The organism is Serratia proteamaculans (genome assembly GCF_946227095.1).
Taxonomy (GTDB): Bacteria; Pseudomonadota; Gammaproteobacteria; order Enterobacterales; family Enterobacteriaceae; genus Serratia; species Serratia proteamaculans_E.
The window spans coordinates 1-46,305 of record NZ_CAMISV010000021.1 but is presented as its reverse complement, the minus strand read 5'-3'; the positions used below and the strand labels follow the sequence as shown (position 1 = coordinate 46,305).

The window sequence follows — 46,305 nt, the reverse complement described above, 5'->3', positions numbered from 1 at the left end:
AGACCTCATCAATATAATGGTGGTTTGACGCCGAATGAATCAGAACGATTGTTCTGGAAAAACTCTAAAGCCGTGGCCAGTTTTGCTTGACCACTACAAACCAGCTTTGTCTGGGACGATGGGGATATGTCGGCTATCCGCTGGTTCACACCTCATCGCGAGGTCGATCTGTGTGGTCATGGCACGCTGGCGGCGGCGCACGTGATGTTCAGTGTGGTGAATCCGGCGCTGCAGGATATCCGCCTCCGTTCGGCGAGCGGTGATTTGTACGTTAAACGCGACGCTGAAGATGGCGAACGGTTGATCCTGGATTTCCCTTCCCGACCACCGCAGAAGGTTGCGGAACCTGCTGGGCTGGCGGCGTTGCTGGGAGCTGAGCCACAGGAAGTGTGGCAGGCCAATGCGCTGTTAGTGGTGCTGGAAAGCGAAGCGCAGGTGCGGGCGTTACAGCCGGATATCCCGGCACTGATTGCCCTGGTCGGGCGTGCGGTGATCGTTAGTGCTCCGGGTGAAAAGGTCGATTTTGTCTCGCGCTATTTCACTCTCGACGGCGGCGAAGACCCGGTAACCGGCTCGGCACACTGCACGCTGATGCCTTACTGGACCGCACGTCTCGGCCGCCATCAGCTGCACGCGTGGCAAATTTCGGCACGCGGCGGTGAGTTGTTCTGTGAGCTGAAGGGCGATCGCACCTTGATTGGTGGTTATGCGAGTACGTTTTTGCGTGGGGAAATAAATCTCTGAGGGTCCGCAGCATCGACGATGCTGCGGAGGCGCGATTACTTGAAGCCGTCGGTTTTCAGCAGGCTATTAAGCAGGCTTAAATCCGTGCTAAACGCCAGCGTATCGTTTTCCAACAGTTGGGCGTGTTTTTGTCGGAAGGCCGAGTGCAGGGCATGCAACATATCGATGCTTTGTTGGTCAATAGCCTCAGCATTGCCGTGCATTTCCAACTGGCCGGAAAGCTTGTTACTTTTCTCTAATAGTGCTGTGATGGCTGGCAAATAGCGCTCCAGAAACTCGGAGCCTGGTTTGACATCATTAGGATCATCCATCATGCATTGCTGAATCAGACGGGCATATTTAATGATGCCGTCCAGTTCCGATTGAAAGATCTGCGGGAGCCGTTGATCCGATTCCAATTGGCTTATTGCTTGTTCGTATGGAAGTGTATCCCCATTTTGCCAGTTTGTTATTGGCGCTGCCTGATCGTCAGGAAGCGGGGTGCTGATGAGTTGTATATCCAGATACAGTTCCTTGAGCGTCTTTAGCGTATTAGCGAACATATCCTCGATAGTGCTCATAATCTCGTAAGACGGATCGTCTTGTTCCGGGTTTGGTTCCAGGTAATAGATTTCGTTGAACGTTTTTATGTGTACATAAAAAGTGGGTAAGGTCTTACGATAAAAGGTGCGAAGTGCAGACACATATTCGGCGGAGTTCAGCGGAGTTTCAAGGAGTCGCTCAGCATAGTAAATCAGTCCATATAATGAAGCTTGCAGTTCCGCTTTGCCACCTTCGCTTTTTTTCAATAATTCCAGAGTCTGACGATAAAGTTTTTTTTCAATCGATGAAAATTCAGTAACGTTTTCCCGGCTATACAGTGCGTAACGGGCATATAGTGCACCAACGGCTACAATCGCAAAAACGGCCAGATAATCACCGTGGTAAACCGACTGATAAACGCTGTTGTAACAAATAGTCGCCACTCCCCATAATGCCACATACCAGAAGTACGAAAACTTCAGCGATCTTCGGTGCGTTACCACGTGCAGCAGGGTGTACAGGGAGGCGCTCCAGTAGATGAATGCAATACTGTCGCCGAAAGATAACCACAACAGACCAGCCAGCAATCCCCAGGCTAAATTGACCTGATCGTAAAGCAAACCCCGAAAAAGAATAGCTAAGCTGAGCCAAGAGAACCATAGGAGGGAACCCTTGTCTTCAGCACCTTCAGGCAAGTTGGCAAGCACGGCTTGCATTTCCGGTGAGCTGTTTCCGTTCAGCATGAAGGTGATATAGATGGCACTGACAATACAAAGGCTGAATTGGCTCAAAAATATCAGCCAGTTGCGCTCTTCATACTTGGCTCTGAAGCCTGATACATCAACAAAATGATACATAATTCACGATCGTCCTGGGAGCAATGATTAACGAAGAACGGCGTTAATAGAATGATTTTAAAAGCGTTAACTCGCGGAGGCTTGTCGTTGACCTGCCGCAATGGATGCCAGGCGATTGCGTAGCTCCTGCTCCATAGTTCCCAGCTCTTTCTCAACTTCGGCTCGGCGGCTGCGGGCATCGCTGGCGATGGTCACGGTATCTTCGATTGTGCTCAGCAGGCGGGCCTGTACATCGCGCAAGGTTTCGATATCTACGATGGAGCGTTCGACCTGGCGTGCGGTTTCCAGCGTGCCGGTCTGCAACAGTTCGGCATTGCGGCGCAGCATGTCATTGGTGGTGTCCGCCACGTCTTTTTGCAGTTTGGCAGCCTGACGTTGGGAGTTAAGTGACAACGCCAGCACGATCTGGCTTTTCCAGATCGGTATGGTGGTGAGAATGCTGCTCTGGATTTTTTCTGCCAGCGACTGGCTGTTGCTTTGCATCAGGCGAATTTGCGGCGCAGTCTGAACGGCAATGGTGCGTGACATCATCAAGTCGTGCAGACGGCGTTCAAAACGTTGGATACCTTCCAGCAGATCGCGCACGCTTTGGGCATCCATGGCGTCGCTGGATTGGCTTGCTTTCTGCTGTGCCTGTGCCAGCTCTTCGGTTTGCACCAAGGCCAGCTTCTGTTTACCCGCAATGACATGCAGGTTGATCTGCTGGAAGAAATCACGGTTGCGAATGAACAGTTGTTCCAGGGCGGCGATATTGCGCAGCAGGTCAACCATGGTTTGCTCGAGTTTTTTACCGATGTTATCTACCTGTTGTGCCAGCGTCTGGTATTCCATCATGGTGCGTTCGACTTTGTTGAACAGACTTCCCAGCAGAGGGATTGAGGCCAGCAAACTTTTCTTCTCGCCGAAGGCGCTGAGATCGACCGCTTTAACCTTACCCAACAGATCGGTGAGTTGATCGCCAATCATGCCGGCGTCTTTGGCACGCACTTCTTGCATTAACGATTCAGAAAAGCGCGAAATGCTGTTCATGGTTTTGGCGCCGTAGGCGATCGACAAGACGGGATCGGTGATATCGATTTGGCTGACCAGTCGGGAGACCTCTTCCTGATCTTGCTGACTGAGTCGTTCATCGGCAACCTGTGCCAGCGCTTGATTCAACGGCGAAGTGAAACTGCTGTCAGCCTGTTGGGGCAGCAATGAAGAAGAGGTATTTTCCGTCACTCGGGACATCCTTTTGCGAAATGGCGTTATGCGGCACTGTTGCGGAGTGTTTTCGCCGCTGCATTATTAGAGGTTATTTCAGATAATGTTACCTTGTGCTTTCTCCTTAAGCCAGATAGATGCACGTGTTTCCCCTGTGCATTGGCTGAACGGAGCGGCCTGCGTGAGTGTCTGGTATGTCCTGTCCGGAAAAGGTTGAACTAATTCATATTCCCATAAGTAATAACGCGGTTTTTTTTATTCTTTTATAGCTCGTCACCGCTCAGATAAAACTGTCAGCAACTGAACAGACTTTTATCAACGGAGCGGATCATGGCGAGCAAACTGTTTTCATTACGCGGCGCGGCACTGCTGGTGTTATCACTTAGCGCGGCTAATGCCTATGCGGTAGACGTGACCGTGGCCTACCAGACGTCGGCGGAGCCCGCCAAGGTGGCGCAGGCGGAAAACAGCTTCGCCAAACAATCCGGTGCCACCGTTGACTGGCGTAAATTCGACAGCGGATCCAGCGTGCTACGCGCGTTGGCTTCCGGTGACGTGCAGATCGGTAATATCGGCTCCAGCCCACTGGCGGTGGCGGCCAGCCAAAAACTCCCTATCGAAGTCTTCCTGATCGCCTCACAACTCGGCAGTTCCGAAGCCCTGGTGGTGAAAAAAGAGATCAAAAGCCCGCAGGATTTGATCGGCAAGCGTATCGCCGTGCCCTTTATCTCAACCACTCACTACAGCCTGCTTGCCTCGCTGAAGCATTGGGGCATCAAGCCTGAGCAGGTCAAAATTCTTAATCTGCAACCGCCGGCCATTGCCGCTGCCTGGCAGCGTGGTGATATCGACGGGGCCTACGTCTGGGCACCGGTAGTTAATGAATTAGCCAAGCAGGGCAAGGTACTGACCGATTCCGCCCAGGTTGGGCAATGGGGCGCGCCGACGCTCGACGTTTGGGTGGTGCGCAAGGACTTTGCCGACAAACATCCTGAAGTGGTGACCGCCTTTGCTGCCAGCGCGCTGAACGCGCAAAAAGCCTATCTGGCGCAACCGGAACAATGGCTGAAGGACAAGGGCAATCTCAGCACGCTGTCCCGTCTGAGCGGCGTGCCGGAAGAACAGATACCGGTGCTGGTGAAAGGCAATACCTACTTGCCGGTGGCGGAGCAAATCACCCAGTTGGGGCAGCCGGTGGACAAGGCGATCCGTGATACTGCCGAGTTCCTGAAACAGCAGGGCAAAATTCCACAGGTCGACAGCGACTACAGTGCCTACGTCACCGATCGTTTTGTGAAACAGGTGCAGGCTGCGCCGCAGTCGTAGGGGAGCCGTATGTTAAATGTTAACCACCTTTCAGCAGAGTATCAGGGGCGCCCCGCGCTGCGGGACGTCTCGTTCCAGATTGCCGCCGGGCAACTGGTGGTGGTGCTCGGGCCTTCGGGCTGCGGCAAGACCACGCTGCTGAATTTGATCGCCGGGTTTATTGAGCCTTCAGCTGGCAGCATCACGTTGGATGGAAAGACCGTTAGCGGCCCCGGAGCCGAGCGGGGCGTGGTGTTCCAGCATGAAGGTTTACTGCCGTGGCGTAATGTGGTGGATAACGTCGAGTTTGGCCTGCAACTGGCCGGTATCGGCAAGCCGCAACGTCGCCAGGTGGCAGAGCAGATGCTGCAGCGCGTCGGGTTGGCTGGTTATGAACGGCACTTTATCTGGCAGCTTTCCGGCGGCATGCGTCAACGGGTGGGCATTGCCCGCGCACTGGCCGCCGATCCGCGCCTGTTGTTGCTGGATGAGCCGTTCGGTGCGCTGGACGCCTTTACCCGAGAGCAAATGCAGGAACTGCTGCTGACCATTTGGCGTGATACCGGCAAGCAGGTGTTGCTGATCACCCACGATATTGAAGAGGCGGTGTTCCTGGCCAGTGAACTGTTGCTGCTGTCGCCGGGGCCGGGGCAAGTGGTTGAACGTCTGACGCTTAATTTTGGCCAACGCTATGCCGATGGCGAAGCCTGCCGCTCGATTAAGTCCGATCCCGAATTTATCGCGCAGCGCGAATACGTGCTGGGCAAAGTCTTTCAACAGCGCGAGGCCTTGCTATGAGTCTGCATTCTGCCCTCAAAGAGGGGGCTCAGCCACAGGCTGCAGCAGCGTCCCGTCGTTTTAGCGTGCCGCGTAACGTCTGGCTGAGCAGTGCCACCCTGCTGGTGGTATTGGCCATCTGGTGGAGTGTGACCGAGCTGAACCTGATCAGCCCGTTATTCTTACCGGCCCCGCAGCAGGTGTTGCATCAGCTGATTACCATCGCCAGTCCGCAAGGCTTTATGGATGCCACGCTATGGCAGCATCTGGTCGCCAGCCTGGGGCGCATCCTGGTGGCGCTGTTGGCCGCGGTGATTATTGGTGTGCCGGTGGGCATTGCCATGGGGTTAAACGACACGGTGCGAGGCATTCTTGATCCGTTGATTGAGATTTACCGTCCAGTGCCGCCGCTGGCCTATTTACCGTTGATGGTGATTTGGTTCGGCATCGGCGAAACCTCCAAAATACTGCTGATTTATCTGGCGATTTTCGCCCCGGTGACGCTGTCTGCCGTGGCCGGTGTGCGCAGTGTGGCGCAGGTCCGGGTACGGGCTGCTCGTACACTGGGCGCCAATCGCTGGCAGGTGCTGCGCTTTGTTGTACTGCCGAGCGCCTTGCCGGAGATTTTAACCGGCATCCGTATTGGGCTGGGGGTCGGCTGGTCGACGCTGGTGGCCGCAGAACTGATTGCCGCCACCCGCGGCCTGGGATTTATGGTGCAATCCGCCGGTGAGTTTCTGGCGACCGATGTGGTGCTGGCCGGTATCGGCGTGATTGCGATTATTGCATTTGGGCTGGAGCTGGGGTTACGTGCCTTGCAGCGCCGATTGACCCCGTGGCATGGAGTACAGCAATGAACGAACGTTTAAGTATCACCCCGCTGGGGCCTTATATCGGTGCACTGGTGGCAAACGTTGAGCTGGCGCGCCCGTTGGGCGATGGCCAGTTCGAGCAGCTTTACCATGCGCTGCTGAAGCACCAGGTGCTGTTCTTGCGCAATCAGCCGATCACGCCGCTGCAACAGCGTAATTTGGCCGGTCGCTTCGGTGACCTGCATATCCATCCGGTCTATCCGCAAGCCGCCGACGTGAAAGAGATTATCGTGCTGGATACCCATGACAATAATCCGCCGGACAACGATAACTGGCACACCGACGTGACCTTTATCGAAAACCCGCCTTTGGGGGCGATTCTGGCGGCGAAAACCCTGCCCTCCACCGGTGGCGATACGCTGTGGGCCAGTGGCATTGCGGCCTATGAAGCCTTGTCCGGGCCGTTCAGACAATTGCTGGCCGGGCTGAAGGCGGAGCATGACTTCACCAAGTCCTTCCCGGAGCACAAGCATCGTGGCAGTGAAGAAGAACGTCAGCGCTGGCAGGTAGCGGTACAGAAAAACCCGCCGTTGTTGCATCCGGTGGTGCGCACGCATCCGGTCAGCGGCCGGCAGGCTCTGTTCGTCAATGAAGGTTTCACTACGCGGATTGTTGATTTGGCACCGCAGGAGAGCGACGCGCTGCTGATCTTCCTGTTCGCCCACATTACCAAGCCGGAGTTCCAGGTGCGCTGGCGCTGGCAGGAAAATGACATCGCCATCTGGGATAACCGCGTGACGCAGCATTACGCCAACGCGGATTATCTGCCGCAGCGGCGCATTATGCACCGCGCGACCATTCTGGGGGATAAGCCTTTTTACAAGGCCTAAAAGGCGGGGCCTGACTTACAGATCAAACTCGTTGGTGAACTGTTCCAACTGCTCTTGCGCATCCAGCCAGGTCATTTCCGTTTCTTCTAGCGCGGACTTGGCCTGGCTTTGTTGTTGCAGGCAGAGGGTCAGATCGGCCTTGCGGCTGATGTCATACAGCGAAGAGTCCGCCAGCTTCTCTTCCACCGCCGCCAGTTCGGCACTCAGCTTTTCCATCTGCTGTTCCAGTTTGGCAATCTGCTTGCGTAGCGGCTGAGTCTGGCTGCGGAACTCGGCTTCCCGACGTTTCTGATCCTTGCGCGCCTGGGCGCTGTTACCGTTGTTTTCCTTGTCCGGCGCGTCCTGCTGGTTTTCCTGGCGTTGCAGGTCGATCAGCCATTGCTGATAGTCGTCCAAATCGCCATCGAACACTTCCACCTGGCCATCGTGCACCAGATAGAGATCGTCGGTAGTGGATCGCAACAGGTGACGGTCGTGCGAAACCACCACTAACGCGCCTTCGAAGTCGATCAGCGCTTCGGTCAGCGCCTGACGCATGTCCAGATCCAGGTGGTTGGTCGGTTCATCGAGCAGCAGCAGGTTAGGGCGTTGCCAGACGATCAGTGCCAGTACCAGCCGGGCTTTTTCGCCGCCGGAGAAACGTTCGGTGGCCTCGGTGACCTTATCGCCCTGGAAGCCAAAGCCGCCCAGGTAGTCGCGCAACTGCTGTTCCAGCACCCGGGGAGCGATGCGGCTCAAATGCTGCAGCGGGGATTCGTCGGCGCGCAAGAACTCCAGCTGATGCTGGGCGAAGTAACCCAGCTTGATGCCTTTTGCCAGACCAATCTCACCGCTCAGCGGTTCCAGTGAGCCGGCCAGCATTTTGATCAGGGTAGATTTACCGGCGCCATTACGGCCCAGCAAACCGATGCGCGAGCCGGGCACCAGGTTCAGTTTGATCGAGTTCAGGATCACCTTGTCGCCATAACCGGCGCTGACCTTTTCCATGCGCAGCAGCGGGTTCGGAAGGCTTTCCGGTTGGCGGAAGCTGAAGCTGAACGGGTTATCGACGTGGGCCGGTGCGATCAACTCCATGCGTTCAAGCATTTTGATGCGGCTTTGCGCCTGCTTGGCCTTGGTGGCCTGCGCGCGGAAGCGGTCAATGTAGCTTTGCAGGTGCGCCACTTTCTCTTGTTGGTTCTGGTACAACGCCTGTTGCTGCGCCAGTTTGGTCGAACGCTGACGTTCGAACGAAGAGTAGTTACCGGTATATTCGTTAATGGTTTCTTGTTCGATATGCAGAATTTTATCGACGATCGGATCGAGGAAGTCGCGGTCATGCGAAATCAGCACCAGCGTGCCCGGGTAGCTCTTCAACCAACGTTCCAGCCAGATCACCGCATCCAGGTCCAGGTGGTTGGTGGGTTCGTCGAGCAGCAGCAGGTCTGAGCGACAGACCAGCGCTTGTGCCAGGTTCAGACGCATGCGCCAGCCGCCTGAGAAGGCGCGTACCGGATTGAGCAACTGTTCGTTGGAAAAGCCCAGACCGTGCAACAGGCTGGCGGCGCGTGAACGGATGGTCCAGGCATCGAGCGCGTCCAGTTTACCGTGCAGCGTGGCGATGGCGTGGCCGTCGTTTTTATCGTTTGCCACCTGCAATTCGGCTTCAAGCTGGCGGAATTCGCGGTCGCCGTCGATCACATACTCAAGTGCCGGTATGTCCAGCGCCGGCGTTTCCTGGTTGACCCAGGCCAGGGCCCAGTTGCTTGGGAAGGTGTAGCTGCCGCCGTCCGCGGCCATTTCGCCCTTCAGCAATGACAGCAGCGTGGATTTACCGCAGCCGTTTTTACCCACCAGGCCGACCTTCTGACCTGGATTAACCGTCGCAGTGGCGTTGTCCAACAGGACGCGGGTGCCGCGTCGGATTTGTAGCGAGGAAAATACAATCATAAAGTGCCGTATGTTCAGAGTATGTTAAATTGAGTGAGTTCTAAGTTAACAGGACGCAGACTGTCCTATTATTAGTCTTTGCGGAGCATGGTAACGGAAAACCGATACCCTGACGACGCTTTGGAGGGGAATGATGTCACAGCCGCCGAAGGTCTTGCTGCTGTATGCCCATCCGGAATCCCAGGACTCGGTGGCGAATCGGGTTTTGCTTCGACCGGCACAGCAGTTGGACCATGTCACCGTGCACGATTTATACGCGCACTATCCTGATTTTTTTATTGATATTCACCACGAACAACAACTGCTGCGTGAACATCAGGTCATTGTTTTTCAACATCCTCTCTATACCTACAGTTGCCCGGCCCTGTTGAAAGAATGGCTGGATCGCGTGCTGTCGCGCGGTTTTGCCAGCGGCATGGGTGGCAATGCGCTGGCGGGAAAGTACTGGCGTTCGGTGATCACCACCGGTGAACCTGAAGGGGCCTATCGCACCGGCGGTTATAACCGCTATCCGATGGAAGATATTTTGCGTCCGTTCGAACTGACCGCCGCCATGTGCCATATGCACTGGCTGACGCCGATGTTGGTGTATTGGGCGCGCAGGCAGAAGCCGGAGGTGCTGGAAAGCCATGCCACCGCGTATGGCGACTGGCTGCGTAATCCGCTACCACACGGAGGGAGGTAACATGGAAAGTTCAGCCTTATTGACCGCAATTTTACTGTTCCTGTTCGCCGCGGTGGTCACGGTGCCGATCGCTCGTCGCCTGGGCATTGGCGCAGTGTTGGGCTATCTGATCGCCGGTATCGCCATCGGCCCCTGGGGGCTGGGCTTTATCCGTGATGTTGACGAGATCCTGCACTTTTCCGAACTGGGCGTGGTGTTCCTGATGTTTATCATCGGACTGGAACTGAACCCGAGCAAACTGTGGGAGTTGCGGCGCTCCATCTTTGGCGTCGGTGCCGGGCAGGTGCTGATTACCGCCACGGTGCTGGGGGCGCTGCTTTATCTGACTCATTTCGCCTGGCAGGCCGCCGTAATCGGGGGCATTGGGCTGGCGATGTCGTCAACCGCCATGGCGCTGCAGCTAATGCGCGAGAAGGGCATGAACCGCAATGAGGGCGGCCAACTGGGGTTCTCGGTGTTGCTGTTCCAGGATATGGCGGTGATCCCGGCGCTGGCGCTGATCCCGATCCTGGCCGGAGCCGGGGGCAGCAGTGACGACTGGGCACAAATTGCACTCAAGGTGGCGGCGTTCGGCGGCATGCTGATCGGCGGCCGTTTCCTGTTGCGACCGCTGTTCCGCTATATCGCCTCTTCCGGGGTACGCGAAATTTTCACCGCTGCCGCTCTGCTGGTGGTACTGGGGGCGGCGCTGTTTATGGATGCGCTTGGCCTGTCGATGGCACTTGGGACCTTTATCGCCGGCGTGTTGCTGGCGGAGAGTGAATATCGCCATGAGCTGGAGATTTCAATCGAGCCATTCAAGGGGCTGCTGCTGGGGTTGTTCTTTATCTCGGTGGGCATGGCGCTGAATATCGGCGTACTCTATACCCATCTGGTCGAGGTGTTGCTCGGCGTGGTGCTGCTGGTGGCGATCAAGGCCGGGGTGCTGTATTCCCTTTCGCGTATTTTCGGCCTGCGCAGTTCGGTACGTTTGCAGTTTGCCGGCGTGCTTAGTCAGGGCGGAGAGTTCGCCTTTGTGCTGTTCTCGGCAGCGGGCACGCAGAAGGTGTTGCAGCCCGATCAACTCGCGCTGCTGTTGGTGGTGGTCACTCTGTCGATGATGACCACGCCGCTGCTGATGCAAATTATTGATCGCATCCTGGCGCGCCGTTACAACGCCCGCGATGAAGACGAAGAGACGCCGTATGTGGAGGACGATGACCCGCAGGTGATCATCGTCGGTTTCGGGCGTTTTGGTCAGGTGATCGGCCGGTTGCTGATGGCCAACAAGATGCGCATCACCGTGTTGGAGCGTGATGTCAGCGCCGTTGGTGTGCTGCGCCGCTACGGTTACAAGGTGTATTACGGCGATGCCACCGAACTGGAGTTGCTGCGTGCGGCCGGTGCGGCGAAGGCCAAGTCGATTGTGATCACCTGTAATGAACCTGAAGACACCATGGAAATTGTACGTCTGTGCCAGCAGCATTTTCCCGATCTGAGCATTCTGGCGCGGGCGCGCGGTCGTGTGGAGGCGCACGAATTGCTGCAGGCCGGGGTCAGGCAGTTCAGTCGTGAAACTTTTTCCAGCGCGCTGGAACTGGGGCGCAAGGCGTTAACGGAGCTGGGCATGCATCCGCATCAGGCCTACCGGGCGCAGCAGCACTTCCGCCGACTGGATATGCGTATGCTGCGTGAGCTGATGCCACCGCATCACGGCGATGTGGCGCAGATTTCCCGCGTGAAAGAAGCGCGGCGCGAGTTGGAAGAACTTTTCCATCGAGAAATGCAAAAAGAGAGTCGCCAGTTCGACGGCTGGGATGAATACGAATAATTTGGAGCACTGAGATGTCTGCAACACGTAAAAGATTTATCGCCGGGGCGGTCTGCCCGAGCTGTAAGGCTATGGATACGCTGGCAGTTTGGCGTGAAGACCAGGTCGAAGTGGTGGAGTGCGTTAAGTGCGGCCATCATCAGCGGCAGACCGAAGAGCAGGTAGAAAAGCACGTCCGGCCGCAGGAGCAGGTGATCGGGATTTTCCATCCGGAGTAGCGTTATCGAGCGCGATTTTTTATGCTGGAGGGTACAGCGGGAAAGATTTCCGATACAATCTGTCCGGTTAAGGCGCAGCCCCCATGACGGTTGCGTCCAAGTATCCAACGGTAGGAGATATCATGAAAGTAGCAAAAGACTTGGTGGTCAGCCTGGCTTATCAAGTACGTACAGAAGACGGTGTTTTGGTTGATGAGTCTCCGGTGAGTGCGCCGCTGGACTATCTGCACGGGCATGGCTCTCTGATTGCAGGTCTGGAAAAAGCTCTCGAAGGCCACGAAGCGGGCGATCGTTTTGACGTGAATGTTGGCGCTAACGATGCGTACGGCAACTACGACGAAAACCTGGTGCAGCGCGTGCCGAAAGACGTCTTTATGGGCGTTGACGAGTTGGAAGTGGGTATGCGCTTCCTGGCTGATACCGATCAGGGCCCAGTGCCGGTCGAAATCACCGAAGTGGACGGCGATCACGTAGTGGTTGACGGTAACCACATGCTGGCGGGTCAGAACCTGAACTTCAACGTGGAAGTTGTCGCTATCCGCGAAGCTACCGCTGAAGAACTGGCTCACGGCCACGTACACGGCGAGCACGATCATCACCACGACCATGAACACGGTGAAGGCTGCTGCGGCGGTCATGGCCACGATCACGATCATGACCATGCGCATGACCAGGATCAAGCCAAGAAAGGCGGTTGTGGTAACGGCGGTTGCGGCTGCCACTAATCGCAGCGCAGCAACAGCAAAAAAAGGGCGGCCCTGGGGCTGCCCTTTTTTATTGTTTATCAATAATGTGGCGGCGGTGTTTCTTCCGACTGCGAAGCGATCATCGACGTTTGGCTAGAGCGCAGTTTATCGGTCAGCACGCGCAGGTGCTCTTGTAATTTCAGCATTTCAAACTGGTGCTGCACCACGATCTGATTAAGCTCTTCAATGGTGACTTCCTGGAAGGCCTGACGGCTCTCCAATTCTTCAAGCCGCAGTAACAGGCTTTGGTTATCGGCGTTGTGCATGGTGCTACCTCTGACGCGGTTTAATCCTGAATCTGACGCTATGTTAACAGCTGCCGCCGGCTTTGCGCTGCGCTATTTCACCCCGTTGCGTGGGGGCGATAACCGAACGCGTTAGTGCACTGTGTAAAGTGCTGAAAAATAGAGCGCTTACCTTGGGCGGATTTGTTACCGTTGCACGTCGGATGATGGAAAAATCTGATTTATCATATGGGTAGCACATTAAACGAAACTTCTGTTTAAAGCGGGAGTCACACTTTGACTCGATTGGTTACCTGTGTGACTGTTTTGTTTTGTTTCGGACAGCTATAGTAGCCCGGTTATCTTACTTAATGATTGTTTGGGGCACCGCTTCAGACACTGGAGAAATGGATGAAATCTTTGTTTAAAGTCACGCTTCTGGCAACCACCATGGCTTTTGCTTTGAATGCGACCCAGGTCATGGCTGCCGATGCAGCTAAACCAGCAGAAGCGGCTAAAGCTGCCGACGCGGCACCAAGCACTGGCAAGTTCAAGAGCGACGACGAGCAAGCGGCTTACGCACTGGGTGCATCCCTGGGCCGTTACATGGACAACTCGCTGAAAGAGCAAGAAAAACTGGGTATTAAACTGGACAAGGACCAGTTGATCTCAGGCGTTCAGGACGCTTTCGCCAACAAGAGCAAGCTGAACGACGCAGATATCGAAAAAACCCTGCAGAGCTTTGAAGCACGCGTGAAGGCTTCTGCTCAGGCGAAGATGGAGCAGGACGCGAAAGATAACGAAGCGAAAGGCACCAAGTACCGTGACACCTTCGCTAAAGAAAAAGGCGTGAAGAAAACCGAATCTGGCCTGCTGTATCAGGTAGAGAAGCCAGGTACCGGTGCTGCGCCTAAAGACAGCGATACCGTGGTGGTGAACTACAAGGGCACCCTGACCGACGGTACCGAGTTTGATAACTCGTACACCCGTGGCGAGCCACTGTCATTCCGTCTGGACGGTGTGATCCCAGGCTGGACTGAAGGCCTGAAACACATCAAGAAAGGCGGCAAAATCAAGCTGGTTATCCCACCGGCGCTGGCCTACGGTAAAACTGGCGTCCCGGGCATTCCGGCTAACTCCACTCTGGTGTTCGACGTTGAGCTGCTGGATGTGAAAGCCGCGCCGAAAGCAGATGCCAAGGCTGAGAAACCGGCTGACGCAGCGGCTGATGCCAAAGCACAGTAAGTTTGTCTGAGTCCCCACACCGCCGCGAACATTCTTCGCGGCGGTGTTCATTTCAGCCTGCCAAATCAGGCGTAACTTTTACTTCCTCCCCACTGATTGCTTGACGCCTGCCGGGCATCGGGCTTAACGTCAATACCACGCGCAAACGCAAGGACTTTACTCTGGCTGTTTTGCTAGACTAATTATCCGGACTTATAAGTCATGCGCCTGCCCCTTAGGGCGTGTACCTAAAACTGTTCCTGGCCGTCAAGGCCGGCGGACGCACATCGTGCTGTTTCAGACTGATATCAGCCAGCTTGCACACCCTGAGCAATCCCAGGGGGTGAAGAAGCCTGCACGAGCAGTTTTAGCTGCGCCCCCTGGCACAGGCGATCTTTGAGGGTGGTATTTTCGATGTCTAATTCGCTTTTATCCAGCGAAGCCAGCGAACTTGATTTGCTGAACGAACGTCCGTTTACCCAAACGGATCATGAGATTCTGAAGTCTTACGAAGCGGTAGTTGATGGCCTGGCGATGTTGATCGGCGGGCACTGTGAGATTGTGCTGCACGCACTGGAAGATTTGAAATGCTCGGCGGTACGTATTGCCAACGGTGAGCATACTGGGCGGCAAATCGGTTCGCCGATCACCGATCTGGCGCTACGCATGTTGCATGATATGGCTGACAATGACAGTAGCGTATCGCAAGCCTATTTCACCCGCGCCAAGAGCGGTGTGCTGATGAAGTCGGTGACTATCGCCATTCGCAACCACGACCAGCGGGTGATCGGACTGCTGTGTATTAACATGAACCTCGACGTGCCTTTCTCCCAGGTGATGCAGACCTTTATGCCGCCGGAAACCCAGGAAGTAGCCCCTTCGGTCAACTTTGCGTCCTCCGTTGACGACTTGGTGGCTCAAACGCTGGAGTTCACCATTGAGGAAGTGAATGCCGATCGTAACGTTTCCAACAATGCCAAAAATCGGCAGGTGGTGCTGAACCTCTACGAGAAAGGCATTTTTGACATCAAGGATGCGATTAACCAGGTGGCGGATCGTCTGAATATCTCCAAGCACACCGTGTATCTGTACATCCGCCAGTTCAAAAGCGGCGATTTGGTGGGAACTGAGCGCTGATGCTGAATTACTGCCTTTTGGTCACCGGCCCGGCATATGGCACTCAGCAGGCCAGCAGCGCCTACCAGTTTGCTCAGGCTTTGCTGGTGAAAGGGCATCGCCTCTCCAGCGTGTTTTTTTACCGTGAAGGGGTGTTGAACGCCAACCAGCTGACGGCACCCGCCGGTGATGAGTTCGATTTGGTCCGCGGATGGGCACAGTTGGCACAGCAGCACGGCGTTGAGCTCAATGTCTGCGTGGCGGCTGCGTTGCGACGTGGGGTGACCGATGAACAGGAGGCTGCTCAGCAGGGGCTGGCCGCGGCAAATCTGCAGCCGGGTTTTATCCTCAGCGGGTTAGGTTCACTGGCAGAGGCTGCGCTGAGCAGTGACCGCCTGGTGCAGTTTTAAGAGAATTTATGAAACGAGTCGCTTTTGTTTTTACCCAGGGTCCGCACGGCAGTAGCGGCGGCAGGGAAGGGCTGGATGCGTTGCTGGCCACTTCGGCGCTGAGCGAAGATCTGGGCGTGTTTTTTATCGGTGATGGCGTGTTGCAGCTATTGCCGGGGCAGCAACCGGAAAAAATTCTGGCTCGCAATTATATTGCCACCTTTGGCGTACTGCCGTTGTATGACGTTGAGCAGTGTTATCTGTGCCAGGCATCCTTGCAGGAGCGAGGTCTGAGTCAGGTGACTGACTGGGTGATGGACGCCGAGGTATTGGCACCGGATGTACTGCGCCAACAGTTGGCCGGCTATGATGCGGTGATGACTTTTTAGGAAATCCTGATGCTGTATACCCTTAGCCGTTCCCCCTCTCAGTGCGATTTACCTGCGTTGCTGCGCCTGGCGGCAGCGGGCGATGACCTGCTGCTGTTACAGGATGGCGTGCTGGCTGGCTTGGCCGGTAGTGCGCATCTTGAATTGCTGCTCAATGCCCCCATATACCTTTATGCACTGCAAGATGACCTGGAAGCCAGAGGCCTGACTGGTCATTTTTCGCACGAGATCACTGTCATCGGCTATAATCACTTCGTTGAATTAACCGAAAAACACCGCAGCCAAATGTCTTGGTGATGAGAGTAATGTTGTATATTTCTTGACACATCTACTACTCAGCCCTAAAATTCTGCGTCCCGTACTTTGCCAGTAGTGCATACGGGGGGATTTATCACATGTTTACGAAGCAACAAGCGAAGCAAAAACCAGGAGCTTTTTAATGGCAACAATTAATCAGCTGGTACGCAAACCACGCTCTGTGAAGGCTGCTAAAAGCAACGTTCCAGCGCTGGAAGCCTGCCCGCAGAAACGTGGCGTATGTACTCGCGTATATACCACCACTCCTAAGAAACCAAACTCCGCACTGCGTAAAGTATGCCGTGTGCGTTTGACTAACGGTTTTGAAGTTACCTCCTACATCGGCGGTGAAGGTCATAACCTGCAGGAACACTCCGTGATCCTGATCCGTGGCGGTCGTGTAAAAGACTTGCCAGGTGTGTGTTACCACACCGTCCGTGGTGCACTTGACTGCTCCGGTGTTAAAGACCGTAAGCAATCTCGTTCCAAGTACGGCGTGAAGAAGCCAAAGGCTTAATGGTTCTCCGTTAAGTAAGGCCAAACATTTTCACTTTAATGTCAAAATAAACTCGTAGAGTTTTGGACAATCCTGAATTAACAACGGAGTATTTCCATGCCACGTCGTCGCGTGATCGGCCAACGTAAAATCCTTCCAGATCCTAAGTTCGGATCCGAACTGTTGGCCAAATTTGTAAACATCCTGATGGTAGACGGTAAAAAATCTACTGCAGAAGCAATCGTCTATACCGCGCTGGAGACCCTGGCTCAGCGTTCTGGTAAAGATCACCTGGAAGCTTTCGAAGTCGCTCTCGACAACGTTCGCCCGACTGTAGAAGTTAAGTCGCGCCGCGTTGGTGGTTCTACTTATCAGGTACCAGTTGAAGTCCGCCCGGTCCGTCGTAATGCTCTGGCAATGCGTTGGATCGTTGATGCTGCTCGTAAACGCGGTGATAAATCCATGGCTCTGCGCTTGGCGAACGAACTTTCTGATGCAGTTGAGAACAAAGGTTCTGCTGTTAAGAAACGTGAAGACGTTCACCGTATGGCAGAAGCCAACAAGGCGTTCGCCCACTACCGCTGGTAATTGCCACGCAGTAGTTATGCTAACCAAGCGGGCGCTTCAAGAAGCCAACCCGCTTGGGTTAACCGAACTTGAACGCCTAAGGCAATAGAGGAATCAAATGGCTCGTAAAACACCCATTGAGCGCTATCGTAACATCGGTATCAGCGCTCACATCGACGCCGGTAAAACGACCACTACCGAACGTGTTTTGTTCTACACCGGTGTAAACCACAAAATCGGTGAAGTGCACGACGGCGCAGCTACCATGGACTGGATGGAGCAGGAGCAGGAACGTGGTATTACCATCACGTCCGCTGCGACTACCTGTTTCTGGTCTGGTATGGCTAAGCAGTTCGAACCACACCACATTAACATCATCGACACCCCAGGACACGTTGACTTCACCATCGAAGTAGAACGTTCCATGCGTGTTCTTGATGGCGCGGTAATGGTTTACTGTGCTGTTGGTGGCGTTCAGCCACAGTCTGAAACCGTATGGCGTCAGGCTAACAAATACAAAGTTCCACGCATCGCGTTCGTTAACAAAATGGACCGCATGGGTGCTAACTTCCTGAAAGTTGTTGGTCAGATTGAACAACGTCTGGGCGCAACTCCGGTTCCTCTGCAGCTGGCTATTGGCGCGGAAGAGAAATTCACCGGTGTTGTTGACCTGGTGAAAATGAAAGCCATCAACTGGAACGAAGCCGATCAGGGCGTGACCTTCGAATACGAAGAGATCCCGGCTGATATGCAAGAACTGGCTGAAGAATGGCATCAGAAACTGGTTGAGGCCGCTGCTGAAGGCTCTGATGAGCTGATGGAGAAATTCTTTGGTGGCGAAGAGCTGACCGAAGAAGAAATCAAAACTTCTCTGCGTAAGCGCGTTCTGAACAATGAAATTATCCTGGTTACCTGTGGCTCTGCGTTTAAAAACAAAGGCGTACAGGCAATGCTGGATGCTGTTGTTGAGTATCTGCCAGCACCAACCGACGTTGAAGCTATCAACGGTATGTTGGATGACGGTAAAGACACTCCAGCAGTTCGTCATTCTTCTGACACCGAGCCGTTCTCTGCTCTGGCGTTCAAAATCGCTACTGACCCATTCGTGGGTAACCTGACGTTCTTCCGTGTTTACTCCGGTCTCGTCAACTCAGGTGACACTGTATTTAACCCAGTGAAATCTCAGCGTGAACGTCTGGGCCGTATCGTTCAGATGCATGCTAACAAGCGTGAAGAGATCAAAGAAGTTCGCGCAGGCGACATCGCTGCTGCTATCGGTCTGAAAGACGTGACTACCGGTGACACTCTGTGTGATCCGAACAACGTGATCATTCTGGAGCGCATGGAGTTCCCTGAGCCGGTAATCTCCGTAGCCGTTGAACCAAAAACCAAAGCTGACCAGGAAAAAATGGGTCTGGCTCTGGGCCGTCTGGCGAAGGAAGATCCATCATTCCGCGTATGGACTGACGAAGAATCAGGTCAGACTATCATCGCAGGTATGGGTGAACTTCACCTGGACATCCTGGTTGACCGTATGCGTCGTGAATTCAACGTTGAAGCTAACGTGGGCAAACCTCAGGTTGCTTACCGTGAAGCGATTCGTTCGAAAGTTACCGATATCGAAGGTAAACACGCCAAGCAGTCTGGTGGTCGTGGTCAGTATGGTCACGTTGTGATCGACATGTACCCACTGGAGCCGGGCGTTAATCCGAAAGGCTACGAGTTCGTCAATGACATTAAAGGTGGTGTGATCCCAACGGAATACATCTCTGCCATTGATAAAGGCCTCCAGGAGCAGCTGAAGTCTGGTCCGTTGGCGGGTTACCCGGTTGTTGATCTCGGTGTGCGTCTGCATTTCGGTTCTTACCATGATGTTGACTCCTCCGAATTGGCGTTTAAACTGGCCGCTTCTATCGCCTTTAAAGATGGCTTTAAGAAAGCGAAACCTGTTTTGCTTGAGCCAATCATGAAGGTTGAAGTTGAAACGCCGGAAGAGAACACTGGTGACGTCATCGGTGACCTTAGCCGTCGTCGTGGTCAACTGAAAGGTCAGGAATCCAACGCTACTGGCGTTCAGATTCACGCTGAAGTTCCGTTGTCCGAGATGTTCGGTTACGCAACTCAACTGCGTTCTCTGACCAAAGGCCGTGCTTCTTACTCCATGGAGTTCCTGAAGTACGATGATGCGCCGAACAACGTCGCTCAGGCCGTTATTGAAGCCCGTGGTAAATAAGCTTTCGGGTTTAACACATTGATCAGTGCTCTCTCCATGAGGGGAGAGCATAAGAGTAAGGAATATAGCCGTGTCTAAAGAAAAATTTGAACGTTCCAAACCGCACGTTAACGTTGGTACTATCGGCCACGTTGACCACGGTAAAACTACCCTGACTGCAGCAATCACCACCGTTCTGGCTAAAACCTACGGCGGTTCTGCACGTGCTTTCGACCAGATCGATAACGCGCCAGAAGAAAAAGCTCGTGGTATCACCATCAACACTTCTCACGTTGAATATGACACCCCAGCTCGTCACTACGCGCACGTTGACTGCCCAGGGCACGCCGACTACGTTAAAAACATGATCACCGGTGCTGCTCAGATGGACGGCGCTATCCTGGTTGTTGCTGCGACTGATGGCCCTATGCCACAGACCCGTGAGCACATCCTGCTGGGTCGCCAGGTTGGCGTTCCTTTCATCATCGTATTCATGAACAAATGTGACATGGTTGATGATGAAGAGCTGCTGGAACTGGTAGAAATGGAAGTTCGTGAACTTCTGTCTGCTTACGACTTCCCTGGTGATGACCTGCCGGTTGTTCGTGGTTCAGCGCTGAAAGCACTGGAAGGCGAAGCTGAGTGGGAAGCTAAAATCATCGAACTGGCTGGCTACCTGGATTCTTACATCCCAGAACCAGAACGTGCTATCGACAAGCCGTTCCTGCTGCCAATCGAAGACGTATTCTCCATCTCCGGTCGTGGTACCGTTGTTACCGGTCGTGTTGAGCGCGGTATCGTTAAAGTTGGCGAAGAAGTTGAAATCGTTGGTATCAAAGACACTGTTAAGTCTACTTGTACTGGCGTTGAAATGTTCCGCAAACTGCTGGACGAAGGCCGTGCTGGTGAGAACGTTGGTGTTCTGCTGCGTGGCGTTAAGCGTGAAGACATCGAACGTGGTCAGGTACTGGCTAAACCAGGTTCTATCAAGCCACACACCAAGTTCGATTCAGAAGTGTACATCCTGAGCAAAGAAGAAGGTGGTCGTCATACTCCATTCTTCAAAGGCTACCGTCCACAGTTCTACTTCCGTACAACTGACGTGACCGGTACCATCGAACTGCCAGAAGGCGTTGAGATGGTAATGCCAGGTGACAACGTGAACATGGTTGTTACCCTGATCCACCCAATCGCGATGGATGACGGCCTGCGTTTCGCAATCCGTGAAGGCGGCCGTACTGTTGGCGCTGGTGTTGTTGCTAAAGTTATCGCTTAATCGCGAATAATTTTTCGACACAAAAAGAGGGCACTTCGGTGCCCTTTTTTTATGCAATTCGCTCAAATCTTAATTGAAATAAAAAGCATTCCTATTTAGACTTACAGCATTGGTTAAGAAGTGAGTCTCTCTATGTATGTATGTCTGTGTAATGCCGTGACTGATAAAGCGATCCGTAAGGCCGTGCGTCAGCACAATCCGCATACCATGAAACAACTGCGTGAACTTGTGCCTATTGGTACCGATTGTGGAAAGTGCATTCGTCAGGCCAGACAGATTATGGTGGAGGAAAGCGGAACCATTATTCATATGCACGAAGTTGCCTAACTAAAGGTAAGGTTATTTTTTGACTCTTGGCTTACAGCTTCTACACTTTTAGAACTGGCCAGGAGGAGTTACCTATGAAAGGCGATAAAAAGATCATTGCTCACCTAAACAAACTGCTCGGTAACGAGCTGGTTGCCATCAATCAATATTTCCTGCACGCCCGAATGTTCAAAAACTGGGGTTTAACTCGCCTCAATGATAAGGAATACCACGAGTCGATCGACGAAATGAAACATGCCGATCGTTACATTGAGCGTATTCTGTTTTTGGAAGGTATCCCGAATTTGCAAGACCTCGGCAAGTTGAATATTGGCGAGGATATTGAAGAAATGCTGCGTTCCGATCTGGCCCTGGAGTTGGATGGTGCCAAAAGTCTTCGTGAAGGTATCGCTTACGCCGATTCCATCCATGATTATGTCAGCCGTGATTTGATGATAGAGATCCTGGCTGATGAAGAAGAGCATATCGACTGGTTGGAAACCGAACTGGATTTGATAGATCGCCTGGGAATTCAGAACTACGCGCAAGCCCAGCTCTAGCAATGTAAACACACCAGTTCCCCACTTAATAACGACGCTCCCCGGCCGGCAGGTTTTTCTCCGGTAGGGCGGGGGAGCTGGCCCAACGCGGTATCGAATTTCCTCGCACACTACAGCCCCTTGTTTACTGATCCGTGGCCTAAGGCATAAATCTGCAAAAAATGTCGATATCCTGCGCATATTCCCATCTGTGCCTTGCTTATCGTTCTGTTTTGCGTATAATGCGCGGGCTTACCTAATCTTGGTAAGCCTGATTTTAGCGAATCAGTCGATTGGCAAGTTTGTTTTGCCTTTCGAACAATACTCCCGATATGGGGGTTATATGTTGACGATTACACTCCCCCATCAATCGAAATGGGTGTGAGGAGTAATTATTTACGTTTATAAATAATTGGAGCTCTGGTCTCATGCAGAACCAAAGAATCCGTATCCGCCTGAAAGCGTTTGATCATCGTCTTATCGATCAATCAACCGCGGAAATCGTCGAGACTGCTAAGCGCACTGGTGCGCAAGTCCGTGGTCCGATCCCGCTGCCAACTCGCAAAGAGCGCTTTACCGTTCTGATCTCTCCGCACGTCAACAAAGACGCGCGTGATCAGTACGAGATTCGCACTCACAAGCGTCTGGTTGACATCGTTGAGCCAACCGAGAAAACCGTTGATGCTCTGATGCGTCTGGATCTGGCTGCTGGTGTAGACGTGCAGATCAGCCTGGGTTAATCAGGTCATTGAGCGATTGAGAGGTTGAAACAATGATTGGTTTAGTCGGTAAGAAATTGGGCATGACTCGTATCTTCACTGAAGATGGCGTTTCTATCCCAGTAACCGTGATTGAAATTGAAGCGAACCGCGTGACTCAGGTTAAAGACCTGGCTAACGACGGGTACCGTGCCGTTCAGGTTACTACCGGTAGCAAAAAAGCTAACCGCGTGACCAAACCGGAAGCGGGCCATTTCGCTAAAGCTGGCGTTGAAGCTGGCCGTGGTCTGTGGGAATTCCGCCTTGCAGAAGGTGAAGAGTTTGCTGCAGGTCAAAACATCAGCGTAGAAATCTTCGCTGAAGTTAAAAAAGTCGATGTTACTGGTACTTCTAAAGGTAAAGGTTTTGCTGGCACTGTAAAGCGCTGGAACTTCCGTACCCAAGACGCTACCCACGGTAACTCCTTGTCTCACCGCGTTCCGGGTTCTATCGGTCAGAACCAGACTCCGGGCAAAGTGTTCAAAGGCAAGAAAATGGCTGGCCACCTGGGTGACGAGCGTGTAACCGTTCAAAGCCTGGACGTAGTACGTGTTGACGCTGAGCGCAACCTGCTGCTGGTTAAGGGTGCTGTACCGGGCGCAACCGGTGGCAACCTGATCGTTAAACCAGCTGTGAAGGCGTAAGGGGATAGCAATGGAATTAGTATTGAAAGACGCGCAAAGCGCGCTGACTGTTTCCGAAACTACCTTCGGTCGTGACTTCAACGAAGCGCTGGTACACCAGGTTGTTGTTGCTTATGCAGCAGGTGCCCGTCAAGGTACTCGTGCTCAGAAGACCCGTGCTGAAGTGACTGGTTCCGGTAAAAAACCGTGGCGCCAGAAAGGTACCGGCCGTGCGCGAGCAGGTTCTGTAAAGAGCCCGATCTGGCGTTCAGGTGGTGTAACCTTCGCTGCGAAGCCACAGGACCACAGTCAGAAAGTAAACAAAAAGATGTACCGCGGCGCGCTGAAAAGCATTCTGTCCGAACTGGTACGTCAAGATCGTCTGATCATTGTCGAGAAGTTCTCTGTAGAAGCGCCTAAAACTAAGCTGCTGGCACAGAAACTGAAAGATATGGCTCTGGAAGATGTGCTGATCGTGACCGGTGAACTGGATGAGAATCTGTTCCTGGCTGCTCGCAACCTGTACAAGGTTGACGTGCGCGATGTAGCAGGTATCGACCCGGTTAGCCTGATCGCCTTCGACAAAGTGGTTATGACTGCTGATGCTGTGAAGCAAGTTGAGGAGATGCTGGCATGATCCGTGAAGAACGTCTGCTGAAAGTGCTGCGTGCACCGCACGTATCTGAAAAAGCATCCGCTGCGATGGAAAAAACTAACACCATCGTACTCAAAGTTGCCAAAGACGCGACCAAAGCAGAAATTAAAGCTGCAGTGCAGAAACTGTTTGAAGTCGAAGTCGAAGACGTTAACACCCTGGTAGTTAAAGGGAAAGTGAAGCGTCACGGTCAGCGTGTTGGTCGTCGTAGCGACTGGAAAAAAGCTTACGTCACCCTGAAAGAAGGCCAGAACCTGGACTTCATCGGCGGCGCAGAGTAAGTCGGAGGAGTAAGAACAATGGCAATTGTTAAATGTAAACCTACATCTCCGGGTCGTCGCCACGTTGTTAAAGTGGTTAACCCTGAGCTGCACAAGGGTAAACCTCATGCCCCGCTGCTTGAGAAACTGAGCAAAAGCGGTGGCCGTAACAACAATGGCCGTATCACCACCCGTCATATCGGTGGTGGCCACAAGCAACATTATCGTCTGGTTGACTTCAAACGCAACAAAGACGGTGTGGCTGCAGTGGTTGAGCGTCTGGAGTACGATCCGAACCGTTCCGCGAACATCGCGCTGGTTCTGTACAAAGACGGCGAACGCCGTTATATCCTGGCGCCGAAAGGTCTGAAAGCTGGTGACCAGATCCAATCTGGCGTTGATGCTGCAATCAAGGTAGGTAACACCCTGCCAATGCGCAACATCCCAGTGGGTTCAACGGTTCATAACGTAGAAATGAAACCAGGTAAAGGCGGTCAAATCGCTCGCTCTGCTGGTGCCTACGTTCAGATCGTTGCACGTGATGGTTCCTACGTAACTCTGCGTCTGCGCTCAGGCGAAATGCGTAAAGTTCCAGTTGATTGCCGCGCCACCTTAGGTGAAGTCGGTAACGCTGAACATATGCTTCGCGTTCTGGGTAAAGCAGGTGCTGCACGTTGGCGTGGTGTTCGTCCTACCGTTCGCGGTACGGCGATGAACCCGGTCGATCACCCGCACGGTGGTGGTGAGGGTAAAAACTTTGGTAAACACCCAGTAACACCATGGGGCGTTCAGACCAAAGGTAAGAAAACCCGTAGCAACAAGCGTACTGATAAGTTCATCGTACGTCGCCGTAGCAAAAAATAATTAGAGGATAAGCCATGCCACGTTCTCTCAAGAAAGGTCCTTTTATTGACCTGCACTTGCTGAAGAAGGTAGAGAAAGCGGTGGAAAGCGGTGACAAGAAGCCTTTGCGCACTTGGTCCCGTCGTTCAACGATCTTTCCTAACATGATCGGTTTGACCATCGCTGTCCATAATGGTCGTCAGCACGTACCAGTGTTCGTTTCCGATGAAATGGTCGGTCACAAACTGGGTGAATTCGCGCCGACTCGCACTTATCGCGGCCATGCGGCTGATAAAAAAGCTAAAAAGCGCTAAGGTAGGAGGAAGAGATGGAAACTATCGCTAAACATCGCCACGCTCGTTCTTCTGCACAGAAGGTCCGCCTTGTTGCAGACCTGATCCGCGGTAAGAAAGTGTCGCAAGCTCTGGAAACTCTGGCCTACACCAACAAGAAAGCTGCTGGTCTGGTTAAGAAAGTGCTGGAGTCTGCCATTGCTAACGCAGAACACAACGATGGCGCTGACATCGATGATCTGAAAGTCACGAAAATCTTCGTAGACGAAGGCCCAAGCATGAAGCGCATTATGCCGCGTGCAAAAGGTCGTGCAGATCGCATCCTGAAGCGCACCAGCCACATTACTGTGGTTGTGTCCGATCGCTGAGACTCTGGAGACTAGCAATGGGTCAGAAAGTACATCCTAATGGTATTCGCCTGGGTATTGTCAAACCTTGGAACTCTACTTGGTATGCGAATACCAAAGAATTCGCTGACAACCTGGACAGCGACTTTAAAGTTCGTCAATTCCTGATTAAAGAACTGGCGAAAGCTTCCGTTTCTCGCATCGTTATCGAGCGTCCTGCGAAGAGCATCCGTGTGACTATTCACACTGCTCGTCCAGGCATCGTTATCGGCAAGAAAGGTGAAGATGTCGAAAAACTGCGTAAGGTCGTAGCGAACATCGCTGGCGTTCCTGCGCAAATTAATATCGCCGAAGTCCGTAAACCGGAACTTGACGCTAAATTGGTTGCTGACAGCATCACTTCACAGCTGGAACGTCGCGTTATGTTCCGTCGTGCTATGAAGCGTGCTGTACAGAACGCAATGCGTCTTGGCGCTAAAGGTATCAAAGTTGAAGTAAGCGGCCGCCTTGGCGGTGCTGAAATCGCGCGTACCGAATGGTACCGTGAAGGTCGTGTTCCGTTGCATACACTGCGTGCGGATATCGATTACAACACATCTGAAGCGCACACCACTTATGGTGTAATCGGCGTTAAGGTATGGATCTTCAAAGGTGAGATCCTGGGTGGTATGGCTGCAGTTGAACAACCGGAACCGGCTGCTCAACCTAAAAAGCAGCAGCGTAAAGGCCGCAAGTAAGGAGAGTCGCTGATGTTACAACCAAAGCGTACAAAATTCCGTAAGATGCACAAAGGCCGCAACCGTGGTCTGGCGCAGGGTACGGATGTTAGCTTCGGCACTTTCGGTCTGAAAGCTGTTGGCCGTGGCCGTCTGACTGCTCGTCAAATCGAAGCAGCTCGTCGTGCAATGACTCGTGCAGTTAAGCGTCAAGGTAAAATTTGGATCCGTGTATTCCCGGACAAACCAATTACCGAGAAGCCGCTCGAAGTGCGTATGGGTAAAGGTAAGGGTAACGTGGAGTATTGGGTTGCCCTGATCCAACCTGGGAAAGTCCTGTACGAAATGGACGGTGTACCAGAAGAGGTCGCCCGTGAGGCATTCAAGCTGGCTGCAGCTAAATTGCCGATCAAAACCACCTTTGTAACTAAGACGGTGATGTAATGAAAGCACAAGAGCTGCGTGAAAAAAGCGTTGAAGAGCTGAACACTGAGCTGCTCAACCTGCTGCGTGAGCAATTTAACTTGCGCATGCAGGCGGCAAGTGGCCAGCTGCAACAAACTCACCTGTTGAAACAAGTGCGTCGTAATGTCGCACGCGTTAAGACTTTACTGACTGAAAAGGCGGGTGTGTAAATGACTGATATTAACCGTACTCTGCAGGGTCGTGTTATTAGTGACAAAATGGAGAAATCCATGGTTGTTGCTATCGAGCGCACGGTGAAGCACCCGATCTACGGGAAATTCATCAAGCGTACGACCAAGCTGCACGTACATGACGAGAACAACGAATGTGGTATCGGTGACGTGGTAGAAATCCGCGAATGCCGTCCACTGTCTAAGACTAAGTCTTGGACGTTGGTTCGCGTTGTAGAGAAAGCGATTCTGTAATAGAGTAGCTGACTCTAACTTATAAACGGCTCAGAAAATGAGCCGTTTATTTTTTCTACCCATACTCTGGAAGCGGTGTTATAATGCTGCGCCCTCGGTTATGGGGCTTTTCAACGATCTAGTAATAGGTCCTAAAGTTGTAGTTGACATTAGCGGAGCACTAACATGATCCAAGAACAGACTATGCTGACCGTGGCCGACAACTCCGGTGCACGTCGCGTAATGTGTATCAAGGTTCTAGGTGGCTCGCACCGTCGCTACGCAGGCATTGGCGATGTCATCAAAATTACCATCAAGGAAGCAATTCCTCGCGGTAAGGTGAAGAAAGGCGATGTGCTGAAGGCGGTAGTGGTGCGCACCAAGAAGGGTGTACGTCGCCCGGACGGTTCTGTCATTCGCTTCGATGGTAATGCATGCGTTATTTTAAACAATAACAGCGAGCAACCTATCGGTACGCGTATTTTTGGGCCGGTAACTCGTGAACTGCGTAATGAGAAGTTCATGAAAATTATCTCTCTGGCACCAGAAGTACTCTAAGGAGCGAAACATGGCAGCGAAAATCCGTCGTGATGACGAAATTATCGTGCTTACCGGGAAAGACAAAGGTAAACGCGGTAAAGTAAAAAATGTCCTGTCTGCTGGTAAGGTCATTGTTGAAGGTATCAACCTGGTTAAGAAACATCAGAAGCCGGTCCCGGCCCTGAACCAACCAGGTGGCATTGTTGAAAAAGAAGCTGCAATTCAGGTTTCTAACATTGCTCTCTTCAACGCGGCTACCGGTAAGGCTGACCGTGTAGGCTTTAGATTCGAAGACGGGAAAAAAGTCCGTTTCTTCAAATCTAACAGCGAAACTATCAAGTAATTTGGAGTAATACGATGGCGAAACTGCATGATTACTACAAAGACGAGGTAGTCAAACAACTGATGTCTCAGTTTGATTACAACTCTGTCATGCAAGTCCCTCGGGTCGAGAAGATCACCCTGAATATGGGTGTTGGTGAAGCGATCGCTGACAAGAAACTGCTGGATAATGCAGCAGCGGATCTGGCAGCAATCTCCGGTCAAAAGCCGTTCATCACCAAAGCACGCAAATCTGTTGCAGGCTTCAAAATCCGCCAGGGCTATCCGATCGGCTGTAAAGTAACTCTGCGTGGCGAACGCATGTGGGAGTTCTTTGAGCGACTGATTTCCATTGCTGTTCCACGTATTCGTGACTTCCGTGGCTTGTCCGCTAAGTCATTCGATGGCCGTGGTAACTACAGCATGGGTGTGCGTGAGCAAATCATCTTCCCAGAAATCGACTATGACAAAGTCGATCGCGTTCGTGGTTTGGATATTACCATTACCACTACTGCGAAATCTGATGATGAAGGCCGCGCGCTGTTGGCTGCTTTTAACTTCCCGTTCCGTAAGTAAGGCAGGGTTACTGATGGCTAAGCAATCAATGAAAGCACGCGAAGTCGTTCGCGTGAAACTGGCTGAAAAGTACCGCGCTAAACGCGAGGAACTGAAAGCTATCATTTCTGGTGTGAACTCTTCCGACGAAGATCGTTGGGATGCTGTTCTCAAGCTGCAAACTCTGCCGCGTGATTCCAGCCCGTCTCGTCAGCGTAAACGCTGCCGCCAAACTGGCCGTCCACATGGTTATGTGGGCAAATTCGGGTTGAGCCGTATCAAGTTACGTGAAGCCGCTATGCGCGGTGAAGTACCAGGCTTGAAAAAGGCTAGCTGGTAATTACCAATTGAATCACGGGAGTAAAGACAGATGAGCATGCAAGATCCGATCGCGGATATGCTGACCCGTATCCGTAACGGTCAAGCCGCGAACAAAGTTGCGGTCACCATGCCTTCCTCCAAGCTGAAAGTGGCAATTGCCAACCTGCTGAAGGAAGAAGGTTTTATTGAAGATTTCAAAATCGAAGGCGACACCAAGCCTGTTCTGGAACTGGTACTGAAGTACTTCCAGGGCAAGGCAGTGGTAGAAAGCATTCAGCGAATCAGCCGTCCAGGTCTGCGTATCTACAAGAAAAAAGATGCGCTGCCAAAAGTTATGGCTGGTTTGGGTATTGCTGTTATTTCTACCTCTAAAGGTGTTATGACCGATCGTGCAGCTCGCCAAGCAGGTCTTGGTGGCGAGATTATCTGCTACGTAGCTTAATTCGGGAGGAAAGAATGTCTCGTGTTGCAAAAGCACCCGTCGTCATTCCTGCCGGCGTAGAGGTAAAACTCAACGGTCAGGTTATTTCGATAAAGGGTAAGAACGGCGAGCTGACTCGTACTGTCCACAACGCCGTTGAAGTGAAGCAAGAAGCTAACGCACTGACTTTCGCCCCGCGCGAAGGTTTTGCAAACGCATGGGCCCAAGCGGGTACCACGCGCGCTCTGCTGAACGCAATGGTAGTTGGTGTTACCGAAGGCTTCACCAAGAAGCTTCAACTGGTAGGTGTTGGTTATCGTGCTGCTGTTAAAGGCAACGTGGTGAATTTAGCCTTAGGCTTCTCTCACCCGGTCGATCACCAGCTGCCAGCAGGTATTACTGCTGAATGCCCAAGCCAAACTGAAATCGTGCTGAAAGGCGCTGATAAACAAGTTATTGGCCAGGTTGCTGCAGATCTGCGTGCCTACCGCCGTCCTGAGCCTTACAAAGGCAAGGGTGTCCGTTACGCCGACGAAGTCGTGCGTACCAAAGAGGCTAAGAAGAAGTAAGGTAACACTATGGATAAGAAATCTGCTCGTATCCGTCGTGCGACCCGCGCACGCCGTAAGATCAAAGAACTGGGTGCAACCCGCCTGGTGGTACATCGTACCCCGCGTCACATTTACGCACAGGTAATTGCTCCAAATGGTTCTGAAGTACTGGTAGCCGCTTCTACTGTAGAAAAAGCTATCACAGAGCAATTGAAGTATTCCGGTAACAAAGACGCAGCAGCAGCCGTAGGTAAAGCTCTGGCTGAGCGCGCGTTGGAAAAAGGGATCTCTAAAGTCTCCTTTGACCGTTCCGGTTTCCAATATCATGGTCGAGTCCAGGCACTGGCAGATGCTGCCCGTGAAGCTGGCCTTCAGTTCTAAGGAAGAGGTTTAAGATGGCTCACATCGAAAAACAAGCTGGCGAACTGCAGGAAAAGCTGATCGCGGTAAACCGCGTATCTAAAACCGTAAAAGGTGGCCGTATTTTCAGCTTTACCGCACTGACAGTAGTTGGTGATGGTAACGGTCGCGTTGGTTTTGGCTACGGCAAAGCACGCGAAGTTCCGGCAGCGATCCAGAAAGCGATGGAAAAAGCCCGTCGCGCTATGATTAATGTTGCTTTGAATAGCGGTACTCTGCAGCACCCTGTTAAAGGTGCTCATACGGGTTCTCGTGTGTTCATGCAACCAGCTTCCGAAGGTACCGGTATCATCGCCGGTGGTGCAATGCGCGCCGTTCTGGAAGTTGCAGGGGTTCATAACGTATTAGCTAAAGCATATGGTTCTACTAACCCGATCAACGTGGTTCGTGCAACTATTGCTGCTTTGGAAGATATGAAATCCCCAGAAATGGTCGCTGCTAAGCGTGGTAAGTCCGTCGAAGAAATTCTAGGGAAATAACCATGGCAAAGACTATTAAAGTAACTCAAACAAAAAGCAGCATCGGCCGTTTGCCAAAGCACAAGGCAACCCTGATCGGTTTAGGTCTGCGTCGTATTGGTCATACTGTAGAGCGTGAGGATACTCCTGCTGTACGTGGTATGGTCAACTTGGTTTCCTACATGGTTAAGGTTGAGGAGTAACAGATGCGTTTAAATACTCTGTCTCCGGCTGAAGGTGCCAAGCATGCGCCTAAGCGTGTAGGTCGTGGTATTGGTTCTGGCCTGGGTAAAACTGCTGGTCGTGGTCACAAAGGTCAGAACTCACGTTCTGGCGGTGGCGTACGTCGTGGTTTTGAAGGTGGTCAGATGCCTTTATATCGTCGTTTGCCGAAATTCGGCTTCACCTCTCGCAAAGCTATGATCACGGCAGAAGTTCGTCTGTCTGAACTGGCTCTTGTTGAAGGCGACGTAATCGACCTGAACACGCTGAAAGCCGCTAACGTTGTTGGTGTCCAGATCGAATTCGCGAAAGTTATGCTTTCTGGCGAAATCGCTCGTCCGGTTACCCTGCGTGGTCTGCGTGTCACCAAAGGCGCTCGTGCTGCTATCGAAGCTGCTGGCGGTAAAATTGAGGAATAAGTAGCAGATGGCTAAGCAACCAGGATTAGATTTTCAAAGTGCTAAAGGCGGACTCGGCGAGCTGAAGCGCAGACTTTTGTTTGTAATCGGCGCGCTGATTGTCTTCCGTATCGGCTCTTTTATTCCGATTCCTGGTATCGATGCCACTGTGCTTGCCAAATTGCTCGAGCAGCAGAGAGGCACTATCATTGAAATGTTTAACATGTTCTCTGGTGGTGCCCTCAGCCGTGCTTCTATCTTTGCTCTGGGGATCATGCCGTATATTTCGGCGTCGATCATTATCCAGCTGTTAACGGTGGTTCATCCAGCGTTAGCAGAAATTAAGAAAGAAGGGGAGGCTGGCCGTCGCAAGATTAGCCAGTACACCCGTTACGGTACGCTGGTGTTGGCCATATTCCAGTCGATCGGTATTGCTACCGGTCTGCCGAATATGCCTGGTATGCAGGGTCTGGTGTTAAACCCAGGCTTTGCGTTCTACTTTACTGCAGTAGTGAGCTTGGTTACCGGGACAATGTTCCTGATGTGGCTGGGTGAACAGATTACTGAACGTGGTATCGGTAACGGTATCTCGATCATTATCTTCGCAGGTATTGTAGCGGGACTCCCGCCGGCTGTGGCCCATACTATCGAACAAGCCCGGCAAGGCGACCTGCACTTCCTCCTGTTGCTGTTGGTTGCAGTATTGGTGTTTGCAGTAACCTTCTTCGTTGTTTTCATTGAACGTGGTCAACGTCGTATCGTCGTTAACTATGCGAAACGTCAACAAGGTCGTCGTGTTTATGCAGCACAGAGCACACACTTACCGTTGAAAGTGAACATGGCAGGGGTTATCCCGGCAATCTTCGCTTCCAGCATTATTCTGTTCCCGGCCACGATTGCATCATGGTTTGGGGGCGGTACCGGTTGGAACTGGCTGACAACGATTTCGCTGTATTTGCAGCCAGGGCAACCGCTTTATGTGTTACTCTATGCGTCTGCAATCATCTTCTTCTGTTTCTTTTACACGGCGTTGGTTTTCAACCCGCGTGAGACAGCAGATAACCTGAAGAAGTCCGGTGCCTTCGTACCAGGAATTCGTCCGGGAGAGCAAACGGCGAAGTACATCGATAAAGTAATGACGCGTTTAACCCTGGTGGGCGCGATGTACATTACTTTCATCTGCCTGATCCCGGAGTTCATGCGTGATGCAATGAAAGTACCATTCTACTTTGGTGGTACCTCGCTACTGATCGTGGTTGTCGTCATCATGGACTTTATGGCTCAAGTGCAAACTCTGATGATGTCAAGTCAGTACGAGTCTGCATTGAAGAAAGCAAACCTGAAAGGCTATAACCGCTAACAGGTTCGTTTGAGAAGTTACGGAGAGTAAAAATGAAAGTTCGTGCTTCCGTCAAGAAATTATGTCGTAACTGCAAAATCGTTAAGCGTAACGGTGTCGTTCGTGTGATTTGCAGCGCCGAGCCGAAGCATAAACAGCGTCAAGGCTGATTATCTCGCATATTTTTCTTGCAAAGTTGGGTTGAGCTGGCTAGATTAGCCAGCCAATCTTTTGTATGTAGCTGCAACATTATTTGAGTATCCTGAAAACGGGCTTTTCAGAATGGTGTTGCCGTATAAAATAGTAGGAGTGCATAGTGGCCCGTATAGCAGGCATTAACATTCCTGATCATAAACATACCGTAATCGCCTTAACGTCGATCTTCGGAATCGGTAAAACCCGCTCACAGTCTATCTGTGCGTCTACGGGTATTGCCGAAAGTGTTAAGATCAGTGAGCTGTCTGAAGAGCAAATCGAACAGCTGCGTGAAGCAGTCGCCAAATTCACCGTAGAAGGTGATTTGCGTCGTGAAGTTACCCTGAGCATCAAGCGTCTGATGGATCTTGGTACATACCGTGGTTTGCGTCATCGTCGTGGTCTGCCAGTTCGCGGTCAGCGTACTAAGACCAACGCACGTACCCGTAAGGGTCCGCGTAAACCGATCAAGAAATAATCAGGGTGATTGAATAATGGCAAAGGCACCTGTTCGTACACGTAAGCGTGTAAGAAAGCAAGTCTCTGACGGCGTGGCTCATGTCCATGCTTCTTTCAACAACACCATTGTAACTATTACCGATCGTCAGGGTAATGCATTGGGTTGGGCAACTGCCGGTGGTTCTGGTTTCCGTGGTTCTCGTAAGTCAACTCCGTTTGCAGCTCAGGTTGCAGCAGAACGTTGTGCTGACGCAGTAAAAGAATACGGTATCAAGAATCTGGAAGTTATGGTTAAGGGACCGGGTCCAGGCCGCGAATCAACTATTCGTGCTCTGAACGCCGCTGGTTTCCGCATCACTAATATTACTGATGTGACTCCTATCCCTCACAACGGTTGTCGTCCGCCGAAAAAGCGCCGCGTATAACGCTGCTTTTAGGTTTGTTGGAGAAAGAAAATGGCAAGATATTTGGGTCCTAAGCTCAAGCTTAGCCGCCGTGAGGGCACAGACTTGTTCCTGAAGTCTGGCGTTCGCGCGATCGATACCAAGTGTAAAATTGAGCAACCGCCTGGTCAACACGGTGCGCGTAAACCGCGTCTGTCTGACTACGGTGTACAGTTACGTGAAAAGCAAAAAGTTCGCCGTATGTACGGTGTTCTGGAGCGTCAATTCCGTAACTATTACAAAGAAGCAGCACGCCTGAAGGGCAACACCGGTGCAAACCTGTTGCAACTGCTGGAAGGTCGTTTGGACAACGTTGTTTACCGTATGGGCTTCGGCGCTACTCGTTCAGAGTCACGTCAGTTGGTTAGCCACAAAGCAGTTATGGTAAATGGTCGCGTTGTTAACATCGCTTCTTATCAGGTATCTCCGAATGACGTAGTCAGCATCCGCGAGAAGGCTAAAAAGCAATCTCGTGTTAAAGCTTCTCTGGAGCTGGCTGAGCAGCGTGAAAAGCCGACCTGGCTTGAAGTTGATGCTGCTAAGATGGAAGGCGTGTTCAAGCGTATGCCTGAACGTACCGATCTGTCTGCGGACATTAACGAACACCTGATCGTCGAGCTTTACTCCAAGTAAGGCTTAGTACCAAAGAGAGGACACAATGCAGGGTTCTGTGACAGAGTTTCTAAAACCGCGCCTGGTAGATATCGAGCAAGTCAGTTCGACGCACGCCAAGGTGACCCTTGAGCCGTTAGAGCGTGGCTTTGGCCATACTCTCGGCAATGCACTGCGCCGTATTCTGCTTTCGTCTATGCCGGGTTGCGCGGTGACCGAGGTTGAGATTGATGGTGTACTGCATGAGTACAGCACCAAAGAAGGCGTACAGGAAGATATCCTGGAGATCCTGCTCAACCTGAAAGGGCTGGCGGTGAGAGTTCAAGGGAAAGATGAAGTTATCCTTACCCTGAATAAATCTGGCATTGGCCCTGTGACCGCTGCCGACATTACCCATGATGGTGATGTCGAAATCGTCAAGCCTCAGCACGTGATCTGCCACCTGACCGATGAAAACGCTGCTATCAGCATGCGTATCAAAGTTCAACGTGGTCGTGGTTATGTGCCGGCTTCTGCCCGAATTCATTCGGAAGAAGATGAGCGCCCGATCGGTCGTCTGTTGGTTGACGCCTGCTATAGCCCTGTAGAGCGTATTGCCTACAATGTTGAAGCAGCGCGTGTAGAACAGCGTACTGACCTGGACAAGCTGGTCATCGAAATGGAAACCAATGGCACGATCGATCCTGAAGAGGCGATCCGCCGTGCGGCAACCATCCTGGCTGAACAACTTGAAGCTTTTGTTGACTTACGTGATGTTCGTCAACCAGAAGTTAAAGAAGAGAAACCAGAATTCGATCCGATTCTGCTGCGCCCTGTTGACGATCTGGAATTGACTGTCCGCTCTGCTAACTGCCTTAAGGCAGAAGCTATCCACTACATCGGTGATCTGGTACAGCGTACCGAGGTTGAGTTGCTGAAAACGCCGAACCTGGGTAAAAAATCTCTTACTGAGATTAAAGACGTGCTGGCCTCCCGTGGTCTATCTCTGGGCATGCGCCTGGAAAATTGGCCACCGGCAAGCATTGCTGACGAGTAACCGGATCACAGGTTAAGGTTTTACTGAGAAGGATAAGGTCATGCGCCATCGTAAGAGTGGTCGTCAACTGAACCGTAACAGCAGCCACCGCCAGGCTATGTTCCGTAACATGGCCGGCTCTTTGGTTCGTCATGAGATCATCAAGACGACCTTGCCAAAAGCAAAAGAGCTGCGTCGCGTTGTTGAGCCGCTGATTACTCTTGCCAAGACCGACAGCGTAGCTAATCGTCGTCTGGCATTCGCCCGTACTCGTGATAACGAGATCGTGGCAAAACTGTTTAACGAGCTAGGCCCGCGTTTCGCGAGCCGTGCCGGTGGTTACACTCGCATTCTGAAGTGTGGCTTCCGCGCAGGCGACAACGCGCCGATGGCATACATCGAGCTGGTTGATCGTGCTGAGTCTCAAGCAGAAGTAGCAACTGCAGAGTAATCTGTAGACGCGTGGAAAAACCGGGCTTGCCCGGTTTTTTTACGTCCAAAATCAGCCAAACGTGCGTTCTTTCCCTTCCTGACTTAAGATCCCCGCCCCTATCCGCTATGCTAACGCTATTAGTCAGCTCTACTGAGAGATCATGTTATGTGGTTACTCGATCAATGGGCGGAGCGTCATATCCTGGATGCACAGGCCAAAGGCGAATTAGACAATTTACCGGGCCAGGGCCAGCCGCTCGAATTGGATGATGACAGTGCGGTACCTGCAGAATTGCGTACCGGCTTCCGCTTGCTTAAAAACGCCGGCTATTTACCCGCAGAGTTAGAAGATCGCAAAGAGGCTTTGAATATAGCTCGTTTGCTGCAAGGGATTGATAGTAGGCATCTGGATTATGTCGAACTTGGCAAACGGATGGCGTTACTGGAACACCGTTTACGCCAGGCAGGGATGAGTACTGATTTTTTGCACGGTGAATATCAACGTGCACTGAGTGGCAAATTTTCACCGGAGGATGAGTGATGCTTAAGATTGGCCAACTGGCAAAGCTTGCTGACGTGACGCCGGATACCGTGCGTTATTACGAGAAGCAGGGAATGATGGATCATAACATCCGTACCGAGGGCGGTTATCGGTTGTACAGCGATCAAGACCTGCAGCGGCTGCGTTTTATCCGTTATGCCAAGCAGCTCGGTTTCACGTTGGAAACTATCGCCGAACTGTTGTCGATCCGTGTTGATCCCGAGCACCATACCTGTCGGGAATCGAAGTCGATTGTCGATGCGCGGCTCAGTGATGTTGAAAATAAGCTTAAAGAGTTAACGCGGATGCGTGAATCGCTAAAGCGTCTCAGCGATGCCTGTTGCGGTAGCGCGCATACCAGCAATTATTGCTCCATCTTGGAGGCGCTTGAACAAGGTGCTAGTGATGATAAAGCTAAAAAAGGCCTCTGAATGGGCTATCAACACTTTAATTTTTATACGGCCGGCAGTATTATCGCCACGATTTATATCCATACATAAACAAGGAGCATTACCATGACTAAATACCGTCATACCAAAGGCCAGATACAGGACAATGCGATTGAGGCACTGTTGCACGATCCGTTATTCCGCCAAAGGGTAGAGAAAAATACCAAAGGCAAGGGCAGCTACCGGCGTAAAGACAAACATGCAAAAGGCGGAAACTGGGAGGCCAGTGGCAAACTATCAAGCGATAATTTACCACTGGCCTTCTGGTTTTAAGGCATTAAAAAAGCCATCTTAATAAGATGGCTTTTTAGTTGTGCAGGATAAACTGTTTTACAGTTTAGGTTGTTGCTGTTGACTCAGTAAATCACGAATTTCAGTCAGCAGTTTTTCTTCTGCGGTCGGTACCGGAGGCGCTGCTGGCTCTTCTTCCTGTTTACGACGCACTTTATTCATTAATTTAATTGCCAGGAAAATAGCGAAGGCAACAATCACAAAATCGAAAATGGTCTGAATGAATGAACCGTAGTTCATCACTACCGCAGGAATCGCGCCCTGAGCTTCGCGTAATACCAGGTGGAACTGCTTGAAGTCAACGCCGCCAATCAGTAAGCCCAGTGGTGGCATAATGATATCTGCAACGAAAGACGATACGATCTTACCGAATGCCGCACCAATAATCACACCTACTGCCAAGTCGACCACGTTGCCACGCATGGCAAACTCGCGGAACTCTTTCATCATACTCATAGAACGCACCCCTTGCAGAATTTAATAACTCAAGTTTAACAAAGCAATTTCCCTTTGCCACAAAAGGAGCGAAAAGTTTTATCTCTTTCCATGGCGGAGAACAACTTAGCAATTATAGACCATCTATTACTACATTTGTTCTACAAGAAGAATGGACTTGGTTGGAACAGGCGTTCAACGTCAGGAACGAACTTTTTGTCGGTTATAAACATAATGACATGATCGCCTTGTTCAATTTTGCTGCTACCGTTGGCAATAATAACATCATCACCACGCACTATGGCGCCAATGGTCGTACCCGGAGGCAATTTAATATTTTCAACGGTGCGGCCGACCACTTTCGAGGTGCTCTCATCACCGTGCGCAATGGCTTCGATGGCTTCCGCGACACCGCGCCGCAATGAGGAAACGCTGACGATATCTGCTTTTCGGACATGGCCCAACAGTGCTGAGATGGTTGCCTGCTGTGGGGAAATGGCGATGTCGATGACGCTGCCCTGTACCAGGTCAACATAGGCACGACGCTGAATCAGCACCATGACCTTTTTGGCGCCCATGCGTTTGGCTAGCATGGCCGACATAATGTTTGCTTCGTCGTCATTGGTGATAGCGATAAAGACATCGACCTGATCAACATGTTCTTCCGCCAGCAGTTCCTGGTCCGAGGCATCGCCATAAAATACGATGGTGTCATGCAGTTGCTCTGCCAGTTCTGTGGCACGTTGCTGATTACGTTCAATCAGCTTCACGTTGTAGGATTTCTCTAACCGTTGCGCCAGGCCAGCACCGACGTTGCCGCCACCGACAATCATGATGCGCTTATAGGGTTTTTCTAATCGTTGCAGCTCACTCATTACCGCACGGATGTGCTGCGAGGCGGCAACAAAGAACACTTCATCACCGGCTTCGATAATAGTGGAACCCTGCGGGCGAATCGGTCGATCCTGGCGGAAGATGGCAGCGACGCGAGTATCAATATGCGGCATATGTTCACGCATTGAAGACAGGGCATTACCCACCAACGGGCCACCGTAGTAGGCTTTTACCGCGGCGATGCTGACCTTGCCTTCTGCAAAGTTGACCACTTGCAGTGCGCCCGGGTATTCAATCAATTTATAGATGTAATCGATAACCAGCTGTTCCGGTGAGATCAGGTGGTCAATGGGCACCGCTTCCGGGTTAAAAAGCTTCTCTGACTCGCGGATATATTCTGGCGCACGGATGCGGGCGATTCGGTTAGGGGTATTAAACAGCGAATAGGCAATCTGACAGGCGATCATGTTGGTTTCGTCTGAGTTCGTGACGGCAACCAGCATATCGGCATCTTCAGCCCCTGCTTCTCGCAGGACGCGTGGATGGGAGCCATAGCCCTGGACAACTCGCAGGTCGAACTTATCCTGTAACTGACGCAGGCGGCCGGAATCGGTATCCACGACGGTAATATCGTTATTTTCGCCCACCAGGTTTTCCGCCAGTGTCCCGCCAACCTGACCCGCGCCAAGAATAATTATTTTCATTCGCTTCTCTGCTTCACACTGAAACCGCTGAAGATTATCTGAAAGGGCGCAACAGCCGCGCCCAGAGTACTGAACAGCTACATTTTAATCAGCTTAGCGTAAAAGAAGCCATCCCCATCCTCTGGATGCGGAAGATTCTGTCGGCCAGGCTGTTGCTCGTTGCCGGTTTCAACCAGACGGGCCTCGGGATGACGCTGAAGGAAGGCGCTAATCTGCTCTGCGTTTTCTGCCGGCAAAATGGAGCAGGTGGCATACACCATCACGCCACCGCTTTTGAGATGTGGCCAAATGGCCTCAATAATCTCGGCCTGCAGCGCGGCCAGTTCCGCGATGTCACGGTCGCGACGCAACCATTTGATATCTGGGTGACGGCGGATCACACCGGTGGCAGAGCAAGGGGCATCCAACAAAATGCGATCGAACTGCTTGTCGCCGCACCATTGTTGCGGAGTACGGCCATCGCCTTGCTTCACTTCGGCGTGCAAGCGCAGGCGCTGCAGGTTTTCTTTGACCCGGCTCAGGCGTTGTTCATCGATATCGACGGCCATCACATGGGCTTTGGGAGCCGCTTCTAAAATATGGGTGGTTTTACCGCCGGGAGCTGCGCACAAATCGAGGATCTGTTCTCCGTCTTGCGGATCCAGCAGATCGACACAACCCTGAGCGGAGGCATCCTGCACGGTGACCCAGCCGTCGGCAAAGCCTGGGAGGTCGGTAACGGGGCATGGCGCCAGCAAACGCACGGCATCGCGATATTCGGCATGCGGTTCGGCGGCGATACCAGCCTGTTCCATCAACTGTAAATAGCTTTCACGGGTGTGATGCAAGCGGTTGACGCGTAGCCACATTGGCGGCTTCTGATTATTGGCATCAATAATCTGTTCCCACTGTGCGGGATAGGCCTGCTGGATACGCTTCAGCAGCCAGCTTGGGTGCAGATAGTGGCTGTCATTATTGGCGGCACGTTGCAGTAATTCTTCCTGCTGACGTTGGAACTGGCGCAGTACGCCGTTGATCAGGCCTTTAAGCTGTGGGCGCTTTAGCGCTACTGCGCCTTCCACGGTTTCCGCCAGTACCGCGTGTGCAGGGATGCGGGTATACAGCAGTTGGTATAAGCCGACCATCAGCAAATAGTGCAGCGTGCGCTGCTTACCGGTCATTGGCTTGGCCATTAATTGTTGAATGCACCATTCCAGTTGCGGCAACACGCGCAGCGTGCCGAAGCACAGTTCCTGCAGCAGAGCGCGGTCCTTGTCAGAAATGGTCTTTTGCAGTGACGGCAGGACAGTACTGAGCGACTGGCCCTGATCCAGCACCTGGCCGATGGCTTTGGCAGCGATGCTGCGGAGATTGTAATTGTTTTTCATAGGCTAAAGCTGATAACGATCGGCATTAAGAAAGAAACAGCCCGGCGATTCTCGGCCGGGCAGTGGGGGCGGTTTATAACCGGTTGCCCGGTGTAAACCATTCACGACGTGAGTTCAGCAGATCCTGCGCTGACATGGGTTTTTTGCCTGCCGGCTGCAGTTGAGTCAGGTTAAGAATACCCTCAGCGGTCGCCACCTGAATGCCGTGTTTATCGGCATGGATGATGGTGCCAGGTTCTGCGTCCGTGCTCTGTGCCAGCACCGTTGCCTGCCACACCTTCACCGGTTGATCGTCAATGGTGAAGTAACTGACCGGCCACGGGTTAAAGGCACGGATGCAGCGTTCAAGTTGCGTGGCGGACAGGCTCCAGTCCAGGCGAGCTTCTTCTTTGCTCAGCTTTTCGGCGTAGGTAACCAGCGATTCATCCTGCACTTCACGTTTCGCCGTGCCCTCAGCCATCTGCTGCAGCGTGGTCAACAGACCCTGTGGGCCTAGTTGAGCCAGCTTGTCATACAGACTGGCGCTGGTGTCAGCGGCTTCGATCGGGCAGGCGATCTTGTGCATCATATCGCCGGTGTCCAAACCCACGTCCATCTGCATGATGGTCACGCCGGTTTCGTTATCGCCGGCCCAGAGTGAACGTTGGATCGGGGCGGCACCACGCCAGCGCGGCAGCAGTGAGCCGTGGACGTTAATGCAACCGAGCCGTGGCATATCCAGCACCGCTTTGGGCAGGATCAGACCATAAGCCACCACCACCATGACATCGGCGTTGAGATCGGCAACCAGGTGCTGGTTCTCTTCCGGACGCAGTGATTTGGGCTGAAACACCGGTAAATGGTGCTGCTCGGCCAGAACCTTGACCGGGCTGGGTGTTAGCTTGTTACCGCGACCCGCAGGGCGATCGGGTTGGGTGAAAACCCCGACAATCTGGTGCCCAGATGACAACAGCGCGTCAAGATGACGCGCTGCGAAGTCTGGAGTTCCGGCGAAAATAATCCGTAAAGAGTCAGACACGTTGATTTCCTGATCGGTTAGGCGCGGGCGTTAAGCTTGGCCATTTTTTCCAGTTTCTGACGGATACGCTGGCGCTTAAGTGGCGACAGGTAATCGACGAACAGCTTGCCGACCAGGTGATCCATTTCGTGCTGGATACAGATGGCCAACAGGTCATCGGCTTCCAGTTCAAAAGGCTTGCCGTCGCGGTCCAGCGCTCTGATTTTCACCGTAGCGGCACGCGGGACTAAAGCACGCTGTTCGGGAATGGAAAGGCAACCTTCCTCGATCCCGGTTTCACCGCCTTTTTCCAGCAGTTCCGGGTTGATCAGCACCAAGCGCTGATCGCGGTTCTCAGAAACGTCAATGACGATAATGCGCTGATGGATATCCACCTGTGTCGCAGCCAGGCCAATGCCTTCCTCTGCGTACATGGTTTCAAACATATCATCCACGATGCGCTGGATATTCGCATTGACTTCTTTAACCGGGGCCGCGACTTTGCGCAGCCGGTCGTCTGGGTAATGTAATACCTGCAATACTGACATATATCTTGAGATCTGTATCCGAGTGATAAACGAGGTTTAGCTTCTATTCTAGACATTTCCCAGCCTGATTGACAGCATTGCGCACCAATTGCTCGAATTGGTAATACCACCATTTTCTGCGAGGGAACAGGCGATGCAGGCACGGGAAATCGGCTTACGGATGCACGGGGTCACCGGGCTGGGCGCGGCACAAGCCAGCCAGATAATACGACAAATGGTGACGGCCAGTGGGCCGCCGTATTCTTTGCTGCGGGAATTGGGGTTGAATGACCGGCAGCAGGCCCAGTTTCGCCAGGTGGATCCACGCTACCTGGCCGCTACGCTTACCTGGCTGGAGCAGCCTGAAAACTTGTTATGGATCTACGGTGAGGCTGACTACCCGGAGCGATTGCTCCCTATCGATGATGCACCTTTGCTGCTGTTGGTAAAGGGTAACCCGCAAGCCGTACAGCAGCCGCAAATCGCCATGGTCGGCAGTCGGCAGTTCAGCCATTACGGTGAACACTGGGCCAGTTACTTTGCCACCGGATTGGTGCACTGTGGGTTTACCATTACCAGCGGGCTGGCCATTGGCATCGACAGTATTTGCCACCGTGCAGCGTTGGCTGCTGAAGGGGCCACCGTCGCCGTTCTGGGCAGCGGCCTGGCCAACATCTATCCGCGCCGGCATCAACGCCTGGCCGAACAGATCGTTGAAAGCGGCGGAGCGCTGGTTTCTGAGTATCTGGCCACCGATCTGCCAATGCCCGATCACTTTCCACGTCGTAATCGCATCATCAGCGGATTAAGCCTGGGTGTGGTGGTCATCGAAGCCTCCCTGCGCAGCGGAACGCTGATTACTGCCCGTTACGCTTTAGAGCAGGGGCGTGAGGTTTTTGCTTTACCCGGGGCGCTGGGTAACCCAATGAGTGAAGGTACGCATTGGCTGATCCAACAGGGGGCCTATCTGGTTACCGGGCCGAAAGAGATCGCTGAGCAACTGGGAAGCGGGCTGCATTGGCTGTCACTGGACGAAAATACAACTATTTGTGCGTCAGAAGCCGAAGTTGAATTGCCATTTGCCGATGTGTTGGCTAACGTAGGAGATGAGGTGACACCTGTTGACGTCGTCGCTGAACGTGCCGGCCAACCTGTGCCAGAGGTGGTAATTAAGTTACTCGATCTGGAGTTAGCAGGGTGGATCGCAGCTGTACCCGGCGGCTATGTCCGAATAAGGAGGGCAGGCCATGTTCGACGTACTGATGTACTTGTTTGAAACTTATATCCACAATGAACCAGAGATGCGCGTCGATCAGGATCAACTGACCGATGATCTCGCTCAGGCGGGGTTTCATCGGGATGATATCTACAACGCGTTGAATTGGCTTGAAAAACTCGCTGACCTGCAGGAAGGCGAAAATGCGCCGTATTTTATGGATGCCGATCCGCTGGCAATGCGGATTTACACCGAAGAAGAAGGCGTGCGTTTGGATGCCAGTTGCCGTGGTTTCCTCCTGTTCCTGGAGCAGATTCAGGTATTGAACCTCGAAACCCGTGAAATGGTTATCGATCGTGTTATGGCTTTGGATAATACGGAATTCGATCTCGAAGATCTGAAATGGGTGGTGTTGATGGTGCTGTTTAATATCCCCGGATATGAAAGTGCCTATCAGCAAATGGAAGAACTGTTGTTTGAAGTAAACGAAGGTTATCTGCACTGAGCCGATAACATGAATAGAAGAAGTTATGACAAAAGCAGCGATTTTTGCCGCCAGGAAAAATGAACCCTGTCCGGAATGCGGGGCCGAGCTGGTGATCCGCAGTGGTCGCCACGGCCCCTTCCTCGGCTGTTCCCGTTATCCTGAATGCCAACATATCCGGCCGTTGAAAGCGCAGGCCGATGGCCATATCGTCAAGATGCTGGATGGGCAGGAATGCCCGAAATGCCAGGCGACGCTGGCCTTGCGTCAGGGCCGTTACGGTATGTTTATCGCTTGCAGCAACTATCCGGAGTGCGATCACACCGAGGTCATCGATAAACCGGACGAAACCAGTATTAGCTGTCCGCAGTGCGAGCAGGGCAAACTGCTGCAGCGCAAATCGCGCTATGGCAAGGTGTTCCACTCCTGCGATCGCTACCCTGAATGCCAGTTTGTTCTCAATTTTAAACCCGTTGCCGGTGAGTGTGAGTACTGCCACTATCCGTTGCTGATGGAAAAGCGCACGGCGAAAGGCCCAACCCTTTGCTGCGCCAGTAAACTTTGCGGGAAACCCGTAGTCACTACAGAATAATGACATCATGAGCTCAGAATCCACTGCCATCTTCATACCAATTATTGACGCGCTGCATAATCACCAGGTCATTGCCTACCCGACCGAGGCGGTGTTTGGTCTGGGTTGCGATCCCGATAGCGAGCAGGCGGTTAATGCCTTATTGGCACTGAAACAGCGCCCCTGGGAAAAGGGACTGATCCTGATTGCGGCCGATTATGCGCAGCTAACACCTTATATAGATGACACCGTGCTGAGTGAGCAGCAGCGTGCCACGATGTTTGCCAGTTGGCCGGGACCGGTGACCTGGGTAATTCCTGCCAGGTCGGAAACGCCACGCTTGCTAACCGGCCGTTTCAACTCGTTGGCGGTACGTGTTAGCGACCACCCATTGGTGCAGCAACTTTGCCGGCAGTTTGGCAAACCGTTGGTGTCGACCAGCGCCAATCTCAGCGGGCAAGAGCCTTGCCGCAGCGCCGATGAAGTGCAGCAACAGTTTGGTGCCGCTTTCCCGGTGCTGACCGGCAGCGTCGGTGGCCGTCTTAACCCTTCCGAAATCAGAGATGTCCTGACCGGTAAGCAAATCCGTCAAGGCTAGAGGTCATGTGCATGGAGAAGTTTGCGGTATTCGGTAACCCTATCGGCCATAGCAAATCACCGCGTATTCATGCGCTATTTGCCGCCCAAACAGGTATAGAACACCCTTATGGTACGGTGCTGGCACCGCTGCACGGTTTCGAAACCACTCTGCAGGCATTTATTCAGGCGGGTGGTCAGGGAGCGAACGTCACGGTTCCTTTTAAAGAGAAGGCTTACGAGGCGGCGACTGAACTGAGTCAACGGGCCTCGCTGGCCGGTGCGGTAAATACCTTGAAAATACTGCCAGACGGCGGACTTCTGGGTGACAACACCGATGGGATCGGCCTGCTGACCGATCTTGAACGTCAGGGGTTGATCCAACCCAAGGATCGTATCTTGTTGGTGGGGGCGGGCGGTGCGGCGCGCGGTGTGATCTTGCCGCTACTGTCTTTTGGCTGTGAAGTGGTGATCACCAACCGTACTTTTAGCCGCGCGCAGACACTGGCGCAGGTATTCCAGCACTTGGGTGAAATATCCGCGTTGCCTCTGGATCAACTCGATCAACAACAGTTTGATTTAGTGATTAACGCAACGGCATCCGGTATCAGTGGTGACATCCCGGCGTTACCGGTTGGTACGGTCAATGGCCATACCCGTTGTTATGACATGTTTTATCAGCAGGGGTTAACACCTTTCCTGGCCTGGGCGCAGCAACAGGGTGCCACAGAATATGCCGACGGTTTAGGGATGCTGGTGGGGCAGGCCGCGCATGCGTTCCTGTTGTGGCATGGTGTAATGCCGGAGATCGAACCGGTATTGCGTCAGCTGCGTCACGAACTGGCCGCGTAAATTCCGGCCCGTTCTCCGGTGAGGGAACGGGCGCTTGTCAGATATCTTCTGACAAGTATTCGTCTTTCCAGCGTACATAGTTAGTAGAAGAGTAAAGCAACCCCTCTCGCTCGGCGGCGGTCAGTGGACGAACCTGGCGTGCTGGGCTACCCATATAAAGATAACCGCTCGCCAGTCGTTTACCCGGCGCGACCAAGCTGCCGGCGCCAATCATCACATCATCTTCTATTACTGCACCATCCAGCAGGATCGATCCCATTCCTATCAATACCCGATTGCCAATGGCGCAGCCGTGCAACATGGCTTTGTGCCCAACGGTAACGTCTTCACCGATCAGCAACGGATAACCTTCAGGGTTATGCTCAGACTTATGGGTCACGTGCAACACGCTGCCATCCTGAATATTGCTGCGAGCACCAATTTTTACCGCGTTCACGTCGCCGCGGATGGCAACTAACGGCCAGATACTGACGTCATCGGCCAGCTCAACGTTACCGATCACCACGCTGGAAGGGTCGATCATGACGCGCTGACCCAGTTTAGGAGAGTAATGAAGATAAGAACGTACTGCATCGGACATGGTAATAGCCTCACGTCGGGATCATATTAACGGCAATACTAGACGTTGGCGGTGGAATTACAACCAACCGAAGTGACGGATCCTGCGGAAAACGGCCCTGATCGCGCAAGATCCACTCGAAGGGGCTGAAAAGTGTGCAAACAGTAAGAAAAGATCAAGAAAGGGGTTGTGCAAAAAATTCGGATCCCTATAATGCGCCTCCATCGACACGGAACATGTGAACAACTTCACAGAGTCTCCGGGGTTCGAAGAGAAAAAATCCTGAAATTTAGGGGTTGACTC

The 46,305-nt window shown here is 52.6% G+C and carries 65 protein-coding genes and 1 pseudogene; 56 read left to right on the top strand and 10 right to left on the bottom strand.

Features of this window, described 5'->3' with window-relative positions:
• Positions 1-96: 96 nt before the first annotated feature.
• Positions 97-744: pseudogene (locus tag OC597_RS25825) on the top strand (PhzF family protein); the annotation flags it as partial.
• A 35-nt stretch (positions 745-779) separates the two neighbouring features.
• On the opposite strand, the gene OC597_RS25820 reads toward OC597_RS25825, so the two are convergent.
• Together OC597_RS25820 and OC597_RS25815 are read right to left on the bottom strand one after the other, a co-directional pair.
• Positions 780-2,123, bottom strand: a complete 1,344-nt coding sequence (locus tag OC597_RS25820) for a hypothetical protein (protein WP_262211088.1) — start codon at positions 2,121-2,123, stop codon at positions 780-782.
• Positions 2,124-2,189: 66 nt separating this feature from the next.
• Entirely contained in the window at positions 2,190-3,344 is a 1,155-nt protein-coding gene (locus OC597_RS25815) for a toxic anion resistance protein (RefSeq protein WP_261260131.1), read from the bottom strand.
• A gap of 312 nt (positions 3,345-3,656) precedes the next feature.
• Here OC597_RS25815 and tauA point away from each other — a divergent pair, with 312 nt between their 5' ends.
• Genes tauA through tauD form a run of 4 tightly spaced genes read left to right on the top strand, consistent with a single transcriptional unit; the run spans position 3,657 to position 7,110 of the window.
• On the top strand, positions 3,657-4,652 hold the full coding sequence (gene tauA, locus OC597_RS25810) for a taurine ABC transporter substrate-binding protein (protein WP_112349091.1): 996 nt from the start codon (positions 3,657-3,659) through the stop codon (positions 4,650-4,652).
• 9 nt (positions 4,653-4,661) lie between these two features.
• On the top strand, positions 4,662-5,429 hold the full coding sequence (gene tauB / locus OC597_RS25805) for a taurine ABC transporter ATP-binding subunit (protein WP_262211087.1): 768 nt from the start codon (positions 4,662-4,664) through the stop codon (positions 5,427-5,429).
• Positions 5,426-6,265 (top strand): taurine ABC transporter permease TauC, encoded by an 840-nt coding sequence (gene tauC / locus OC597_RS25800; RefSeq protein WP_262211086.1) that lies wholly within the window; start codon positions 5,426-5,428, stop codon positions 6,263-6,265. Before tauB ends, tauC begins: the two co-directional genes overlap by 4 nt.
• Positions 6,262-7,110 carry a taurine dioxygenase gene (gene tauD, locus OC597_RS25795; RefSeq protein ID WP_262211085.1) on the top strand — a complete coding sequence of 283 codons (849 nt, stop codon included), beginning with the start codon at positions 6,262-6,264 and terminating at the stop codon, positions 7,108-7,110. The genes tauC and tauD overlap by 4 nt, the downstream gene beginning before the upstream one ends.
• A gap of 15 nt (positions 7,111-7,125) precedes the next feature.
• On the opposite strand, the gene OC597_RS25790 is transcribed toward tauD, so the two are convergent.
• The gene (locus OC597_RS25790) at positions 7,126-9,039 is read right to left on the bottom strand and encodes an ABC transporter ATP-binding protein (RefSeq protein WP_099063550.1); all 1,914 of its coding nucleotides are present in this window, start codon (positions 9,037-9,039) and stop codon (positions 7,126-7,128) included.
• A gap of 133 nt (positions 9,040-9,172) precedes the next feature.
• Here OC597_RS25790 and kefG point away from each other — a divergent pair, with 133 nt between their 5' ends.
• The 4 genes from kefG to slyD all read left to right on the top strand — a co-directional run bounded on the left by kefG (position 9,173) and on the right by slyD (position 12,477).
• Positions 9,173-9,724 (top strand): glutathione-regulated potassium-efflux system ancillary protein KefG, encoded by a 552-nt coding sequence (kefG, locus tag OC597_RS25785; protein ID WP_085119779.1) that lies wholly within the window; start codon positions 9,173-9,175, stop codon positions 9,722-9,724.
• A gap of 1 nt (position 9,725) precedes the next feature.
• The gene (gene kefB / locus OC597_RS25780; RefSeq protein WP_261260126.1) at positions 9,726-11,534 is read left to right on the top strand and encodes a glutathione-regulated potassium-efflux system protein KefB; all 1,809 of its coding nucleotides are present in this window, start codon (positions 9,726-9,728) and stop codon (positions 11,532-11,534) included.
• Positions 11,535-11,548: 14 nt separating this feature from the next.
• Entirely contained in the window at positions 11,549-11,752 is a 204-nt protein-coding gene (locus tag OC597_RS25775) for a YheV family putative zinc ribbon protein (RefSeq protein WP_012147237.1), read from the top strand.
• 122 nt (positions 11,753-11,874) lie between these two features.
• Positions 11,875-12,477 (top strand): peptidylprolyl isomerase, encoded by a 603-nt coding sequence (gene slyD / locus OC597_RS25770; RefSeq protein ID WP_085119777.1) that lies wholly within the window; start codon positions 11,875-11,877, stop codon positions 12,475-12,477.
• Between the two features lie 59 nt (positions 12,478-12,536).
• Here slyD and OC597_RS25765 read toward each other — a convergent pair whose 3' ends face one another.
• Complete coding sequence (locus OC597_RS25765; RefSeq protein WP_261260125.1) at positions 12,537-12,764, bottom strand: SlyX family protein; 228 nt, start codon at positions 12,762-12,764, stop codon at positions 12,537-12,539.
• Positions 12,765-13,133: 369 nt separating this feature from the next.
• Here OC597_RS25765 and fkpA point away from each other — a divergent pair, with 369 nt between their 5' ends.
• The 42 genes from fkpA (at position 13,134) to OC597_RS25555 (ending at position 36,862) form a co-directional block, all read left to right on the top strand.
• Positions 13,134-13,967 carry an FKBP-type peptidyl-prolyl cis-trans isomerase gene (gene fkpA / locus OC597_RS25760; RefSeq protein WP_099063554.1) on the top strand — a complete coding sequence of 278 codons (834 nt, stop codon included), beginning with the start codon at positions 13,134-13,136 and terminating at the stop codon, positions 13,965-13,967.
• Positions 13,968-14,360: 393 nt separating this feature from the next.
• On the top strand, positions 14,361-15,083 hold the full coding sequence (locus tag OC597_RS25755) for a helix-turn-helix transcriptional regulator (protein WP_261260123.1): 723 nt from the start codon (positions 14,361-14,363) through the stop codon (positions 15,081-15,083).
• Positions 15,083-15,472, top strand: a complete 390-nt coding sequence (tusD, locus tag OC597_RS25750; protein WP_261260122.1) for a sulfurtransferase complex subunit TusD — start codon at positions 15,083-15,085, stop codon at positions 15,470-15,472. Before OC597_RS25755 ends, tusD begins: the two co-directional genes overlap by 1 nt.
• A gap of 8 nt (positions 15,473-15,480) precedes the next feature.
• Positions 15,481-15,840: a sulfurtransferase complex subunit TusC gene (tusC, locus tag OC597_RS25745; RefSeq protein ID WP_262211084.1), complete on the top strand. Its 360-nt coding sequence runs from the start codon at positions 15,481-15,483 to the stop codon at positions 15,838-15,840.
• A gap of 9 nt (positions 15,841-15,849) precedes the next feature.
• Complete coding sequence (tusB, locus tag OC597_RS25740) at positions 15,850-16,137, top strand: sulfurtransferase complex subunit TusB (protein WP_262211083.1); 288 nt, start codon at positions 15,850-15,852, stop codon at positions 16,135-16,137.
• Positions 16,138-16,279: 142 nt separating this feature from the next.
• Positions 16,280-16,654 (top strand): 30S ribosomal protein S12, encoded by a 375-nt coding sequence (gene rpsL, locus OC597_RS25735; protein ID WP_262211082.1) that lies wholly within the window; start codon positions 16,280-16,282, stop codon positions 16,652-16,654.
• A gap of 96 nt (positions 16,655-16,750) precedes the next feature.
• The gene (rpsG, locus tag OC597_RS25730) at positions 16,751-17,221 is read left to right on the top strand and encodes a 30S ribosomal protein S7 (RefSeq protein WP_012147229.1); all 471 of its coding nucleotides are present in this window, start codon (positions 16,751-16,753) and stop codon (positions 17,219-17,221) included.
• A 97-nt stretch (positions 17,222-17,318) separates the two neighbouring features.
• Complete coding sequence (gene fusA / locus OC597_RS25725) at positions 17,319-19,433, top strand: elongation factor G (protein ID WP_085119770.1); 2,115 nt, start codon at positions 17,319-17,321, stop codon at positions 19,431-19,433.
• Positions 19,434-19,503: 70 nt separating this feature from the next.
• Entirely contained in the window at positions 19,504-20,688 is a 1,185-nt protein-coding gene (gene tuf, locus OC597_RS25720; protein ID WP_261260119.1) for an elongation factor Tu, read from the top strand.
• Between the two features lie 132 nt (positions 20,689-20,820).
• Complete coding sequence (gene bfd / locus OC597_RS25715) at positions 20,821-21,015, top strand: bacterioferritin-associated ferredoxin (protein ID WP_017894251.1); 195 nt, start codon at positions 20,821-20,823, stop codon at positions 21,013-21,015.
• 74 nt (positions 21,016-21,089) lie between these two features.
• The gene (bfr, locus tag OC597_RS25710; RefSeq protein ID WP_099065725.1) at positions 21,090-21,554 is read left to right on the top strand and encodes a bacterioferritin; all 465 of its coding nucleotides are present in this window, start codon (positions 21,090-21,092) and stop codon (positions 21,552-21,554) included.
• A gap of 407 nt (positions 21,555-21,961) precedes the next feature.
• Positions 21,962-22,273 (top strand): 30S ribosomal protein S10, encoded by a 312-nt coding sequence (gene rpsJ / locus OC597_RS25705; RefSeq protein WP_001181005.1) that lies wholly within the window; start codon positions 21,962-21,964, stop codon positions 22,271-22,273.
• Between the two features lie 32 nt (positions 22,274-22,305).
• Positions 22,306-22,935: a 50S ribosomal protein L3 gene (gene rplC, locus OC597_RS25700; RefSeq protein ID WP_085119646.1), complete on the top strand. Its 630-nt coding sequence runs from the start codon at positions 22,306-22,308 to the stop codon at positions 22,933-22,935.
• 10 nt (positions 22,936-22,945) lie between these two features.
• Positions 22,946-23,551, top strand: coding sequence for a 50S ribosomal protein L4 (gene rplD, locus OC597_RS25695; RefSeq protein WP_085119645.1), 606 nt, complete (start codon positions 22,946-22,948; stop codon positions 23,549-23,551).
• Complete coding sequence (rplW, locus tag OC597_RS25690) at positions 23,548-23,850, top strand: 50S ribosomal protein L23 (protein WP_012147222.1); 303 nt, start codon at positions 23,548-23,550, stop codon at positions 23,848-23,850. Before rplD ends, rplW begins: the two co-directional genes overlap by 4 nt.
• 18 nt (positions 23,851-23,868) lie before the next feature.
• Positions 23,869-24,693 (top strand): 50S ribosomal protein L2, encoded by an 825-nt coding sequence (gene rplB, locus OC597_RS25685; protein WP_261260118.1) that lies wholly within the window; start codon positions 23,869-23,871, stop codon positions 24,691-24,693.
• A gap of 14 nt (positions 24,694-24,707) precedes the next feature.
• A complete protein-coding gene (gene rpsS / locus OC597_RS25680; RefSeq protein WP_004929772.1) occupies positions 24,708-24,986 on the top strand; it encodes a 30S ribosomal protein S19 in 279 nt (92 codons plus the stop codon).
• Positions 24,987-25,000: 14 nt separating this feature from the next.
• Positions 25,001-25,333, top strand: coding sequence for a 50S ribosomal protein L22 (rplV, locus tag OC597_RS25675; protein WP_004391423.1), 333 nt, complete (start codon positions 25,001-25,003; stop codon positions 25,331-25,333).
• A gap of 17 nt (positions 25,334-25,350) precedes the next feature.
• Complete coding sequence (gene rpsC, locus OC597_RS25670; protein WP_012147220.1) at positions 25,351-26,049, top strand: 30S ribosomal protein S3; 699 nt, start codon at positions 25,351-25,353, stop codon at positions 26,047-26,049.
• A gap of 12 nt (positions 26,050-26,061) precedes the next feature.
• The gene (rplP, locus tag OC597_RS25665; protein ID WP_004951171.1) at positions 26,062-26,472 is read left to right on the top strand and encodes a 50S ribosomal protein L16; all 411 of its coding nucleotides are present in this window, start codon (positions 26,062-26,064) and stop codon (positions 26,470-26,472) included.
• Positions 26,472-26,663: a 50S ribosomal protein L29 gene (rpmC, locus tag OC597_RS25660; protein WP_004951169.1), complete on the top strand. Its 192-nt coding sequence runs from the start codon at positions 26,472-26,474 to the stop codon at positions 26,661-26,663. The genes rplP and rpmC overlap by 1 nt, the downstream gene beginning before the upstream one ends.
• Positions 26,664-26,918, top strand: a complete 255-nt coding sequence (gene rpsQ / locus OC597_RS25655; protein WP_012147219.1) for a 30S ribosomal protein S17 — start codon at positions 26,664-26,666, stop codon at positions 26,916-26,918. It begins immediately after the preceding gene.
• Between the two features lie 165 nt (positions 26,919-27,083).
• Positions 27,084-27,455: a 50S ribosomal protein L14 gene (gene rplN / locus OC597_RS25650; protein ID WP_004951161.1), complete on the top strand. Its 372-nt coding sequence runs from the start codon at positions 27,084-27,086 to the stop codon at positions 27,453-27,455.
• A 10-nt stretch (positions 27,456-27,465) separates the two neighbouring features.
• Positions 27,466-27,780 carry a 50S ribosomal protein L24 gene (gene rplX, locus OC597_RS25645; RefSeq protein WP_004951158.1) on the top strand — a complete coding sequence of 105 codons (315 nt, stop codon included), beginning with the start codon at positions 27,466-27,468 and terminating at the stop codon, positions 27,778-27,780.
• A 14-nt stretch (positions 27,781-27,794) separates the two neighbouring features.
• A complete protein-coding gene (gene rplE, locus OC597_RS25640) occupies positions 27,795-28,334 on the top strand; it encodes a 50S ribosomal protein L5 (RefSeq protein ID WP_004951155.1) in 540 nt (179 codons plus the stop codon).
• A gap of 13 nt (positions 28,335-28,347) precedes the next feature.
• Positions 28,348-28,653: a 30S ribosomal protein S14 gene (gene rpsN / locus OC597_RS25635; protein WP_012147218.1), complete on the top strand. Its 306-nt coding sequence runs from the start codon at positions 28,348-28,350 to the stop codon at positions 28,651-28,653.
• Positions 28,654-28,683: 30 nt separating this feature from the next.
• Positions 28,684-29,076 (top strand): 30S ribosomal protein S8, encoded by a 393-nt coding sequence (gene rpsH, locus OC597_RS25630; protein ID WP_004951149.1) that lies wholly within the window; start codon positions 28,684-28,686, stop codon positions 29,074-29,076.
• A 14-nt stretch (positions 29,077-29,090) separates the two neighbouring features.
• Positions 29,091-29,624, top strand: a complete 534-nt coding sequence (gene rplF, locus OC597_RS25625) for a 50S ribosomal protein L6 (RefSeq protein WP_012147217.1) — start codon at positions 29,091-29,093, stop codon at positions 29,622-29,624.
• Positions 29,625-29,633: 9 nt separating this feature from the next.
• A complete protein-coding gene (rplR, locus tag OC597_RS25620) occupies positions 29,634-29,987 on the top strand; it encodes a 50S ribosomal protein L18 (RefSeq protein WP_037425856.1) in 354 nt (117 codons plus the stop codon).
• 14 nt (positions 29,988-30,001) lie between these two features.
• A complete protein-coding gene (rpsE, locus tag OC597_RS25615; protein ID WP_004951140.1) occupies positions 30,002-30,505 on the top strand; it encodes a 30S ribosomal protein S5 in 504 nt (167 codons plus the stop codon).
• Between the two features lie 2 nt (positions 30,506-30,507).
• Positions 30,508-30,687: a 50S ribosomal protein L30 gene (rpmD, locus tag OC597_RS25610; RefSeq protein ID WP_002213339.1), complete on the top strand. Its 180-nt coding sequence runs from the start codon at positions 30,508-30,510 to the stop codon at positions 30,685-30,687.
• 3 nt (positions 30,688-30,690) lie between these two features.
• The gene (rplO, locus tag OC597_RS25605) at positions 30,691-31,125 is read left to right on the top strand and encodes a 50S ribosomal protein L15 (RefSeq protein WP_012147214.1); all 435 of its coding nucleotides are present in this window, start codon (positions 30,691-30,693) and stop codon (positions 31,123-31,125) included.
• A gap of 7 nt (positions 31,126-31,132) precedes the next feature.
• The gene (gene secY / locus OC597_RS25600) at positions 31,133-32,464 is read left to right on the top strand and encodes a preprotein translocase subunit SecY (protein WP_004929740.1); all 1,332 of its coding nucleotides are present in this window, start codon (positions 31,133-31,135) and stop codon (positions 32,462-32,464) included.
• A gap of 32 nt (positions 32,465-32,496) precedes the next feature.
• A complete protein-coding gene (gene rpmJ, locus OC597_RS25595; RefSeq protein ID WP_002227352.1) occupies positions 32,497-32,613 on the top strand; it encodes a 50S ribosomal protein L36 in 117 nt (38 codons plus the stop codon).
• A 146-nt stretch (positions 32,614-32,759) separates the two neighbouring features.
• Complete coding sequence (gene rpsM, locus OC597_RS25590; RefSeq protein ID WP_085119639.1) at positions 32,760-33,116, top strand: 30S ribosomal protein S13; 357 nt, start codon at positions 32,760-32,762, stop codon at positions 33,114-33,116.
• 16 nt (positions 33,117-33,132) lie between these two features.
• Positions 33,133-33,522, top strand: coding sequence for a 30S ribosomal protein S11 (rpsK, locus tag OC597_RS25585; RefSeq protein ID WP_004951128.1), 390 nt, complete (start codon positions 33,133-33,135; stop codon positions 33,520-33,522).
• Between the two features lie 30 nt (positions 33,523-33,552).
• Complete coding sequence (gene rpsD / locus OC597_RS25580) at positions 33,553-34,173, top strand: 30S ribosomal protein S4 (protein ID WP_261260117.1); 621 nt, start codon at positions 33,553-33,555, stop codon at positions 34,171-34,173.
• Between the two features lie 25 nt (positions 34,174-34,198).
• A complete protein-coding gene (locus tag OC597_RS25575) occupies positions 34,199-35,188 on the top strand; it encodes a DNA-directed RNA polymerase subunit alpha (protein WP_002919219.1) in 990 nt (329 codons plus the stop codon).
• Positions 35,189-35,228: 40 nt separating this feature from the next.
• The gene (gene rplQ, locus OC597_RS25570; RefSeq protein ID WP_004929726.1) at positions 35,229-35,618 is read left to right on the top strand and encodes a 50S ribosomal protein L17; all 390 of its coding nucleotides are present in this window, start codon (positions 35,229-35,231) and stop codon (positions 35,616-35,618) included.
• 147 nt (positions 35,619-35,765) lie between these two features.
• Positions 35,766-36,140: a DnaJ family domain-containing protein gene (locus OC597_RS25565; protein WP_262211081.1), complete on the top strand. Its 375-nt coding sequence runs from the start codon at positions 35,766-35,768 to the stop codon at positions 36,138-36,140.
• Positions 36,140-36,571 carry a Zn(2+)-responsive transcriptional regulator gene (zntR, locus tag OC597_RS25560; protein ID WP_262211080.1) on the top strand — a complete coding sequence of 144 codons (432 nt, stop codon included), beginning with the start codon at positions 36,140-36,142 and terminating at the stop codon, positions 36,569-36,571. Before OC597_RS25565 ends, zntR begins: the two co-directional genes overlap by 1 nt.
• Positions 36,572-36,655: 84 nt before the next feature.
• Positions 36,656-36,862: an alternative ribosome-rescue factor A gene (locus OC597_RS25555; RefSeq protein ID WP_085119636.1), complete on the top strand. Its 207-nt coding sequence runs from the start codon at positions 36,656-36,658 to the stop codon at positions 36,860-36,862.
• Between the two features lie 57 nt (positions 36,863-36,919).
• Here the strand turns inward: OC597_RS25555 and mscL are convergent, their stop codons facing one another.
• The 5 genes from mscL to def all read right to left on the bottom strand — a co-directional run bounded on the left by mscL (position 36,920) and on the right by def (position 41,765).
• Positions 36,920-37,336, bottom strand: coding sequence for a large-conductance mechanosensitive channel protein MscL (gene mscL / locus OC597_RS25550; RefSeq protein WP_261260114.1), 417 nt, complete (start codon positions 37,334-37,336; stop codon positions 36,920-36,922).
• 140 nt (positions 37,337-37,476) lie between these two features.
• Complete coding sequence (trkA, locus tag OC597_RS25545; protein ID WP_085119634.1) at positions 37,477-38,853, bottom strand: Trk system potassium transporter TrkA; 1,377 nt, start codon at positions 38,851-38,853, stop codon at positions 37,477-37,479.
• A gap of 77 nt (positions 38,854-38,930) precedes the next feature.
• Complete coding sequence (gene rsmB / locus OC597_RS25540; RefSeq protein WP_261463704.1) at positions 38,931-40,220, bottom strand: 16S rRNA (cytosine(967)-C(5))-methyltransferase RsmB; 1,290 nt, start codon at positions 40,218-40,220, stop codon at positions 38,931-38,933.
• 73 nt (positions 40,221-40,293) lie between these two features.
• On the bottom strand, positions 40,294-41,238 hold the full coding sequence (gene fmt / locus OC597_RS25535; RefSeq protein WP_262211079.1) for a methionyl-tRNA formyltransferase: 945 nt from the start codon (positions 41,236-41,238) through the stop codon (positions 40,294-40,296).
• 17 nt (positions 41,239-41,255) lie between these two features.
• Positions 41,256-41,765 carry a peptide deformylase gene (def, locus tag OC597_RS25530; RefSeq protein ID WP_085119631.1) on the bottom strand — a complete coding sequence of 170 codons (510 nt, stop codon included), beginning with the start codon at positions 41,763-41,765 and terminating at the stop codon, positions 41,256-41,258.
• 133 nt (positions 41,766-41,898) lie between these two features.
• Here def and dprA point away from each other — a divergent pair, with 133 nt between their 5' ends.
• The 5 genes from dprA to aroE are packed head-to-tail and all read left to right on the top strand — an operon-like array spanning position 41,899 to position 45,443.
• Positions 41,899-43,020 (top strand): DNA-protecting protein DprA, encoded by a 1,122-nt coding sequence (dprA, locus tag OC597_RS25525; protein WP_262211078.1) that lies wholly within the window; start codon positions 41,899-41,901, stop codon positions 43,018-43,020.
• On the top strand, positions 42,992-43,465 hold the full coding sequence (gene smg, locus OC597_RS25520; protein ID WP_012147203.1) for a DUF494 family protein Smg: 474 nt from the start codon (positions 42,992-42,994) through the stop codon (positions 43,463-43,465). Before dprA ends, smg begins: the two co-directional genes overlap by 29 nt.
• A gap of 25 nt (positions 43,466-43,490) precedes the next feature.
• Entirely contained in the window at positions 43,491-44,036 is a 546-nt protein-coding gene (locus OC597_RS25515) for a DNA topoisomerase family protein (protein WP_262211077.1), read from the top strand.
• 7 nt (positions 44,037-44,043) lie between these two features.
• Complete coding sequence (gene tsaC, locus OC597_RS25510) at positions 44,044-44,613, top strand: L-threonylcarbamoyladenylate synthase type 1 TsaC (protein ID WP_099065715.1); 570 nt, start codon at positions 44,044-44,046, stop codon at positions 44,611-44,613.
• Positions 44,614-44,624: 11 nt separating this feature from the next.
• Positions 44,625-45,443 carry a shikimate dehydrogenase gene (gene aroE, locus OC597_RS25505; protein ID WP_261425832.1) on the top strand — a complete coding sequence of 273 codons (819 nt, stop codon included), beginning with the start codon at positions 44,625-44,627 and terminating at the stop codon, positions 45,441-45,443.
• A gap of 37 nt (positions 45,444-45,480) precedes the next feature.
• Here the strand turns inward: aroE and OC597_RS25500 are convergent, their stop codons facing one another.
• Positions 45,481-46,023 carry a gamma carbonic anhydrase family protein gene (locus tag OC597_RS25500; RefSeq protein WP_099065714.1) on the bottom strand — a complete coding sequence of 181 codons (543 nt, stop codon included), beginning with the start codon at positions 46,021-46,023 and terminating at the stop codon, positions 45,481-45,483.
• Between the last annotated feature and the right edge of the window lie 282 nt (positions 46,024-46,305).

Bases quoted from the DNA above. Each gene is read 5' to 3' on its own strand.
- OC597_RS25755 (WP_261260123.1), top strand. From the start codon at position 14,361: ATGTCTAATTCGCTTTTATCCAGCGAAGCCAGCGAACTTGATTTGCTG.
- rpsD (WP_261260117.1), top strand. From the start codon at position 33,553: ATGGCAAGATATTTGGGTCCTAAGCTCAAGCTTAGCCGCCGTGAGGGC.
- rpsC (WP_012147220.1), top strand. From the start codon at position 25,351: ATGGGTCAGAAAGTACATCCTAATGGTATTCGCCTGGGTATTGTCAAA.
- OC597_RS25820 (WP_262211088.1), bottom strand. From the start codon at position 2,123: ATGTATCATTTTGTTGATGTATCAGGCTTCAGAGCCAAGTATGAAGAG.
- secY (WP_004929740.1), top strand. From the start codon at position 31,133: ATGGCTAAGCAACCAGGATTAGATTTTCAAAGTGCTAAAGGCGGACTC.
- rpsN (WP_012147218.1), top strand. From the start codon at position 28,348: ATGGCTAAGCAATCAATGAAAGCACGCGAAGTCGTTCGCGTGAAACTG.
- OC597_RS25500 (WP_099065714.1), bottom strand. From the start codon at position 46,023: ATGTCCGATGCAGTACGTTCTTATCTTCATTACTCTCCTAAACTGGGT.
- rpsK (WP_004951128.1), top strand. From the start codon at position 33,133: ATGGCAAAGGCACCTGTTCGTACACGTAAGCGTGTAAGAAAGCAAGTC.
- OC597_RS25515 (WP_262211077.1), top strand. From the start codon at position 43,491: ATGACAAAAGCAGCGATTTTTGCCGCCAGGAAAAATGAACCCTGTCCG.
- tauA (WP_112349091.1), top strand. From the start codon at position 3,657: ATGGCGAGCAAACTGTTTTCATTACGCGGCGCGGCACTGCTGGTGTTA.
- tauD (WP_262211085.1), top strand. From the start codon at position 6,262: ATGAACGAACGTTTAAGTATCACCCCGCTGGGGCCTTATATCGGTGCA.
- tsaC (WP_099065715.1), top strand. From the start codon at position 44,044: ATGAGCTCAGAATCCACTGCCATCTTCATACCAATTATTGACGCGCTG.
- rplV (WP_004391423.1), top strand. From the start codon at position 25,001: ATGGAAACTATCGCTAAACATCGCCACGCTCGTTCTTCTGCACAGAAG.
- rplX (WP_004951158.1), top strand. From the start codon at position 27,466: ATGGCAGCGAAAATCCGTCGTGATGACGAAATTATCGTGCTTACCGGG.
- rplN (WP_004951161.1), top strand. From the start codon at position 27,084: ATGATCCAAGAACAGACTATGCTGACCGTGGCCGACAACTCCGGTGCA.
- rpsS (WP_004929772.1), top strand. From the start codon at position 24,708: ATGCCACGTTCTCTCAAGAAAGGTCCTTTTATTGACCTGCACTTGCTG.
- kefB (WP_261260126.1), top strand. From the start codon at position 9,726: ATGGAAAGTTCAGCCTTATTGACCGCAATTTTACTGTTCCTGTTCGCC.
- rplR (WP_037425856.1), top strand. From the start codon at position 29,634: ATGGATAAGAAATCTGCTCGTATCCGTCGTGCGACCCGCGCACGCCGT.
- rpmD (WP_002213339.1), top strand. From the start codon at position 30,508: ATGGCAAAGACTATTAAAGTAACTCAAACAAAAAGCAGCATCGGCCGT.
- trkA (WP_085119634.1), bottom strand. From the start codon at position 38,853: ATGAAAATAATTATTCTTGGCGCGGGTCAGGTTGGCGGGACACTGGCG.
- fkpA (WP_099063554.1), top strand. From the start codon at position 13,134: ATGAAATCTTTGTTTAAAGTCACGCTTCTGGCAACCACCATGGCTTTT.
- dprA (WP_262211078.1), top strand. From the start codon at position 41,899: ATGCAGGCACGGGAAATCGGCTTACGGATGCACGGGGTCACCGGGCTG.
- def (WP_085119631.1), bottom strand. From the start codon at position 41,765: ATGTCAGTATTGCAGGTATTACATTACCCAGACGACCGGCTGCGCAAA.
- rpsL (WP_262211082.1), top strand. From the start codon at position 16,280: ATGGCAACAATTAATCAGCTGGTACGCAAACCACGCTCTGTGAAGGCT.
- rpsQ (WP_012147219.1), top strand. From the start codon at position 26,664: ATGACTGATATTAACCGTACTCTGCAGGGTCGTGTTATTAGTGACAAA.
- fusA (WP_085119770.1), top strand. From the start codon at position 17,319: ATGGCTCGTAAAACACCCATTGAGCGCTATCGTAACATCGGTATCAGC.
- OC597_RS25765 (WP_261260125.1), bottom strand. From the start codon at position 12,764: ATGCACAACGCCGATAACCAAAGCCTGTTACTGCGGCTTGAAGAATTG.
- rsmB (WP_261463704.1), bottom strand. From the start codon at position 40,220: ATGAAAAACAATTACAATCTCCGCAGCATCGCTGCCAAAGCCATCGGC.
- OC597_RS25565 (WP_262211081.1), top strand. From the start codon at position 35,766: ATGTGGTTACTCGATCAATGGGCGGAGCGTCATATCCTGGATGCACAG.
- rplP (WP_004951171.1), top strand. From the start codon at position 26,062: ATGTTACAACCAAAGCGTACAAAATTCCGTAAGATGCACAAAGGCCGC.
- smg (WP_012147203.1), top strand. From the start codon at position 42,992: ATGTTCGACGTACTGATGTACTTGTTTGAAACTTATATCCACAATGAA.
- rplC (WP_085119646.1), top strand. From the start codon at position 22,306: ATGATTGGTTTAGTCGGTAAGAAATTGGGCATGACTCGTATCTTCACT.
- mscL (WP_261260114.1), bottom strand. From the start codon at position 37,336: ATGAGTATGATGAAAGAGTTCCGCGAGTTTGCCATGCGTGGCAACGTG.
- tauC (WP_262211086.1), top strand. From the start codon at position 5,426: ATGAGTCTGCATTCTGCCCTCAAAGAGGGGGCTCAGCCACAGGCTGCA.
- OC597_RS25555 (WP_085119636.1), top strand. From the start codon at position 36,656: ATGACTAAATACCGTCATACCAAAGGCCAGATACAGGACAATGCGATT.
- tauB (WP_262211087.1), top strand. From the start codon at position 4,662: ATGTTAAATGTTAACCACCTTTCAGCAGAGTATCAGGGGCGCCCCGCG.
- rpsE (WP_004951140.1), top strand. From the start codon at position 30,002: ATGGCTCACATCGAAAAACAAGCTGGCGAACTGCAGGAAAAGCTGATC.
- rplF (WP_012147217.1), top strand. From the start codon at position 29,091: ATGTCTCGTGTTGCAAAAGCACCCGTCGTCATTCCTGCCGGCGTAGAG.
- rpsH (WP_004951149.1), top strand. From the start codon at position 28,684: ATGAGCATGCAAGATCCGATCGCGGATATGCTGACCCGTATCCGTAAC.
- tusB (WP_262211083.1), top strand. From the start codon at position 15,850: ATGCTGTATACCCTTAGCCGTTCCCCCTCTCAGTGCGATTTACCTGCG.
- OC597_RS25775 (WP_012147237.1), top strand. From the start codon at position 11,549: ATGTCTGCAACACGTAAAAGATTTATCGCCGGGGCGGTCTGCCCGAGC.
- slyD (WP_085119777.1), top strand. From the start codon at position 11,875: ATGAAAGTAGCAAAAGACTTGGTGGTCAGCCTGGCTTATCAAGTACGT.
- rplW (WP_012147222.1), top strand. From the start codon at position 23,548: ATGATCCGTGAAGAACGTCTGCTGAAAGTGCTGCGTGCACCGCACGTA.
- rplE (WP_004951155.1), top strand. From the start codon at position 27,795: ATGGCGAAACTGCATGATTACTACAAAGACGAGGTAGTCAAACAACTG.
- rplB (WP_261260118.1), top strand. From the start codon at position 23,869: ATGGCAATTGTTAAATGTAAACCTACATCTCCGGGTCGTCGCCACGTT.
- rpsG (WP_012147229.1), top strand. From the start codon at position 16,751: ATGCCACGTCGTCGCGTGATCGGCCAACGTAAAATCCTTCCAGATCCT.
- rplO (WP_012147214.1), top strand. From the start codon at position 30,691: ATGCGTTTAAATACTCTGTCTCCGGCTGAAGGTGCCAAGCATGCGCCT.
- bfr (WP_099065725.1), top strand. From the start codon at position 21,090: ATGAAAGGCGATAAAAAGATCATTGCTCACCTAAACAAACTGCTCGGT.
- OC597_RS25575 (WP_002919219.1), top strand. From the start codon at position 34,199: ATGCAGGGTTCTGTGACAGAGTTTCTAAAACCGCGCCTGGTAGATATC.
- bfd (WP_017894251.1), top strand. From the start codon at position 20,821: ATGTATGTATGTCTGTGTAATGCCGTGACTGATAAAGCGATCCGTAAG.
- tusC (WP_262211084.1), top strand. From the start codon at position 15,481: ATGAAACGAGTCGCTTTTGTTTTTACCCAGGGTCCGCACGGCAGTAGC.
- tusD (WP_261260122.1), top strand. From the start codon at position 15,083: ATGCTGAATTACTGCCTTTTGGTCACCGGCCCGGCATATGGCACTCAG.
- rplD (WP_085119645.1), top strand. From the start codon at position 22,946: ATGGAATTAGTATTGAAAGACGCGCAAAGCGCGCTGACTGTTTCCGAA.
- OC597_RS25790 (WP_099063550.1), bottom strand. From the start codon at position 9,039: ATGATTGTATTTTCCTCGCTACAAATCCGACGCGGCACCCGCGTCCTG.
- rplQ (WP_004929726.1), top strand. From the start codon at position 35,229: ATGCGCCATCGTAAGAGTGGTCGTCAACTGAACCGTAACAGCAGCCAC.
- rpmJ (WP_002227352.1), top strand. From the start codon at position 32,497: ATGAAAGTTCGTGCTTCCGTCAAGAAATTATGTCGTAACTGCAAAATC.
- rpmC (WP_004951169.1), top strand. From the start codon at position 26,472: ATGAAAGCACAAGAGCTGCGTGAAAAAAGCGTTGAAGAGCTGAACACT.
- aroE (WP_261425832.1), top strand. From the start codon at position 44,625: ATGGAGAAGTTTGCGGTATTCGGTAACCCTATCGGCCATAGCAAATCA.
- zntR (WP_262211080.1), top strand. From the start codon at position 36,140: ATGCTTAAGATTGGCCAACTGGCAAAGCTTGCTGACGTGACGCCGGAT.
- rpsJ (WP_001181005.1), top strand. From the start codon at position 21,962: ATGCAGAACCAAAGAATCCGTATCCGCCTGAAAGCGTTTGATCATCGT.
- kefG (WP_085119779.1), top strand. From the start codon at position 9,173: ATGTCACAGCCGCCGAAGGTCTTGCTGCTGTATGCCCATCCGGAATCC.